This is a genomic window from Haloechinothrix aidingensis (assembly GCF_013450155.1).
In the GTDB taxonomy this organism is placed as follows: domain Bacteria; phylum Actinomycetota; class Actinomycetes; order Mycobacteriales; family Pseudonocardiaceae; genus Haloechinothrix; species Haloechinothrix aidingensis.
Window position 1 is genome coordinate 1 of the sequence record NZ_JACCKD010000004.1, and the last position, 57671, is coordinate 57671.

53 protein-coding genes (1 of these 53 running past the window's edge) are annotated in these 57671 nt (G+C 70.5%); 12 read left to right on the top strand and 41 right to left on the bottom strand.

From position 1 onward, the window contains the following. Positions 1 to 707: 13E12 repeat family protein (locus H0B56_RS11330; RefSeq protein ID WP_219632685.1), on the top strand; the 707-nt coding region annotated here is incomplete at its 5' end. Between the two features lie 279 nt (positions 708 to 986). Here H0B56_RS11330 and H0B56_RS11335 read toward each other — a convergent pair. From H0B56_RS11335 to mraZ, 5 genes are all read right to left on the bottom strand, one after another. Then, entirely contained in the window at positions 987 to 1676 is a 690-nt protein-coding gene (locus tag H0B56_RS11335; RefSeq protein WP_180892989.1) for a uracil-DNA glycosylase, read from the bottom strand. Between the two features lie 20 nt (positions 1677 to 1696). Then, on the bottom strand, positions 1697 to 3682 hold the full coding sequence (locus tag H0B56_RS11340) for a peptidoglycan D,D-transpeptidase FtsI family protein (protein WP_180892990.1): 1986 nt from the start codon (positions 3680 to 3682) through the stop codon (positions 1697 to 1699). Further along, entirely contained in the window at positions 3682 to 4413 is a 732-nt protein-coding gene (ftsL, locus tag H0B56_RS11345; RefSeq protein ID WP_180892991.1) for a cell division protein FtsL, read from the bottom strand. The genes H0B56_RS11340 and ftsL overlap by 1 nt, the downstream gene beginning before the upstream one ends. Before the next feature lie 22 nt (positions 4414 to 4435). Further along, positions 4436 to 5431, bottom strand: coding sequence for a 16S rRNA (cytosine(1402)-N(4))-methyltransferase RsmH (rsmH, locus tag H0B56_RS11350; RefSeq protein WP_246361095.1), 996 nt, complete (start codon positions 5429 to 5431; stop codon positions 4436 to 4438). A gap of 299 nt (positions 5432 to 5730) precedes the next feature. Continuing rightward, a complete protein-coding gene (gene mraZ, locus H0B56_RS11355; protein ID WP_089300703.1) occupies positions 5731 to 6162 on the bottom strand; it encodes a division/cell wall cluster transcriptional repressor MraZ in 432 nt (143 codons plus the stop codon). 710 nt (positions 6163 to 6872) lie between these two features. On the opposite strand from mraZ, the gene H0B56_RS11360 reads away from it, so the two are divergent. The 3 genes from H0B56_RS11360 to H0B56_RS11370 are packed head-to-tail and all read left to right on the top strand — an operon-like array spanning position 6873 to position 11601. After that, entirely contained in the window at positions 6873 to 7808 is a 936-nt protein-coding gene (locus H0B56_RS11360) for an AAA family ATPase (protein ID WP_246361114.1), read from the top strand. Next, positions 7805 to 9106, top strand: a complete 1302-nt coding sequence (locus tag H0B56_RS11365) for a DUF58 domain-containing protein (protein WP_180892993.1) — start codon at positions 7805 to 7807, stop codon at positions 9104 to 9106. Before H0B56_RS11360 ends, H0B56_RS11365 begins: the two co-directional genes overlap by 4 nt. Then, positions 9103 to 11601 carry a transglutaminase TgpA family protein gene (locus H0B56_RS11370; protein WP_180892994.1) on the top strand — a complete coding sequence of 833 codons (2499 nt, stop codon included), beginning with the start codon at positions 9103 to 9105 and terminating at the stop codon, positions 11599 to 11601. Before H0B56_RS11365 ends, H0B56_RS11370 begins: the two co-directional genes overlap by 4 nt. Before the next feature lie 68 nt (positions 11602 to 11669). Here the strand turns inward: H0B56_RS11370 and H0B56_RS11375 are convergent, their stop codons facing one another. From H0B56_RS11375 to H0B56_RS11385, 3 genes are all read right to left on the bottom strand, one after another. Continuing rightward, positions 11670 to 12068, bottom strand: a complete 399-nt coding sequence (locus H0B56_RS11375; protein ID WP_180892995.1) for a DUF3040 domain-containing protein — start codon at positions 12066 to 12068, stop codon at positions 11670 to 11672. A gap of 182 nt (positions 12069 to 12250) precedes the next feature. Further along, the gene (gene dinB / locus H0B56_RS11380) at positions 12251 to 13525 is read right to left on the bottom strand and encodes a DNA polymerase IV (protein ID WP_180892996.1); all 1275 of its coding nucleotides are present in this window, start codon (positions 13523 to 13525) and stop codon (positions 12251 to 12253) included. Between the two features lie 15 nt (positions 13526 to 13540). After that, on the bottom strand, positions 13541 to 14287 hold the full coding sequence (locus H0B56_RS11385; protein WP_180892997.1) for a class I SAM-dependent methyltransferase: 747 nt from the start codon (positions 14285 to 14287) through the stop codon (positions 13541 to 13543). Between the two features lie 276 nt (positions 14288 to 14563). Between H0B56_RS11385 and H0B56_RS11390 the strand changes: the two genes are divergently transcribed. Then, on the top strand, positions 14564 to 15541 hold the full coding sequence (locus H0B56_RS11390) for an AAA family ATPase (RefSeq protein WP_180892998.1): 978 nt from the start codon (positions 14564 to 14566) through the stop codon (positions 15539 to 15541). Between the two features lie 8 nt (positions 15542 to 15549). Continuing rightward, entirely contained in the window at positions 15550 to 16602 is a 1053-nt protein-coding gene (locus H0B56_RS11395; protein WP_180892999.1) for a quinone-dependent dihydroorotate dehydrogenase, read from the top strand. Positions 16603 to 16644: 42 nt separating this feature from the next. On the opposite strand, the gene pspM is transcribed toward H0B56_RS11395, so the two are convergent. The 5 genes from pspM to pgsA all read right to left on the bottom strand — a co-directional run bounded on the left by pspM (position 16645) and on the right by pgsA (position 20478). Continuing rightward, positions 16645 to 17466, bottom strand: coding sequence for a phage shock envelope stress response protein PspM (pspM, locus tag H0B56_RS11400; RefSeq protein ID WP_180893000.1), 822 nt, complete (start codon positions 17464 to 17466; stop codon positions 16645 to 16647). Between the two features lie 32 nt (positions 17467 to 17498). Continuing rightward, positions 17499 to 18374 carry a PspA/IM30 family protein gene (locus H0B56_RS11405; protein ID WP_180893001.1) on the bottom strand — a complete coding sequence of 292 codons (876 nt, stop codon included), beginning with the start codon at positions 18372 to 18374 and terminating at the stop codon, positions 17499 to 17501. A gap of 441 nt (positions 18375 to 18815) precedes the next feature. Continuing rightward, positions 18816 to 19241: a helix-turn-helix domain-containing protein gene (locus tag H0B56_RS11410; protein WP_180893002.1), complete on the bottom strand. Its 426-nt coding sequence runs from the start codon at positions 19239 to 19241 to the stop codon at positions 18816 to 18818. A gap of 103 nt (positions 19242 to 19344) precedes the next feature. Continuing rightward, positions 19345 to 19830 (bottom strand): CinA family protein, encoded by a 486-nt coding sequence (locus H0B56_RS11415; protein ID WP_180893003.1) that lies wholly within the window; start codon positions 19828 to 19830, stop codon positions 19345 to 19347. 15 nt (positions 19831 to 19845) lie between these two features. Further along, entirely contained in the window at positions 19846 to 20478 is a 633-nt protein-coding gene (gene pgsA / locus H0B56_RS11420; protein WP_180893004.1) for a CDP-diacylglycerol--glycerol-3-phosphate 3-phosphatidyltransferase, read from the bottom strand. 288 nt (positions 20479 to 20766) lie between these two features. Here pgsA and H0B56_RS11425 point away from each other — a divergent pair, with 288 nt between their 5' ends. Next, complete coding sequence (locus tag H0B56_RS11425; RefSeq protein WP_180893005.1) at positions 20767 to 21276, top strand: amino-acid N-acetyltransferase; 510 nt, start codon at positions 20767 to 20769, stop codon at positions 21274 to 21276. Positions 21277 to 21295: 19 nt separating this feature from the next. Here H0B56_RS11425 and H0B56_RS11430 read toward each other — a convergent pair whose 3' ends face one another. The 6 genes from H0B56_RS11430 to thyX all read right to left on the bottom strand — a co-directional run bounded on the left by H0B56_RS11430 (position 21296) and on the right by thyX (position 29406). Next, positions 21296 to 23788 carry an FtsK/SpoIIIE family DNA translocase gene (locus H0B56_RS11430; RefSeq protein ID WP_180893006.1) on the bottom strand — a complete coding sequence of 831 codons (2493 nt, stop codon included), beginning with the start codon at positions 23786 to 23788 and terminating at the stop codon, positions 21296 to 21298. A gap of 105 nt (positions 23789 to 23893) precedes the next feature. Continuing rightward, positions 23894 to 25528 carry a ribonuclease J gene (locus H0B56_RS11435; RefSeq protein ID WP_219632713.1) on the bottom strand — a complete coding sequence of 545 codons (1635 nt, stop codon included), beginning with the start codon at positions 25526 to 25528 and terminating at the stop codon, positions 23894 to 23896. A gap of 65 nt (positions 25529 to 25593) precedes the next feature. Then, complete coding sequence (dapA, locus tag H0B56_RS11440; protein WP_180893008.1) at positions 25594 to 26610, bottom strand: 4-hydroxy-tetrahydrodipicolinate synthase; 1017 nt, start codon at positions 26608 to 26610, stop codon at positions 25594 to 25596. A gap of 66 nt (positions 26611 to 26676) precedes the next feature. Further along, a complete protein-coding gene (locus H0B56_RS11445) occupies positions 26677 to 28227 on the bottom strand; it encodes a serine/threonine-protein kinase (RefSeq protein WP_343063859.1) in 1551 nt (516 codons plus the stop codon). Between the two features lie 26 nt (positions 28228 to 28253). After that, a complete protein-coding gene (locus H0B56_RS11450) occupies positions 28254 to 28649 on the bottom strand; it encodes an ACT domain-containing protein (RefSeq protein ID WP_180893009.1) in 396 nt (131 codons plus the stop codon). A 4-nt stretch (positions 28650 to 28653) separates the two neighbouring features. Continuing rightward, entirely contained in the window at positions 28654 to 29406 is a 753-nt protein-coding gene (gene thyX, locus H0B56_RS11455; RefSeq protein WP_180893010.1) for an FAD-dependent thymidylate synthase, read from the bottom strand. A 157-nt stretch (positions 29407 to 29563) separates the two neighbouring features. Between thyX and H0B56_RS11460 the strand changes: the two genes are divergently transcribed. Beyond that, positions 29564 to 30166 (top strand): toxin-antitoxin system HicB family antitoxin, encoded by a 603-nt coding sequence (locus tag H0B56_RS11460; protein ID WP_180893011.1) that lies wholly within the window; start codon positions 29564 to 29566, stop codon positions 30164 to 30166. Between the two features lie 5 nt (positions 30167 to 30171). Continuing rightward, entirely contained in the window at positions 30172 to 31140 is a 969-nt protein-coding gene (locus H0B56_RS11465; RefSeq protein ID WP_180893012.1) for a DUF4097 family beta strand repeat-containing protein, read from the top strand. Between the two features lie 15 nt (positions 31141 to 31155). On the opposite strand, the gene H0B56_RS11470 is transcribed toward H0B56_RS11465, so the two are convergent. Further along, positions 31156 to 32373 (bottom strand): winged helix-turn-helix domain-containing protein, encoded by a 1218-nt coding sequence (locus H0B56_RS11470; RefSeq protein ID WP_246361096.1) that lies wholly within the window; start codon positions 32371 to 32373, stop codon positions 31156 to 31158. A gap of 65 nt (positions 32374 to 32438) precedes the next feature. Here H0B56_RS11470 and H0B56_RS11475 point away from each other — a divergent pair, with 65 nt between their 5' ends. Further along, positions 32439 to 32996: a GNAT family N-acetyltransferase gene (locus H0B56_RS11475; protein WP_180893014.1), complete on the top strand. Its 558-nt coding sequence runs from the start codon at positions 32439 to 32441 to the stop codon at positions 32994 to 32996. A 29-nt stretch (positions 32997 to 33025) separates the two neighbouring features. Here the strand turns inward: H0B56_RS11475 and H0B56_RS11480 are convergent, their stop codons facing one another. The 9 genes from H0B56_RS11480 to H0B56_RS11520 all read right to left on the bottom strand — a co-directional run bounded on the left by H0B56_RS11480 (position 33026) and on the right by H0B56_RS11520 (position 42132). Next, entirely contained in the window at positions 33026 to 33457 is a 432-nt protein-coding gene (locus tag H0B56_RS11480; RefSeq protein WP_180893517.1) for a hypothetical protein, read from the bottom strand. A gap of 32 nt (positions 33458 to 33489) precedes the next feature. Beyond that, positions 33490 to 34230, bottom strand: a complete 741-nt coding sequence (gene dapB, locus H0B56_RS11485; RefSeq protein WP_180893015.1) for a 4-hydroxy-tetrahydrodipicolinate reductase — start codon at positions 34228 to 34230, stop codon at positions 33490 to 33492. Between the two features lie 171 nt (positions 34231 to 34401). Next, positions 34402 to 36627 (bottom strand): polyribonucleotide nucleotidyltransferase, encoded by a 2226-nt coding sequence (locus H0B56_RS11490; protein ID WP_180893016.1) that lies wholly within the window; start codon positions 36625 to 36627, stop codon positions 34402 to 34404. Positions 36628 to 36946: 319 nt separating this feature from the next. Beyond that, complete coding sequence (gene rpsO, locus H0B56_RS11495; protein WP_089300682.1) at positions 36947 to 37216, bottom strand: 30S ribosomal protein S15; 270 nt, start codon at positions 37214 to 37216, stop codon at positions 36947 to 36949. A 232-nt stretch (positions 37217 to 37448) separates the two neighbouring features. Beyond that, entirely contained in the window at positions 37449 to 37979 is a 531-nt protein-coding gene (thpR, locus tag H0B56_RS11500; protein WP_180893017.1) for an RNA 2',3'-cyclic phosphodiesterase, read from the bottom strand. Positions 37980 to 37982: 3 nt separating this feature from the next. Further along, positions 37983 to 38462 carry a helix-turn-helix transcriptional regulator gene (locus H0B56_RS11505; protein WP_180893018.1) on the bottom strand — a complete coding sequence of 160 codons (480 nt, stop codon included), beginning with the start codon at positions 38460 to 38462 and terminating at the stop codon, positions 37983 to 37985. A gap of 221 nt (positions 38463 to 38683) precedes the next feature. After that, positions 38684 to 39661, bottom strand: coding sequence for a bifunctional riboflavin kinase/FAD synthetase (locus H0B56_RS11510; RefSeq protein ID WP_180893019.1), 978 nt, complete (start codon positions 39659 to 39661; stop codon positions 38684 to 38686). Positions 39662 to 39806: 145 nt separating this feature from the next. Continuing rightward, on the bottom strand, positions 39807 to 40727 hold the full coding sequence (gene truB / locus H0B56_RS11515; protein WP_180893020.1) for a tRNA pseudouridine(55) synthase TruB: 921 nt from the start codon (positions 40725 to 40727) through the stop codon (positions 39807 to 39809). A gap of 79 nt (positions 40728 to 40806) precedes the next feature. Beyond that, entirely contained in the window at positions 40807 to 42132 is a 1326-nt protein-coding gene (locus H0B56_RS11520; protein ID WP_180893021.1) for an MFS transporter, read from the bottom strand. 329 nt (positions 42133 to 42461) lie between these two features. Here H0B56_RS11520 and H0B56_RS11525 point away from each other — a divergent pair, with 329 nt between their 5' ends. Then, a complete protein-coding gene (locus tag H0B56_RS11525; RefSeq protein ID WP_246361097.1) occupies positions 42462 to 43625 on the top strand; it encodes a TRM11 family SAM-dependent methyltransferase in 1164 nt (387 codons plus the stop codon). Positions 43626 to 43664: 39 nt separating this feature from the next. Here the strand turns inward: H0B56_RS11525 and rbfA are convergent, their stop codons facing one another. The 6 genes from rbfA to rimP all read right to left on the bottom strand — a co-directional run bounded on the left by rbfA (position 43665) and on the right by rimP (position 49731). Next, positions 43665 to 44141 (bottom strand): 30S ribosome-binding factor RbfA, encoded by a 477-nt coding sequence (gene rbfA, locus H0B56_RS11530; RefSeq protein ID WP_180893022.1) that lies wholly within the window; start codon positions 44139 to 44141, stop codon positions 43665 to 43667. A 64-nt stretch (positions 44142 to 44205) separates the two neighbouring features. Further along, positions 44206 to 44502, bottom strand: a complete 297-nt coding sequence (locus H0B56_RS11535) for a DUF503 domain-containing protein (protein ID WP_180893023.1) — start codon at positions 44500 to 44502, stop codon at positions 44206 to 44208. 93 nt (positions 44503 to 44595) lie between these two features. Next, positions 44596 to 47598, bottom strand: a complete 3003-nt coding sequence (infB, locus tag H0B56_RS11540; RefSeq protein WP_180893024.1) for a translation initiation factor IF-2 — start codon at positions 47596 to 47598, stop codon at positions 44596 to 44598. A gap of 87 nt (positions 47599 to 47685) precedes the next feature. Continuing rightward, positions 47686 to 48000, bottom strand: coding sequence for a YlxR family protein (locus H0B56_RS11545; protein WP_180893519.1), 315 nt, complete (start codon positions 47998 to 48000; stop codon positions 47686 to 47688). Positions 48001 to 48082: 82 nt separating this feature from the next. Beyond that, positions 48083 to 49138 (bottom strand): transcription termination factor NusA, encoded by a 1056-nt coding sequence (gene nusA, locus H0B56_RS11550; RefSeq protein ID WP_180893025.1) that lies wholly within the window; start codon positions 49136 to 49138, stop codon positions 48083 to 48085. Beyond that, positions 49135 to 49731 (bottom strand): ribosome maturation factor RimP, encoded by a 597-nt coding sequence (gene rimP, locus H0B56_RS11555; RefSeq protein ID WP_180893026.1) that lies wholly within the window; start codon positions 49729 to 49731, stop codon positions 49135 to 49137. The genes nusA and rimP overlap by 4 nt, the downstream gene beginning before the upstream one ends. Before the next feature lie 306 nt (positions 49732 to 50037). On the opposite strand from rimP, the gene H0B56_RS23465 reads away from it, so the two are divergent. Continuing rightward, positions 50038 to 50991: a DUF4439 domain-containing protein gene (locus H0B56_RS23465; RefSeq protein ID WP_180893027.1), complete on the top strand. Its 954-nt coding sequence runs from the start codon at positions 50038 to 50040 to the stop codon at positions 50989 to 50991. Positions 50992 to 51025: 34 nt separating this feature from the next. Here H0B56_RS23465 and H0B56_RS11565 read toward each other — a convergent pair whose 3' ends face one another. The 6 genes in view from H0B56_RS11565 to H0B56_RS11590 are tightly spaced (at most 59 nt apart) and all read right to left on the bottom strand, a layout consistent with a single transcriptional unit that may run on beyond the window. Further along, the gene (locus H0B56_RS11565) at positions 51026 to 52504 is read right to left on the bottom strand and encodes an aldehyde dehydrogenase family protein (protein ID WP_180893028.1); all 1479 of its coding nucleotides are present in this window, start codon (positions 52502 to 52504) and stop codon (positions 51026 to 51028) included. Next, positions 52482 to 53375 carry an MBL fold metallo-hydrolase gene (locus tag H0B56_RS11570; RefSeq protein ID WP_180893029.1) on the bottom strand — a complete coding sequence of 298 codons (894 nt, stop codon included), beginning with the start codon at positions 53373 to 53375 and terminating at the stop codon, positions 52482 to 52484. The genes H0B56_RS11565 and H0B56_RS11570 overlap by 23 nt, the downstream gene beginning before the upstream one ends. A 59-nt stretch (positions 53376 to 53434) precedes the next feature. Then, entirely contained in the window at positions 53435 to 54193 is a 759-nt protein-coding gene (locus tag H0B56_RS11575; protein WP_246361098.1) for an IclR family transcriptional regulator, read from the bottom strand. A gap of 10 nt (positions 54194 to 54203) precedes the next feature. Continuing rightward, complete coding sequence (locus H0B56_RS11580) at positions 54204 to 55907, bottom strand: thiamine pyrophosphate-binding protein (RefSeq protein WP_180893030.1); 1704 nt, start codon at positions 55905 to 55907, stop codon at positions 54204 to 54206. After that, positions 55904 to 57391 (bottom strand): tripartite tricarboxylate transporter permease, encoded by a 1488-nt coding sequence (locus tag H0B56_RS11585; protein ID WP_180893031.1) that lies wholly within the window; start codon positions 57389 to 57391, stop codon positions 55904 to 55906. Before H0B56_RS11585 ends, H0B56_RS11580 begins: the two co-directional genes overlap by 4 nt. Before the next feature lie 39 nt (positions 57392 to 57430). Then, positions 57431 to 57671 carry the 3' portion of a tripartite tricarboxylate transporter TctB family protein gene (locus H0B56_RS11590; protein ID WP_180893032.1) on the bottom strand. It continues 170 nt past the right edge of the window, so only the last 241 of its 411 coding nucleotides appear in the window; its start codon lies off the right edge, out of view; the stop codon is at positions 57431 to 57433.

Genomic DNA, 57671 nt, shown 5'->3' on the forward strand with positions numbered 1-57671 from the left:
CCACCCTGGCGGCGGACCTACCCGCCGAGGTGGCGGCCTCGGCCTACGCGCGGATCGACGCGATGGCCCACCGCGCCCGCCACCGGGGTGATGAGCGCACCCTGGAGCAGTTGCGCGCGGATATCCACGCCACCCTCCTGCTGGGGCAGGATCCCGACGTGGCCGCCCCGGAGACGGCGGCGACGGTGTACCTGCACATGCCCGTCGACACCGCCCTCGGCATCAGCGACACCGGGTGCGAACTCTCCGGCTACGGACCCCTACCCGCACCCATCGCCCGGCACATCATGGGTAGTGAGAACAGTGTGTGGCGCAAGGTGCTCACCGACCCCGCCAGCAGCGCCGTCCTCGACGTCGGCCGCAAGCGCTACCGGCCCACCACCGCCATCCGCGACCTCATCGCCGTGCGCGACGCCGAATGCACCACACCCGGCTGCCACCGGCCCGCCCACCACAGCGACTACGACCACCTCCGCGGATGGGGACGCGGCCAGAACGGCACCACTGCCCACACCAACGGCGGCGCCAAATGCCGCTGGCACCACCGACTCAAAGACCACCCCCACTGGACCCTCCACCACAACCCCACCAGCGACACCAGCACCATCACCACCCCCACCGGACGCCGCTACACCACACAACAACACCCACCAGCCGCACCACCCGAACCCAGCGGCACCGACCCACCCGGCGACCCACCCTTCTGAGCCGGTGGCCGGCGAAGCACAGCGCGACGCACGGAGCTCGTCACCTACCGTTCGTCGGGCGGATACGTGACGCGCGTTCGGATGTCACGCTCACGTGGCACCGTGCCGCACGGCATGGGGTGCTGCGACACGTGTCGCCGCGTACGACGGCCTCGACGGATGGAGCGCGGATGCGTCCGAACCTACTGCTCGACAGGCACCTGTTCAGGACACAGTGGACCTGCGCCGCACCGGCGACGCGGTCGGCGGGGACGCCACCGCACTCGTCGGCAGCGGACGCTACGGCAGCTTCCAGTCGAGAGGATCGGCACCCTGCTCCTCGAGCAGCGCGTTCGTCCGGCTGAACGGGCGGGAACCGAAGAAGCCGTAGTGCGCGGACATCGGGCTCGGGTGCGGCGACTCGACGCACCTGACCGCACTCGACTCCTGCTGGAGCAACGGCTTCAGGTTGCGGGCATTGCGCCCCCACAGGATCGCCACCAGCGGCTTGTCCCGGGCGGCGAGCGCCCGGATGGCCTGCTCGGTGACTTCCTCCCAGCCCTTGCCCTGGTGCGAGTTCGGTTTGCCCGCACGCACCGTCAACGCCCTGTTCAGCAGCAACACGCCCCGCTCGGACCACGGCGAGAGATCGCCCGTGCTCGGCATCGGGTGGCCCAGATCGTCGCGGTACTCCTGGAAGATGTTGACCAGGCTCTTCGGCAGGGGCCGGACATCCGGCGCGACAGAGAAGGACAGTCCCACCGGATGGCCTGGCGTCGGGTACGGATCCTGGCCGACGATCAGTACGCGCACGTCCTCGAACGGCTGCTGGAACGCCCGGAGCACGTTCTCCCCCGCCGGGAGGTACTCGCGTCCCTGCGCGATCTCGGTACGCAGGAACTCGCCCATCGCCGCGATACGGTCGGCCACCGGAGCGAGCGCCTCCGCCCATCCTGCTTCCACGATCTCGGGTAACGGTCGCGCTGACATAGCTACGCAGCCTAGCGCTCTCACTCGACCACGAGAGGAACCACCGGCGATTCCTCGCGGGACAGCGGGATCTGGTGGCGCTGCACCAGGTATGAGGCCACTTCCCGGAACAGCGGTGCCGCGGAGCTACCCTCCGGCAACGTCGTGTCCGGCGCGTCCAGCATGATCGCGATCACGAACTGGGGGTCGTCCGCGGGGACGATACCGGCGAAGTTGATGTTGTACTTCGAGTCCGAGTAGGAGCCGGTCGCCGGGTCGATCTGTTGCGCCGAACCCGTCTTGCCGGAGATCTGGTAGCCGTCGATGTCCGCCTTCGGTGCCGTACCGCTGTTCTGACCGTCGCCTTCCTGGACCGTGGCACGCAGCATGTCCACCACCGTCTCGGCGGTGTCCGCGCTGACGACCCGGCTGGTCTCCGGATCCGGTTCCGGCACGCGCGAGCCGTCCGGCTTCTCGGTGGCCCGCACGATGCTCGGTTCCACACGGACACCGTCGTTGGCCATGGCCTGGTACATACCCGCCATCTGCACGACCGTCATGGACAGGCCCTGACCGATCGGCAAGTTGCCGAAGGTGGTGCCGGACCACTGCTCGCGCGGTGGCACGTAACCGGCGCTCTCCCCCGGCAGGCCGATCCCGGTCCGCTGCCCCAGACCGAAACGTTCCACGGTCTCGGCGAACACGTCCGGGCCGAGCTCGCGGGCGAGCAGCAGCGTCCCGACGTTGGACGACTTCGCGAAGATCCCCGTCGTGGTCATGCCGAGCGTGCCGTGCGACCACGCGTCCCGCACCGTGTGATCGGCGACCCGGATCGACCCGGGGACCGAATGGACGTCGTCCGGGTCGGTGATGCCGTGCTCGATCGCGGCCGCGGCTGTGACGACCTTGTTGACCGACCCCGGTTCGAACGGTGAGGTCACCGCATCGTTGCGCAGCTGGTCCTTGCTGACGTTGCCGAAGTCGTTGGGGTCGAAGGTGGAGTCGTTGGCCAGTGCGTACACCTCGGCCGTCTCGGCGTCCATGATGACCGCGCTGCCACCGTCGGCTTTCGTACGCGAGACGTAGTCGGACAGTCGCTGCTGCAGGTCGTGCTGCACATCGGAGTCCAGGGTCAGGTGCAGGTCCGATCCACGGACGGCCGGCCGCACGTCCCGCTCGCTCCCGGGGATCACCACCGCACGATCACCCTGCCGGGTATCCACGACCTGCTGGCCGGGCTGGCCCGCGAGGTCGTTGTCCCGCGCGCTCTCCAACCCGACCAGCCCGCGCAGGTTGTGCTTGGAGACGTCCTCGTCCTCCATGCGCCAGTTGGCGTACCCGATCACGTTCGAACCGAGACGACCGCCCGGGTACTCCCGGTAGGCCCGCTTCTCCTCGGCGATCTCCGGGTAGCGTTCGGTGATCTCGTCGGCGACCGATGGCGGGACCTTGTCGACGAGGTAGGTGAAGTCGGCGGGCTTGCGGAACCGGGCGAGCAGATCCTCCTCGGATGTCAGCTCCGGTACCTGCTCGGCGATGAACTCCGAGATCTCCTCGATACGCGCGTCGAAGTCCATATCGGAATCAGGGTTGTCCCTGAGATGCTCGGTCCATTCCCGCCGCATGTTCCGGAGGTTGACCTGTAGCGTTCGCGTCTCGACGCTGAAGGCGAGCTCGATTCCGTCCCTGTCGTAGATCGCACCCCGCTCCGCCGGAATGTCCATCACGGTGGTGCGCTGACGCTCGGCCCGCTCGGAAAGCGCCTCGGCCTCGAAGGCCTGCACGTGTACCAACTTCAGACCCGCGAGGCTGAGCACGACGACCAGGAGGATGCTCACCCCCTGGAAGCGGCCCATGCTCCCCACCCGGGACGCACCCGAACCGACGCGACGTCGCAGCGGGACACGGCGCGACCGCGAGCGCGTACCGCCGACCCGCTTGGTCGTCACCTTCCTCGGCGCGTCCTTGCCGCGGCCGCTCCGCGCACCGCGGCCGCGCGCTCCACCGGGGCTCCTGCCGCCACGCATCACTGTCCTCCGGTCCCGCCTTGCTGAGCCGCTCCACCCCCGGAGGAGTCCACGACCTCGGGATCGCCGAACAGCTGGGTCTCGCCGTCCGGCTCCACGATGATGCGCGCCGGGTCACCGGACGGCACCATGCCCAGCTCGCGGGCGCGTTCGGCGAGCGAGGCGGCGGACTCCTGCCGGGTGACCTCACGTTGCAATCGCTCGACGCGCTCGGCGAGACTCGCGTTCTCGGCCCGCACGCTCTCGAGCCGGTAGGAATCCGCGATGGCCTGTGTGGACAGCCACAACGTCAACGCGAGCCCGGCCGTCAGCAGTCCCATCATGGTGAGCACGAAGGCGCTCCGGGACTTCGGGAGACACCGTTTCAGCAGCGCGACCACGGTGCCCCGCTCGGTCAGCCGCGTGATGCTCATCGCGGGTGCGCCCGCGCCCCTGTCCAGCAGCGCGGTCGAGCGCTGAGCCCGCCGCGCGTACGCCTTCTCGGCGGCACTGCGGCGGCCGCCGGAACCAGGGGCACCGCGTTTCGACGCCGGGGCGCTCGTCGCCGACTTCGCCGTGCTGCGCGGCGCCGTCGTGCGCGGCGCGGTGGCGCGACGTCCGGTGCGCGCACCCGCGCGGGTACGCGTGCCGGCACGCTGCGTCGACCGCCTCGCCGAGCCGCCCGCGTTCCCCTTCCTGCTCTTCCGTCGGGTGTCGCTGGTGCGTGCACGGGACCGTGCCGGTGCTGTCACGAGACCACCTCCCGATACCTGCTCATGCCGCCTCAGCGATCCGCTCCGCCGCGCGTAAGCGCACGGAGCCCGACCGTGGGTTGCGTTCGACCTCGTCCTCCGAAGCCTGCTCCGCACCCCGGGTGAGCAGGCGCAGCTGCGGGCCGTGCCCGGCGAGCTCCACCGGAAGCCCCTCCGGTGTGCGCGACTTCGCCCGCTCCACAAGGGCCTTCTTGACCATGCGGTCCTCGAGCGAGTGGTAGGACAGCGCGACGAACCGGCCGCCGACCGCGAGCCGATCCAGCGCGGCAGGCAACGCCGCGCGCAGCGCGTCCAGCTCACCGTTGACCTCGATGCGCAGCGCCTGGAACGTGCGTTTCGCGGGGTGCCCACCCGTGCGCCTGCTCGCGGCTGGCACGGCCTCGGTGAGCAGGCGCACCAGACGCGCGCTGGTGGTGAACGGTTCCTTCTGCCGCGCGGAGACCACCGCCTTGGCGATCCGGTGCGCGAACCGCTCCTCTCCGTACGAGCGCAAGATCCTGGCCAGCTCCCCCACCGAGTACGTATTGAGCACGTCCGCGGCCGTCGGGCCCGTACCGGGGTTCATGCGCATGTCCAGCTCCGCGTCGCGGGCGTAGCTGAAGCCCCGCTCGTGCTGGTCGAGCTGCATGGACGAGACACCGAGATCGAACAACACTCCCTGCACGCGCGCGATGCCGAGCTCGGTGAGCACCTCGGAGACCGCATCGAAGACCGCATGCGCCAGCCGCACCCGGTCGCCGTACTTGGCCAGCCGTTCCCGGCAGTGCCGTAGCGCGTCCTGGTCGCGGTCGAGCCCGATCAGCGTCAGTGCGGGGTGCGCGGCCAGCAACGCGTCGGCATGACCACCCAGTCCGACCGTCGCGTCGACCATCACCGCATCCGGGCCGGAGAGGGCGGGGGCGAGCAGTGTGAGCACGCGGTCGAGCTGAACGGGCTCGTGCACGGGCACGCCCGGCTCGTCCGCGTGCTCGTGCGGCGTCTCGCCGGTAGCCATCATGCAGCCCCCTTCCTGCTGCGTCCGGCGTCTCGCCCGCGCCACTCGGGAGCAGGCGGCACGACTTGCTGACTCGGATACCGCGTCTCGCGACAGCTGTGACGGATCGGCAGATGCCGTCAGGTCCCCGCCCGCTCCTCCGCGAACCTGGTGCCGGGGAAGTTGCACCAGGGTCATACGAGCGGACAGAGGCCTCACCGCATCCGCCTGCGAACCGAATCGCTCGGGTCGCGAACCCTCACCCCCCGACGGTGCGGGTGCGCTGCCCGGGCACTCAGCCCGTATTCCTGCGCCCGGCGCGGTCAGAACACACCAGGCAGCACCTCCTCCTGCGCCTTCGCGTAGCTGTCCTCGTGCTCCTCCAAGTAGTCCTGCCAGGCCTGGGCGTCCCAGATCTCCAACCTGGTGATCGCGCCGATGACCACGCACTCCTTGGTCAGCCCGGCATACCGTCGCAGCTCAGGGGCAATGGCGATGCGACCCTGCGCGTCAGGGCGTTGCTCGTCCGTACCGGCGAACAGGTAGCGCTGGTAGGCCCGCACCGTCTCGTTCGTGAACGGTGCCTCGGCCACCTTGCGCGCCATCTGCTCGAACTCACCTCGGGGGAACACGTACAGGCAGTGGTCTTGCCCCTTCGTGACCATCAACCCACCTGCCAAGTCGTCCCGGTACTTCGCGGGCAGCGCCAGCCGCCCCTTGTCATCGAGCTTGGGCGTGTGGGTGCCCAGGAACACGGCTCCCACCTCCCTACCGATCCGCGCCCTGAAGGATCGGTCACTAGGGCTCCCATTCGCCCCACTGATCACCACCATACCCCACGAGCCACCACAGTCAACGTGGAAAGGCCCGCGTCGCGCGGACGGGTGTACCTGTTTCACCAGCTCACAGGGACTATTGCGACGTGGGAGGCAGTGGGGAGCATCGCGCGGCGGCTCCGTCGCCTTGACAGAAAGTCCCGCGCGTGCACGGGGCGCACGGGCTTCACGAAACGCCTGAACGGCACGGAACACGCTTGCGGGACGGCGCCGGGCACGACGCTCGCCCGGGAGTGGGGGACGGTGGGGAGCTCTGGCCTGCCCGCTACCGACGGCCGCAGGGCTCGGCGAACCCGACAACGGTCTGACACACTCATGGGGACGGGGGTCGTCGCCGCGGCATGCGGAAGCGAGAATGAGCTCTCGTTAGGTCGCCCGTACGTGCTGAACCACAATCACCGCACCGGTGTTGGTCACCTGGAGGTTGCGTGACGTCACGAGCCCAGTCCTCATCGCTGGCATCGACCACGAGCCCGAGCTCGGTGGCGCAGCCACACTCGAACGGCGCGACGGCGTCCAACGGAGCACACGCGGCGACCGCGACCCGCCAGGAGCGGGTTCCCACGCACACCCCGCACGACGCCGCCACGGGTGCCCGTGCCGACCACCACGTCGCCGGGTTCGCCGAGCTGCACGAGACCGTCGCCAAGATCGCCAACAACATCGAGCGGGTCCTCGTCGGCAAGTCCGAGGTGGTGCGCATCGCGATGGTGACGCTGCTGTCCGAGGGGCACCTGCTGGTCGAGGACGTCCCCGGGGTCGGCAAGACCTCCCTGGCCAAGGCGCTCGCGCGGTCCATCGACTGCCCGGTCAGCAGGGTCCAGTTCACCCCGGACCTGCTGCCGAGCGACATCACCGGCGTGTCCATCTACAACAGGGAGACCAGCCAGTTCGAGTTCCGGCCGGGGCCGGTGTTCGCCAACATCGTGGTCGGAGACGAGATCAACCGTGCCTCCCCGAAGACTCAGTCGGCGCTGCTGGAGTGCATGGAGGAGCACCAGGCCACGGTGGACACGACCACCTACCACCTCGACCGCCCGTTCATGGTCATCGCGACCCAGAACCCGGTCGAGATGGAAGGCACCTACGCGCTACCGGAGGCCCAGCGGGACCGGTTCAGCGCTCGCGTGTCCATCGGCTACCCGGACCAGCAGGCCGAACTGGCCATGATCGACGAACACGCGGGGCACGACCCGCTCGGTGATCTGCAGCCGGTCTCGGACGCCCGTCACGTACAGGCGATGGCGGAGACCGTGCGGCGCGTGCACATCGCGGCCGAGCTGCGCCAGTACGCGGTGGAACTGATCACCGCCACCCGGAACGCGGCCGAGGTCCGTCTCGGTGCCTCTCCCCGCGCGACGCTGCACCTGGTGCGCGCCGCCCGCGCGCAAGCCGCGCTGTCCGGCCGCGAGTACGTCGTTCCCGACGACATCCACGCGGTGGTCATACCGGTGCTGGCGCATCGGCTCGTGCTCACGACCGAGGCACAGGCGTCCCGGCAGACCGACGTCGACGTCGTCCGCGCCGTGCTGCAGCGCGTGCCCGTACCGCGCGGAGCGCGATGACCGTGTTCGCGACGCTGCGACAGTACCTCCGCGCGAGCGCCCGTGCGCTGCTGGGACTGACCACGCGCGGACGGTGCCTGCTCGCCGCAGGCGTCGCCGCTGCCGTGTGCGCGTGGGTGCTCAACGAGCGGGAACTGCTGCGCGTAGCGACGTTCATCATCGCGCTGCCCCTGCTGGCCGTGCTGTTCCTGGCACTGCCACGTGTACGGATCCGCGCCGAACGGCTCGTGCGCCCGGACAGGATCCCCGTGGGAGCCGAATGCGCGGTGCGGTTGCGGCTATGGCGCACCGGCAGGCTGCCCGCCGTCCACACTGTCCTCACCGACGGCGTCCCCTACCAGCTCGGCTCGCGCCCGAGATTCGTCGTCGAACGCCTACCGCGGGGGCGCGTCGTCGAGCTGACCTACCCGCTACGGCCGGCGCTGCGCGGTGTGCACCGGATCACCAACCTGAGCGCGACGATGTCCGACCCGTTCGGGTTGTGCGAGCTCGACCACGACCTGCTCGCGGCCTCACCACTGACCGTCGTCCCCCGCACCGTGGAGCTCGCCGGCCTCCCGTTCGGCGCCGGTAACGAGTCCCACTACCAGGGCGCGGCCGCACGGGTGAGCGGCATGGGTGACCCGGACTCGATCGTGCGGCAGTACCGGCACGGTGACGACATGCGCCGTGTCCACTGGCCCTCCACTGCGCGCCGTGACGAGCTGATGGTCCGGCTCGAGGAACGACCCCGGCAGGGACGTTCGACGGTCCTGCTGGACCGCCGCGCCGCGGCACACGCGGGAACCGGCGCCGCCAGCAGCCTGGAATGGGCCGTCTCGTTCGCGGCGAGCGCCACCCTGCAACTACGGCGCTCCGGTCACGGGATCCGGCTGGTCACCGAGGACACCGTGGCACTGGTGGACGTGCCATCGGGCGGCACCCCGGAGCACGACGAGCTCATCCTGGACACGCTCGCGGCCATGCAGCAGTCACACGAGCGCGATATCAGCGCGAGGGCGAGCCTCCCGGAAGGCGGGGCACTCATCGCCGTACTCGGCAGCCTCGGTGACGAGGCCGTGCATCAGCTGTGCCGCGCGCACACCGGTGCCGGACCGGCCGTGGCCGTCCTGCTCGACACCCCGTCCTGGTCCGGTGCCGAGCACCGCGAGACGGTTCCTGCCGAGCAGTCGGCGCGCCTGTTCCGCGCCTCCGGATGGGCGACATGCGTGGTCGACTCCGGCACGACCGTCCCGGGTGCCTGGGCGGAACTGTGCCGCTCGACCCCCGGACGCCCGCTGTCGGCGGGGGCACGATGACCGAGGCACATCCCGGCAACGTCGGCCCGGCCCACCGGCATCCGGCCGCGGTACGCGCCGCGTTGCTGGCAAGCGGGCTCGCCGCGGCAGCCACCATCGCATCCGCGACCGCGTTGACCAGCGTGATCGCCGGGCTGTCCTGGCTGGTACCGGTCGCCGTGGCTGTCCTTCTCGTGGCCGGGACGGGATTCGCCGCCCGCCTGTTCGGGTTGCCTGCCATCGTCGTCGGACCCTGCCAGCTCATCGTCCTGTTGCTCGGGGTGACCGCGATGTTCGCCGAGCACGGCATCGCGGTGGCCGTCCCGGGGCCGGCCGCTCTCGACGAGCTGCACACCCTGCTGCTCACGGCAGGCGAGGAGATCCGCACCGGCACACCCCCGATCGGCGCGAGCGGCCCGATCGTGCTGCTGACCACGCTGGCGATCGGGGTCGTCGCGGTACTCGTCGACACGCTCGCCGTCCCGGCGAAGACGCCCGCCGCGGCCGGTCTCGCACTGCTGTGCATCTACGCCATCCCGGCGTCGCTGTCGGCCGAGATGCTGCCGTGGTGGTCGTTCGTGCTCGGCGCGACGGCCTTCGCGGCCCTGATCACGGTGCACGGCAGTCACCGGAGATGGCAGACCGTCCACCACCGCAGGTCCGCACGCGAGGCCGTCGCCACGGCAGCACCGGTACCTGCGACGCTGATGTCTCTCGCCGTGGTGCTCGGGCTCGTCGCCGGGGTCACCTTCACCTCCATCGGCACGGTCGGCCAGCTTCCCAGCGGCTCGGACGAGCAGGGCGGCGTGTCCTCCGGGATGGGGATCACCCCGTTCACGTCGTTGCGCGGCATGCTCAACCACGACGAGGAGCGGGAGATGTTCCGCGTGCGCGGGCTCGAGGACGACAGGCAGCTCATGCGCGCGTTCACATTGGACACCTATCGCCCGGACGAAGGCTGGTCCCTCGCCGACCGGGACTCGCTGCCTGCCGGCCTTCCCGCCACCGAGCCCCTGCCCGTCCCCGGAGCGGACAGCAGCGACCCGGACACCGAGATCACCATTCAGCCGGTCGGGTGGGAGGACGTGTGGCTCCCGGTCTACGGTCAGCCACGCACCATCGACGGGATCGACGACCGGTGGCACTACGACACGATGAGCGGCACGGTGTTCAGCGAGCACCGGCAACGCCCGCCGACCTACTCGATCACGACCTCGCTGCGCGAAGCCCGGCCGGCCGAGCTGCGCGCGGCCGAGCCGGATCCCGGAGCTCCCGCGAGCGTCTACACCGAGGTCGACGACGTGGACCCGCGCGTCGCCGAGCTCGCCGAGGAGGTCACCGCCGGCGAGGAATCGACGTTCGACAAGGCCGCGGCTCTGTGGCGGTACTTCACCGAGGACGGCCGCTTCACCTACGACACCAGCACGGCACCGCCCTCCGAGGAAGCCGCGGACGACGCGCTCGCCGACTTCGTGCTGTTCGGCAGGACCGGTTTCTGCGAGCAGTTCGCCTCATCCATGGCAGTCATGCTGCGCGCCATCGACATCCCCGCCCGGGTCGCCGTCGGGTTCACCTCCGGCGAGAAGCAGGGCGAGCACCGCTCCATCACCTCGCGGGACGCGCACGCCTGGGTCGAGGTGTACTTCGGTGAGCGGCAGGGGTGGATGCCGTTCGACCCGACCCCACTGGACGACGGCCGCAGCACCACGCCCCCGTACCTGGAGGGCGAGCGGGACTCGCCGGGCCAGGAGGACGACGCCGCGGCGCAGGGACCGCAGGACCGCGACGGGAACACCGACGACCAGGCGGCCGCGCCACCCGAGGACAGCTCGACCGCGGGCAACCGGGTCACCACGGGCTCCCTCCCGACGGGAGCGCCGCCGTCCTGGTCACAATGGCTCGCCGGGGTGGCGCTGGCACTGGCCACAGTACTCGGCTGTGCCGCGGTCCTCGCGGCACGCGGCACAGCCAGACTGCGCCGCCTGCCGGCCGGGGACCGCCCCCGTGCCCGGTACCTCTCCGTTGCCGCGCCGTGGCTTCCCGTCGGAGCGGCAGCCTGCGGTGTCCTCGGTCTGGCCATGCTGAGCTGGCAGCTGTCCGGCTGGCTCGCCTGGATCGTGGCTGTGCTCGCGGGCGGAGCCGTCGCGCCGTGGTTGCTCCGCGAGGTCGGTCGCAGGCGCAGACTACACACCATACTGAGCAGGCGGGCCGACGCCGCGCACGCCGCGTGGCAGGAGCTGATCGCGGAGTGCGCCGACCGCCGTATCCCGATCGGGATCGCGGACACCGTACGGGACGCGGCCCTGCGGATGAGCGACAGCGGTCGTCTCGGAGCCGACGGTCGGCAGCAGCTACGCGCGGTCGTGACGTGCCTGGAACGGTCCTGGTACGGCCCGGCCGGTGAGCCGGGTACCGACCTCGCGGTGGCGTTCGAACGGTTGCGGGCGAGCCTGGCGAGCACCGCTCCGGTGGACGTGGTCAGCCGGTTGTTCCCGCGGTCGGTGATCGGCTTCTAGGGCATCGGTTTCCCGGCCAGGGTCCTCCTGCCCGTGCCGGCCTCGCTCGGTGGTGGTCGGTCGAGGGGTCAGCGGTCGTCGAACCGGTGCTTGAAGCGCTGCTCCATGCGCTGGGCGAACGAGCCACGCGAGGACTTGGACTTGCCCTCGTCCTTGCCGTCCGCGCCGTCGTCGGGCGCGACCTGGGGAGTACGCAGGGAGGCCAGTGCCACCACCACGCCGACGAACATCATCAGGAAGCCGAACACGCTCAGGTACGGCACCTCGGCGAGACGGAGATCGAGCATGACACCGACCGGCAGTAGCGCCGCACCGACGAGGAAGAGCGCGACTCCGAGGATCCGCTTACGGCGGTTCGGCCGCTGCATCCGGTTTCCGCGCACGCTCGAAGCGAACTTCGGATCCTCGTCATACAGGGCCTGCTCGATCTGTTCGAGCATACGCTGCTCATGCTCGGAGAGTGGCATGTGTCCTCAACCTCCCGCAGCATGTCGCGCACGCCGCGCGGCGCAACTCGACGGATCCTGTCATTCACCAGCACTGCCTGGTGTCACTCTCCAGGATACGAGCACCTGGCGTACGCGACTACCCTAGCCGGCATTACACGTGTGTAGATTTCGTACCGAGCGTGGCAGCCCCCCACGGCGGGTCAGCCGGATCCCTCGGAACTCTCCTCCGGTGGCAACAAGGACGCCGGATACACCGCCGTCGCACCGAACCTGGATCGTGCGCCGTCGGCGGCGACCTCGGCATCCCGCCACCGCGGCACATCGCCGGTGAAGCTTAACTGTTCGCCCTCGTCCTCGCTCACCAGCCCCTCCACACGCACTCCCAGCAGCCTCACCAGGGCATTCGACGGGGTGTGCTGGGTGAACAGCGTTCGAGCGCAGCCGTGGATCTCCCGCGAGACGTCGGTCGGCTCCACCAACGAACGCGATCGAGTGATCGTGGTGAAGTCCGCGAACCGCACCTTGATACTCACCGTTCTCGCGCGGATCCCCTTGGCACGTATCCCCGCGGCGACTTTCTCCGACAGGCGCAGCAGCTCGCGGGACAGCACCTCCGGATCGTCCTGATCGGTGTCGAACGTGTGCTCCGCCCCGAAGGACTTCTCCACCGAGTCCGGCGTCACGGGCCGGGGGTCGTGCCCCGACGCGAGCGCGTGCATCTGCTCGGCAGCGGCGACCCCGACCGCCCGCTTCAGCCGCGAGACGGGAGTCGCCGCCACATCGCCGATCGTGCTGATACCCGCCCGTTCCAGCGCGGCGCGGGTGCGCCCACCGACCCCCCACAGCGCCGAGACCGGCAGCGGATGCAAGAAGTCGAACACCTCGGAACGCGGCACGACGACCATTCCGTCCGGCTTGGCCAACCCCGAGGCCAGCTTCGCCAGGAACTTCACCGGAGCGATCCCGACCGAGCAGGTGATCCCGAACTCGGCGACGACCCGCGCGCGGATGTCGGCCGCGATCCCGGCGGGCGTGCTGTTCAGCCTGCGTAGCGCACCACTGACGTCGAGAAACGCCTCATCGAGGCTCAGCGGCTCGACCTGCGGGGTGACCTCCCGGAACACGTCCATCACCCCGGCCGAGACCGCACTGTAGGCGCCGCGGGTCGGCGTCAGGAAGGTCGCGCGCGGGCACAACCTGCGGGCCTGCGCGACCGGCATCGCCGACCGGATCCCGTACTCGCGGGCCGGGTAGTTCGCCGACATCACCACCGAACGCTGGCTCGCACCGGCCACCACGACCGGCTCCGCGACAAGCTCCGGACGCGCGCGCAGCTCGACTGCAGCGAAGAAGGCGTCCATATCGACATGCAGCACGCCGCATCCGGTGTCGTCCGGGAGCGGTCCGGCATCGTCGGCTCCCCGCGGCAGGCGGAAACGGGACGACCGCCCGTGCAGCTCCGAGCTCCGGCCCATCTGCTCACCCCGCGTTCATTCTCCCCGCGATCCGGCCGCGCGGCGAGCGACAACGTGGAGCCTGCTCGCGATGTCGCGCAGCGGCGGGGAAGCGGCCGCGGCGCGTTCGAACTCGGCGAGCTCGACGTCGGCCGAGTCGTGTGCCGAGTCGGACACCACACCCTCACCCTGCAGCAGCACGATGTCCAGGCCTGCCGAGCGGTGCAGCTCACGCAACCCGTCGACGTCGAACCGCCGCTGCACGGCGTCCCCGTCGTCGGCAAGCACCCCGGTCGCCGACGCCTGCAGCTCGCGTGCCTCGCCGAACTTGCCTGCCAGCGCCCGATGCAGGACCGCCGCGTACTTGTTGGCCACCAGCACCGAGACGGCACCCGCCGCGGACACGGTCTCGGCCACGGCCGCCAGTGTGGCCGCGGGGTCGTCGACGACCTCGAGCAGGCCGTGCGCCAGCACCAGGTCGGCGCTACCGGGCGGGACCTCCTCGGCGAGCGCGTCCGAGTCGTTCGCCACGACCGTGATCCGGTCACGCACGCCGACTTCCTCGGCACGCCGCTGCAAGGTCGCGATCGCGTTCGGGTTCGGCTCGACCACCGTGATCACGCACCCCTGCAGGGCGAGCGGAACGGCCCACCCGCCGCTGCCGCCACCCACGTCGACGACGAGGGGCTCGGTACGCCCCCGGGCACGCGCCCGGTCGAGCTCCGCCTCGAGGGCGTGCCCGACGGCGCTCGTTCCGAATGCAGTCGAGGTCTCGTTTCGCATGGCCTCTCACCGTTACCTGTTCCTGTGGACGGTACGCGCATCCGAGGCACCCACACCTCGCCGCGCCCGGTATCTCGTGTACATGCCGGTTACCACCCGGCCTCCCGGGTCATTGCGTCGATCGTGTCATGCCGTGCGGCGAAACGCGTGACATCCCGGACAGCGCGTCGACCACATGGAGGTCACCGGCCTGTCACCGCGGTCGATCCCGAATCACCGTGCCAGATGTGCCACCACGGGCGGTGCGTACGCCCAGGAACGGATACGCTCGTCACCGTGCAGACCGTGGCGGTACTCAGCCTGAAGGGCGGTGTCGGGAAGACGACCGTGGCATTGGGGCTCGCCTCGGCCGCGCTCCGCAGGGGTAGCCGCGCCCTCGTCGTCGATCTCGACCCGCAGTGCAATGCCACCGCGACGCTCGACCCGCGTGACGTCGCCTATACCCTGGCCGATGTCCTCGCCACCCCGCGGCCGCCCGTGTTGCAGCAGGCGATCACCACCAGCGCGTGGAGCGAGGACCTCGACGTCCTCGCAGGCTCGGAGGACATCGAGGCGCTCAACGAACCGTCACCGAACGCGCGCACCCTCGGCAGCCTGGCTCGGGCACTGGCGGTGCTGGAGAACTCACCGCTCGAACGGCAGTACGACCTGATCATCCTGGACTGCCCGCCGTCACTCGGCAGGCTCACCCGGTCGGCACTGACGGCCTCGCACGGAGCGCTGCTGGTCACCGAGCCCACCATGTATGCCGTATCGGGTGCGCGCAGGGCCTTCGAGGCGATCGAGAACACCCGTACCGAGCACAACCCGGAGCTGCGCGCGCTGGGTGTCCTTGTCAACAAGTTCCGCAACCGCTCCCAGGAGCACCACTACCGCATCCAGGAACTCCGTGAAGGCTTCGGCCCCCTTGTGATGCCGGTCGCCCTGCCCGACAGGCTCGCGGTGCAGCAGGCATCCGGTGCGTGCACCGCGATCCACGAATGGCAGACGCCGGGCGGGCGGGAGATCGCTCTGGCTTTCAACCTGGTGCTGGCACGGATACTCCGTTCCTCCCGGCGAGGCAGGCACCATCTCCAGCCGCCATCGGGCGAGGGCGACTCCGCCGAGATCGACGGCGCCGAAGTCGACGGCTCCGAGGCCGACGGCTCCGAGGCCGACGACGCCGGTACCGATGCCGTCCGGCCCGGTTCCGACGGCGCCGGCGCCGACCAGGAGGGGGCCGACAGAACCGGCACCGGCTCGGCATCGGCATGATGGACGGCGTGCTGTTCCGGTCGCTCATCCGCCCCGCGCTGTACCAGCTCGCAGGCAGGGACCCCGAGGTCGTGCACGACCGCACCCTCGCGGTACTCGCCGGGCTGAGCAAGATCTCCCCTGTACTGGCCGGGCTGCGCCGTGTCTATGCCGTGGACGCGCCCGTGACCGTGTGCGGGATGCGCTTCCCGAACCCGGTCGGGCTCGCCGCCGGCATGGACAAGGACGGCCGTGCGCTGCACGCCTGGCCCGCCCTGGGGTTCGGGTTCGTCGAGGTCGGTACCGTCACCGGCCGCGCGCAGCCGGGCAACCCGAGGCCGCGACTGTTCCAGTTGCCCCGCAGCGGGGCAGTGATCAACCGCATGGGGTTCAACAACGCGGGAGCCGAGGCGCTCGCCGAGCGGTTGGCCACCTCCGGTAAGCCCGCGGTGCCGCTCGGTATCAGCATCGGCAAGTCCAAGGCCGCCGACCTGGACGGTGCCGTGCGGGACTACACGGCGTCCCTGCGCGCGCTGCACCGGTACGCGGACTACATCGCCGTGAACGTCAGCTCGCCCAACACGCCCGGTCTGCGGCGGCTGCAGGACAGGGGCGCGCTCGCCGAGCTGCTCGGCGAGCTGAACGCCGAAGCAGGCAGGCTGGCACGACCCGGCGACAGGCAACGCACCCCCGTGCTGGTCAAGGTCGCCCCGGACCTGACGGAGGACGCGCTCGCCGAGCTGCTCGATGTCTGCTCCGAGCACGGCGTTGCCGGCCTCATCGCCACGAACACCACCCTGGCGCGCGACGGCCTGCACCCGGCCGAGACACGGACCGGTGCCGAGCCCGGCGGGCTGTCCGGAGCGCCGCTGGCCGCCCGCGCACGGGAGGTCGTGCGCTTCCTGCACCACCAGTCCGCCGGCGAGGTACCCATCATCGGTGTCGGCGGCATCGCCGACCCGGACGACGCGCTACGCATGCTGGACGCCGGAGCCAGCCTCGTCCAGCTCTACAGCGGGTTCGTCTACTCGGGTCCCGCCCTGGTGCGCGGCATCAACACCGCGATCGCGCGCAACGGCTGAGGCATCCCGGGCCGCGGCCCTACCCCCGTGCCGGGGACAGGGCTAGCCGAGCTCACGCAGCGCGATGGCCAGCCCCGCGAGGTGGTCGGTAGCCTCCACCAGCGACTGCCGCGTGGCATCCTGCCCGGTACCGGTCGCGGCGACGACACGACCCGCTGCCGCGATGAGGCTCCCGTAGCCCTCCAGGCCGTCCTCCAGCTGCTCGATGAGGGTCCGCACCGCGGCATCCAGCGCCGCGCGTTCCGAATCCGGCGCGGCACTACGGGCGCGCTCGACGGTCACGATACGGGCCGCGAGCTCGCGTAACGTCTGCGCGGCGTCTGCCGCCGTCGCGCGCACACCCTCCACCGTGCCTGCCGGCAACGCCTCGCCGGAACCGGGCTCACCCGGGGGCAGCTGATCCAGCAGCTCGGCGAGCGAGGACTCCGCACGCGCGAGCCTGCGCATCGGCTCGTACGCCGCCGATTCGGCAGGCGGCAGCGCCGCGTGCGCACCGGCCGAGCGCGCGGGCGAGGCCCGCAGGCTCCGCAGTCGCGCTCCGGAACGCACGGCGAGGGCCCCGGAGACGATCGTCCCCGCCATGGCCAGGAAGGCGGCCACGGTCACCTGGGCGGCATTCAGCACGGCCACGACCGAAGCCAGCGCGCACAGCAGCGCGACGACGGTCCATACCCCGAGCCCCCGCGAGGCTCGCCGCTCCCGGCGAGCGTGCCGTGCGGCGGGGTCGTTCCACCGCGCGAGGGAGTCCCGGATGTCGGCGATCACCGGCCGAGCCGAACGCCCCTGCGCCGGTGTCGAACCGTCCGGGCCCGCGGGGTGGGGTGAGCCGACGGCCCGGCCCCCGCCCGGGGGCTCGCCGGCCATCCGGTCCTCACCCGACATCGCTACGCCCCGATTCAGGACTGGTTCTGCTGCTCGGCCTCGACTCGCTTACGGATCTCGTCCTGCACACTCGAGCCCGCCTGCGTCGAGTCCCCGCTCGACGAGCCCGCGCCCGACTCGATCGAGGCCGGAGCGTCCTGACCGGAAGAGACCTGCCCCTGCTCGGACCCGCCGTGCATCGAGGCGCGGATCTGCTCCAGCCTGCTGTGCCCGGCCAGCTGCGTGGTCGCCTGCTCCACCTCCATCATGCGCCCCTGCGTCGAGTTCTGCGCGAGCTCGGCCGAGCCGAGCGCGGTCGAGTACCGGGACTCGATCTTCTCGCGCACCTCGTCCAGCGAGGGCGTGTTGCTCGGCGCTGCCAGCTGGGTCATCTGGTTCAGCGAGGCAGAGACCTGCTCCTGCATCTTCGCCTGCTCGAGCTGGGACAGCAGCTTGGTGCGTTCCGCGAGCTTCTGCTGCAGCGCGTGCTGGTTGCGTTCCACGGCCTGCTTGGCCTGGTTCGCGGCCTGCAACGCCTCGTCGTGCAACGTCTTGAGGTCCTCGATGCCCTGCTCGGCGGTGACGAGCTGGGCCGCGAAACCCTCGGCCGCGTTCTCGTACTCCTTCGCCTTCTCCTCGTCGCCCCGCCCGCGGGCCTCCTCGGCCAACGTCAGTGCCTGCCGTGTCGACGACTGCAGCTTCTCGACCTCGGCGAGCTGGCGGTTCAACTTCATCTCCAGCTGGCGCTGGTTGCCGATCACCGAGGCGGCCTGCTGCGAGAGCGCCTGGTGATTGCTCTGGGCCTCCTCGATGGCCTGCTGGATCTGTACCTTCGGATCGGCGTTCTCATCCACCTTCGCCGAGAACGCGGCCATGAGGTACTTCCAGAACTTCACGAACGGGTTGGCCATCTCCTCCGCCTGCCTTCATGTCTGCCGGTCTGTCCCGACCCGGTTCCCTCGTCGCTGCTGGGTGTGGGCCCGCCACCGGCTTACACGGCGTCGCACCCACAGTCGGGCGGCCACAACCGCCCACGGCGCCGGAATGGCCTGCCCGAGGCCAGCCGTACACGACCCGCCGGGTCTCTTTCCATCGTGTCAGGTCACGATGCCGCGTTCCAGATCACCCCGGGATATTTCCGGGCATACCCTGATCTTGCCCCCGACGGTCGCGGCGCGGCTAGGTCGTGTCTCTTAATCCCCTCAGTCCCGAGCGGGGATCAGCGTGGTGGCTGGCAAGACCGAGGAGCCGCCGGTAGTGGTTTTCACCCGGTAGGGACGAGCACGGTCGAGAACGCCGCCAGCCGCCGCGCTGGCCCCGCGCAGCAGGTAAGTGGGATTGAGAGACACGACCTACACGACGACGGGCGCCACTCCGGAACCGTGAATCGTCGACCTCAGCGCGGGACCCTGCGCGCCGGCGGACAGCGAGAAGTCGGTGCCGTCGCCACCACGCGCCCCGTGCTCCTCGGCGTGCGCGCGGCCCGTCTCGGCACCGTCCATCTCGGCACTCTCGATCTCGGCACCGTCGATCGCCATCGAGTCCAGCACGGACACGTCCGAGGCCACGGTGTGCAACAGGTCGGCGAGCGGGAGGTCGAGCGCCGTGCAGATAGCCGCGAGCAACTCGCTGGAGGCTTCCTTCTGCCCCCGTTCGACCTCGGACAGGTATCCCAGGCTCACCCGTGCGGAGTGCGAGATCTCCCGCAACGAACGATGCTGGTTGGTGCGGGCATGGCGAAGGCGATCACCGATCGCCTCGCGCAACAGCACGGTCATCGCGGGCCTCCCTTCCGGCGACGCATACGACGCCAACACTACCTACAGTGAACCGAGCGCCGCATACCTCGGCCAATGCTTCCGCCCAGGGCGAACGCACAGTTCAGGCCAGTTGTTCCCGCAGCACCCCGACGGCCGCTCGCACGGCGTCGGAGCGAACCCCCGCGCGGTCGTGCGCGGATGACAGCGAGCGGTAGGTGTACACCCCCGGCCCGGCGACGCCGAGGTACACGCTGCCACTCGGCACACCCTCGTGCGGGCCCGGACCCGCGACACCGGTGACACCGACACCCCAGTCCGCCCCGCAGCGTTGCCTGGCGCCGGTGGCCAGCGCGAGCGCGATCCGCGGGTGCACGGTGCCGTACCTCTCGAGAAGCTCGGCGTCGACGCCTGCCAGCGTTCGTTTCAGCTCGGTGGCGTACACGACCAGCCCGCCACGGACCGCCGCACTCGAGCCCGCCACCGAGGTGAGCTGCGCGCATACGCCACCCCCGGTGATCGACTCAGCGGTGGCGACGGTGTGTCCGAGATCACACAGGCGCGCGATCACGTCGGCCGTCTCGCGGTCGCCGGAACACGGCTCGCTCATGCCTGCCATCGGCGACTACTCGTCCACCGCTGTCGGGTCGTCGCCGTGCCGCGCCCGCGAGCGCAGCCGCACCGCGCGGACCACGTAGTCGAGGCCGGTCAGCACGGTGAGCACCACGGCGATGCCCATGGCCACCCAGCTCACCGGGTCCAGCACGTCCGGCAGCGGCAGCAAGTACAGCAACAGCGCCACGATCTGGGCTGTCGTCTTCGCCTTGCCACCCCTGCTCGCGGGGATCACCCCGTGCCGGATCACGACGAAACGCAGCAGCGTCACACCGAGCTCTCGCGCTGCGATGACCAGCGTCACCCACCAGGGCAGCTCGCCGAGCACGCTCAGGCCCACCAGCGCGGCACCGATCAGAGCCTTGTCCGCGATCGGATCGACGATCTTTCCGAAGTTGGTGATCAACCCGTGACGCCGCGCGACCCAGCCGTCCACCTGGTCGGTGATGGCGGCCAGCCCGAACAGCGCCGTAGCCACCAGCCGCCAGCCGTAGCCGTCCTCGGTACCGGCGAACAACGCGACGAGGAACAGCGGGACGAGGGCCAACCGCAGGATCGTGAGCACGTTCGCCACGTTGACGGTCGACACCACCTCGCGATGGTCGCCGTCACCCTGCCCCTGGGGATGGACCGCGTCACTCACGAAGCTGCCCGCTCGTCGCTGCCGGCACGGACACGGGCGGGCCCTGCGCCGCGTCGGCCGGCGACCGGCGCGCACGAGAGCGCTCCCGGGGGGCCGATGTCGCGGCAGCGGCCGCGAAGGCGGTGGAGTCGCACCGAACCGGGGAGTCGCAATCGTCGCGCAAGCACATCGATCAGGGTAGCCCCCATCCGGCGCGCCGTGTACGTGCGTGGCCGCCAACCCGGATTCCTCGCGCGCAACGCCCCGCCGCGGCGTCGTGGCCGGGACGCGGCCAGATAGGTTGGCCCCGTGCCCGACACACACGATCACATCACCGTGCGCCGCGCCAGGATCGCCGACGTCCCGAGTATCAAGGCCCTCGTCGACTCCTACTCCGGTCGCGTCCTTCTGGAGAAGGAGCTCGTGACGCTCTACGAGGACGTGCAGGAGTTCTGGATCGCCGAGCTCGACGGAGCCGTCGTCGGGTGCGGCGCGCTGCACGTGCTGTGGGAGGACCTCGCCGAGATCCGCTCGGTCGCTGTGGACAGGTCGCTGCGCAGGCACGGCGTCGGGGACCTCATCGTCTCCCGCCTGCTCGAGCTGGCCACCGAGCTGGGCCTGCCGCGCATCTTCGTGCTGACCTTCGAGACCGAGTTCTTCGCCAGGCACGGCTTCGTGCCGATCGACGGAACGCCGGTCTCCGCCGAGGTCTACGAGGAGATGCGCCGCTCCCGCGACCCCGGTGTGGCCGAGTTCCTCGACCTGCCGTTCGCCAAGCCCAACACGCTGGGCAACACCCGCATGTTGCTGGAGTTCTGATCACCGGCAGCGCCGGTGATCACTCTTGCTCGTCCGGCTCGGCAGGGGCACCGCGGATGAGCTGCATGGCCGACTCGACGTCATCGGGTTTGACCAGCACTTCCCGTGCCTTCGAGCCCTCGGACGGGCCGACGATACCCCTGCTCTCCAGCAGGTCCATCAGCCTGCCGGCCTTGGCGAAGCCGACGCGGAGCTTGCGCTGCAACATCGACGTGGAGCCGAACTGCGAGCTGACCACCAGCTCGGCGGCCTGCAGCAAGACCTCCAGGTCGTCGCCGATGTCCTCGTCGACCTCCTTCTTCTCCGCGGCCTTCGCGGCCGTGACACCGTCGGTGTAGTCGGGTTCGGCCTGCTCCTTGGTGAACGCCACGATGCCGGAGATCTCGTCGTCGTCGACGAACGAGCCCTGGACACGCACCGGCTTGCCGGACCCCATCGGCAGGTACAGCGCGTCTCCCATCCCGATGAGCTTCTCCGCGCCCTGCTGGTCCAGGATGACCCGCGAGTCGGTCAGCGACGAGGTACCGAACGCGAGCCGGGACGGCACGTTCGTCTTGATCAACCCGGTGACCACATCCACCGAGGGACGCTGCGTGGCGAGCACGAGGTGGATACCCGCGGCCCGCGCCTTCTGGGTGATCCGCACGACCGCGTCCTCGACGTCGCGGGGCGCGGTCATCATCAGGTCGGCGAGCTCGTCGACGATCGCGAGGATGTACGGGTAGGGCCGGTACTCACGCTCGCTGCCCGGTGGTGCGGTGAGCTCCCCCGCGCGCACCTTCGCGTTGAAGTCGTCGATGTGCCGCACCCGGCTGGCCTGCATGTCCTGGTAGCGCTGCTCCATCTCCTCGACGAGCCAGGCCAGCGCGGCCGCCGCCTTCTTGGGCTGTGTGATGATCGGGGTGATCAGGTGCGGGATGCCCTCGTACGGCGTGAGCTCCACCATCTTCGGGTCGATGAGGATCATCCTGCACTCGTCCGGTGTCGCCCTGGCCAGCAGGGACACCAGCATCGAGTTGACGAAGCTGGACTTACCCGACCCGGTCGAGCCCGCGACGAGCAGGTGCGGCATCTTCGTCAGGTTCGCCGTCACGAAGTGCCCCTCGATGTCCTTACCGAGCCCCATCAGCATCGGGTGCGAGTCCTTCACGGCCTCCTGGGACCGCAGCACGTCGCCGAGGTGCACCTTCTCGCGGTCGGTGTTGGGTACCTCGATGCCCACCGCCGACTTCCCCGGGATGGGCGCGAGCAACCGCACGTTGTCAGTGGCCACCGCGTAGGCGATGTTCTTCGTCAACGCGGTGATCTTCTCGACCTTGACCCCCGGGCCGAGCTCGACCTCGTAGCGGGTCACCGTCGGGCCTCGTGTACAGCCGGTGACCTCGGCATCGATGTTGAACTGGTCGAGCACTCCCCGGATCGCCTCGATCATGGCGTCATTGGCCTTGCTGCGGCCCTTCGGGGCGTCGCCCTTGGTCAGCAGGTCGAGCGTGGGCAAGGTGTAGTCGCCCTCGACCGTCCGGGTCACCTTGATCGTCGGGTCGGAGTCGACCTTCTCCGTCGACTTCTTCTTCGACTCCTGCTTCGTCTCCAGCGTCCCGGACTCGTTGCGCTTCTCCTCGGCGGAGTCGGCGACAGCGGGCAGCTCGGCGGTGTCCCCACCGGAGCCGGTCGCCTGGCGCCTCCTGGCAGGCTTGCGCAGCCGCACCGCATCCGTGTCGCCCTGCACCTGCTCCGTGGCCTGCTTCCTGGTCGCGCCCGCCGTCCCGGCGCCCGTCGAGGACGTCTCCTCGGGGTCCTGCCCCCAGGTACGCAACCGGTGCGGGATCTGCCGCACCGGAGTCGCGGTCAGCACGAGTACCCCGAACGCCAGCGCCAGCACCAGAAGCGGAACCGCGACCCACCAGGTCACGCCGCGCGCGAGGAACTCCCCGGACAGCCAGCCGACCCAGCCGCCCGCGTGCATCACGTCCTCGTGGTCCTGCGGCCGCCCCAGGAACAGGTGCGCGAGACCGAGCATGGCCAACGTCATCATCAGCGAGCCGATCACCAGCCGGGGCCGCGCATCCGGTCGCGGCTCGGTGCGCATCAGCAGCACCGCGATCGCCACGAGCACCATCGGCAGGAAGTTCGCGCCGGCGCCGAGCACGCTGCGCGTGGCGATGTCGACCCAGTCCCCCACGGGGCCGGCCGCACGCACCCACACGCCCACGGCCGCGACAAGCGCGAACGCGATCAGGCCGAGGGCGATGCCGTCCCGGCGGTGCTCGGAGTCCAGCTCACGAGTGCGGCCGAGGGTGCGAGCGAGACCACCGATCCCCTTGGCGAGCATCGTCCAGCCGCCACGCATCGTGCGGCCGAGACCTCCCGACGAGCGGGTCTGCCGCTTGCGCGCGGTGTTCTTCCTGGTGCTGGAACCGGACCGTGCGCCGCCGCCGGTGTTCCGCGAACGCGCCTTACCGCCTCCCGCTCGCGAAGGGTTGCGCCGTTTCGTACCGGTTCCGCTGGCCATACCCTGTGTGTATCAGAATCGCCCGGTCGTGTGCGGCCTGACAGGCCGTCCCCGGCGAAGGACGCTACGAGAACTTCGCCACGGCCGCCGTCACTCGGCACACTGCTAGACCGAGATGACCGTGGGGACGATCATCGGGCGCCGCCGGTATGTCTGGGCGACCCACCGGCCGACCACGCGCCGCACGGCCTGCGCCACGCGATGGGTGTCGACGATTCCCTCCGCCTCGGTGCGCGACAGCTCCATCTCGATCATCGGGACCACGTCGTCCAGCGCCTTCGGGTCGTCGGAGAACCCGCGGCCGGATACGGTCGGTGCGGACACGGCCTTGCCGGTGTTGTGGTCGATCGCCACGTTGATCGCGATGAAGCCGCCCTCGCCGAGTATCAACCTGTCGGACAGCGTCGACTCACTCACGTCGCCGACCGATAGACCGTCCACATAGACGTGACCGACCTCGAAGCGCCCGGTGCGGCGCGCCTTCCCGTCGACGAGGTCCACCACGACGCCGTTCTCGGCGATCGCGACGTTGTCGGCGTCCACACCGGTCTGGATCGCGAGCTCGGCATTGGCGCGCAGGTGCTTCCACTCGCCGTGCACCGGCATCACGTTGCTCGGCCGGATCGCGTTGTAGAGGAACAACAGCTCCCCCGCCGACGCGTGCCCCGAGACGTGCACCTGGGCGTTGCCCTGATGCACCACGTTCGCACCCAGCCGCACCAGCGCGTTGACCACCCGGAACACCGCGTTCTCGTTCCCCGGGATCAACGAGCTGGCCAGCACCACCGTGTCACCGCGGCGCAGCGTGATGTTGCGGTGCTCGGCGCGGGCCATCCGGGACAGCGCGGAGAGCGGCTCGCCCTGCGACCCCGTGGACACGAAGATGACGTGCGACTCGGGCAGCCCGGCGGCCTCGTCGGCGTCGATGAGCAACCCCTCCGGAACCTGCAGGAACCCGAGGTCGGCCGCGATGCCCATGTTGCGGACCATGGACCGCCCCACGAACGCGACACGCCTGCCGTGCCGCTGCGCGACGTCGAGCACCTGCTGGACGCGATGCACGTGGCTGGCGAAGCACGCCACGATCACCCGCTGCTGTACCTGGTTCAGCGTCCGGTCCAGCACGGGGCCGATCTCGCGCTCCGGCGTGACGAAGCCGGGGACCTCGGCGTTGGTGGAGTCGACGCACAGCAGGTCGACGCCTTCCTCACCGAGACGCGCGAACCCCGCCATATCGCTGAGCCTGCCGTCCAGCGGCAGCTGGTCGAGCTTGATGTCGCCGGTGTGCAGCACCGTACCGACCGGCGTACGGATCGCCAGCGCCAGCGCGTCCGGGATGGAGTGGTTGACCGCGAAGAACTCGAGATCGAACGTGCCGATCGTGCGGCGCTCCCCCTCGCTGACCTGGATCAGCGTCGGCTTGAGCTTGTGTTCCTTGCACTTGGCCTCGACAAGGGCGAGCGTGAACCGGGAACCGTACACCGCGAGGTCGGGTCGCATCCTCAGCAGGAACGGGACCGCCCCGATGTGATCCTCGTGGCCGTGCGTGAGAACCAGGCCGTCGACCTCGTCGAGCCGTTCCTCGATCGCGCGGAAGTCCGGCAGGATCAGATCCACACCGGGCTGCTCGTCCTCCGGGAACAGCACCCCGCAGTCCACAATGAGCATACGGCCCGCGAACTCGAAGACGGTCATGTTCCGCCCGACCTCGCCGATACCGCCGAGCGCGTAGACGCGCAGGCCGCTGTCCGGCGCCGGAGGAGGAGCGCTCGACGGCCCCGGTCCGGTTGTCTGGTTGTTCTCACTCACTGTCGAATGTTCCCCACGCTAGTGTGTGTCGTCGGTGTCACGTACGCGGCCTCGGAGTCGGTGTGCGCGACGCGTGCGGCGTGCCAGTCGGACTCCTTCGTCCCGAGCGGCACACCTGCCTGCGTGAGATCGGCCGAGATCGCCTCGACGACGTCCTCGCTCGCCGGTACGAGGGGCAGGCGCGGCTCACCGATCTCGAAGCCGCGCAGACGCAACGCGGACTTGGCGAAGACGACGCCACCGACCCGGGAGAACGCGCGTAGCACGGCAAGCATACCCCGGTGGTTCGTCCGCGCCGTCGAGGTATCACCGTTCTCGTAGGCCTCGATCATCGCGCGGATCCGGCCCGCGACGACGTGGCCGATCACGCTGACCACCCCGGCCGCACCGACCGAAAGCCACGGCAGGTTCAGGGCATCGTCGCCCGAGTAGTAGGCCAGCTGGGTATTGGCGATGACCTCGCTGCCCGTCAGCAGGTCGCCCTTGGCGTCCTTCACCGCGAGGATGCGGGGGTGCTCCGCAAGGCGGCGCAGCGTGTCCACCTCGATCGGCACGACCGAGCGGGGCGGAATGTCGTAGAGCATCACCGGCAGCTCGGTGGCATCGGCGACGGCGGTGAAGTGCGCGTGCAGCCCCGCCTGCGTCGGGCGCGAGTAGTACGGGGTCACGACCAGCAGGCCGTGCGCCCCTGCCTTCTCGGCCTCCCTGGCGAGCTCGACGCTGTGCGCGGTGTCGTAGGTGCCTGCTCCGGAGACGACGGTGGCGCGGTCCCCGACGGCCTCGACCACCGCGCGCACCAGGTCCGCCTTCTCGCGGTCGCTTGTGGTCGGGCTCTCCCCCGTCGTCCCGTTCACGACGAGCCCGTCGTTTCCCTGCTCCACCAGATGCTCGGCGAGCTCACCGGCGCGCTTGGTATCCAGCACCCCCTCCGAGTCGAACGGAGTGGCCATGGCAGTGAGTACACGACCGAACGGTTGACCTGGGGCTGCACTGGGGAGTTGCGTGGTCGGCATGCCCTGACGTTACCTCGTGGGTCCAACGGCTTCCTGGGCACCTTCGGGTGTCGGGCCGGTGTGCCGCTACTGCAGGTACCGGCTGACGCGCTCCTTCAGCTGACCGCCGTCGCGGTGCGTCACGACGCACGCGACCCAGTAGAAGCCGTCCGGCTCGCCCTCCTCGTCGGTCTCGGTCCAACGCCCCTCGGTGGGGATGATCGCGCGGTAGCTCAGCACCTCGGACTTGGGCCGGTCCTGGTACTCCGCGACGACCGCGTCGGAGTAGAAGCCCGTCTCGCACCGCTGCTCGGCGTAGTCGGCCAGGGCCTTCTCGCCCGGATACTCGGGTACGACGTCCCCGTAGTTCCAGCTGGGGCCGGTCACCGCCTGCGCGGAGTCGTAGACCTCGTAGTCATGGGGTTCGTCACAGGCCACCTGGTTCTCACCGGTGAGCCGGTGCCCTTCGGCGAACCGGCCGAAACCGCAGATGCCGCCGGTGCGCGTATCGAACCCGAACGTGATGTCCCCGTCGGCTCCCCTGGTCAGGGTGGCGAGCCGGGCTTCGTCCTGGCCCGGGCTGCCGAGCCAGTACCCGAACACCGCGCCCGCGGCGAGCAGGGCGGCGGTTACCACGACGGCTCCGGCGACGGTCATCCCGCGTTTCGCGGGCGAGGTCCGCGCCGCGGGAGACGACGCCGTGGCTCCCGCGGTGCCGATCATCGTCGGCGCGGGCTGGGTGAGGGTGGGGTGACCGTCGGGCGGTGTCGAGGCCGCGGCACCCGACCGCGCCATGGACAGCAAGCCCTGCGCCTGCTCGGCGGTGATGCGCCCGTCGGGGCCTGCGGCGAGCAACCCCATGATCGCCGAGGCCAGCGGCCCGTGCACGCGGGTCAGGTACGGGACCTCGTTCATGATCGCGTGCAGCGTCGCCGCCGTCGACGCCCGCTCGAACGGCACCACGCCCTCCACGGCGAAGAACAGCGCCGCGCCGAGCGACCACAGGTCGGATGCGGGGACAGCCTCACCCCCTGCCACCCGTTCCGGAGCCATGAACGCCGGTGAGCCGACCAGCGCCCCGCTGGTCGTCAACCGCGGGTCGTCCACGGCCTGGGCGATCCCGAAGTCGGTCAGCTTCACGCGGCCGCCTGCGGAGACCATGATGTTGCCTGGCTTGACGTCCCTGTGCACGATCCCGGCGTGATGCGCGGACCGCAGCGCGGACAACACCTGCTCGCCCACCGCGGCGACCTGTGACGGCGGCATCGGCCCGTGCGCGGCCACCAGCTCCGACAGCGTCGGCGCTTCCACCAGCTCCATCACGATGAAGGTGGCCGTGCCTTCGGTGATCACGTCATAGACGGTCACCACAGCGGGGTCGTTCAACCGCCCGCCGGTACGGACCTCCCGCAGGATCCGCTCGGCGAAGGTGCCCGCGTCGCGCTCACCGTCCGGTAGCCGCAGCTCCTTGACGGCCACCTCGCGGCCGATGACCGAGTCCCGCGCGCGCCACACCACGCCCATGCCGCCACGCCCCAGCTCGCTGGTCAGCACGTAGCGGCCCGCGAGAACCCGGTCTGCGGCGCCGCCGGTAGCCTGCTCGGTGCCGTCCCCTGGCTGTCCCTGACTGCTGGTCACCGCACTCCTCCCAGTTCCACCGCGGATCAGCCGGTGTGTACCTCGTGCCCGGACTCCTCGAGCGCGCGCACCGCGCGCTCCCGGTCGACCTCACGCACCAGTACGTGGTCCGTGTCGTAGGTCGACAGCGAGAACAGCGCCACGCCCGCCGCTGCCAGCTCGCTGGCGATGGCGGCGATGATCCCGGTCAGGGTGAACTCAAGGGGTCCACGCACCGACAGCAACCGCCAGCCGTGCTCGGCCGTCCCGACTTCCGGTGCCAGCGCGCTGGGGCAGATCAGCGAGATCTCGGCGCCGGTCCGCGTCACCGACACCAGCTCCCCTGCCGCTTCCGCGAACAGGTCGGTGGGTACGGGGTCACGCACATCCAGCCGCACGATCGCGTACTCGGTCGGCCGCACATCGATCTCGAGCCTGCGCACGGGTTCAGCCCTCGGCGACCAGCGGCGAGGACGCCACCTCCGTGCCGTCCGGCAGCGTGGAGATGGTGAAGTCGGCGAACACGTTCTCCGCGGCCTTCTGCAGGTGGCGCAGGCATTCCACGGCGAACCAGCGGATCTCGACGTCGGCGTGCTCGGTGGCGCGCATGGCGATGAAGTGGCGCCACGCCCGGTAGTTGCCGGTGACCACGATCCGCGTCTCGGTGGCGTTGGGCAGGATCGTGCGCGCCGCCTGCCTGGCCTGCTTGCGCCGCAGCGTCGCGCTCGGCTCGTCCGCGAACTTGGCCTCGAGCGCGGCGAGCAGGTCGTTGTAGGCGTCCTGGCTCGCTTGCGCGGCCGCCAGGAACTTCTCGTGCAGTTCGGGGTCGGAGGCGATCACCTCCGGCTCGACGAACGACGCGTCCCGCTCCGGCACGTAGCGCTGCGAGAGCTGCGAGTAGGAGAAGTGCCGGTGCCGGATCAGCTCGTGGGTCAGCGATCGCGAGATGCCAGTGACGTAGAAGGTCGCCGAGCCGTGCTCGAGCACCGACAGGTGGCCGACGGAGATGATGTGGCTGAGGTAACCCTCGTTGGTCGCGGTCTTGGGGTTGGGTTTGCTCCACGACTGGTAGCAGGCCCTACCCGCGAACTCGGCGAGCGCCTGGCCGCCATCGGCGTCCGTGGACCACGGAACGTCCTCGGGCGGGAAGAACTCGGTCTTGGCAATGAGCTGAACCTTCGGCGACACCGTCTCTGCCACTGTTAGCACCGACTCCGCATATCGACTGCAATGCCCGTTCGGGCCTCCCCGGGAAGCCTAGCCCCCACCGCTGACGCACCGGGACGGACGTCCGGTTCCGCTGGATGGCGTCACTGCCAGCCTTGACTGGTGTCATAAGTGGTGTCAACGTGGTGTCATGGATCTCGGCCCGTACATCGACACGCTTCGCGAGGACCTCACCGCCACAGCCGCGGCAGGCGACGACCACGCCCGCCGGGTCGCGGCGACACTGGCAGGCGCGCTCGAACCGTCCGTCCGGCTCGCGCTGATGAACGCGCTGTCCGACCTCGCCGCCGAGGTGACCGCGCAACTCGACGAGCACGTCGTCGACGTCCGGCTCGACGGGAGGGACGTGCGTGTCGTGGTGACCTCGCCCACCGGTACCGCAGGCGCCACCGACACCACAGGCACCACGGGTACCGCAGGCGCCGCCGACGGCGCGCGGAGCGCGAGCGCCGCCGGGTATGGCGCGTCACACGGCGGCCCTTTCACCGGAGCGGCAGGCCTGGGCGATGGTGGCGACATCAGCCGCATGACGCTGCGCCTGCTCGACCAGATCAAGGGCAAGGCGGAAGAGGCGGCCGCGGCCCAAGGGGTGTCGCTGAACACCTACGTGTCCCGCGCCGTGCAGAGCGCCGTACAGGCGGGTACCGCGCGGCACGGCCGGGCCGCCGCGGCCCGGGAGGAGCACGATACGCCCTCGGACGGCTCCCACCTGCACGGTTGGGTACGGGGGTAACGGCGATGGCCGACCGGCCCGCGTACGGAACCCCCGGCGACGACTCGACACGCCACGAGCACATCCCGCTGGACGGCACGGCGGACCCGGGCGTTCCGGTGGATCTGGACATCGGCATCGAGTCCGGCCGCGTGACGCTCGTCCTCGACGGCCCGGCAGGCACCGTGGGGACCGCAGGCGGCACGCGAGGTGTCGACGTCTCGGTCCGGCACGAACCGGGCGCGCATGCGCCATGGGCGCGGGGCATGGCCGGCATGCTGAACTGGGTCGGTGAGCAGGTCGGCGAGCAGCTGGGGTACGAGCTGCGCGGCTCGCCTGCCGAGGCGGTCGCCGCCACCCGGATCGAGCGGGCGGGCGACCGTGTCGTCGTACGGGCCTCGCCTCACCTGCCGTTACGGCACATCCCGCTGGACGTCACGGTGCACGCGCCCGAAGGGGCACGGCTCCGGCTGCACGGCGGGTCGGCGCCGCTGACCGTCGACGGAACGCTCGGTAGCGCCGACATCGTCACGGGGTCGGGCGACGTCTCGCTCGGCCGCCTCGTCGCAGGCGGATCGGTACGGACCGGCTCGGGCGACGTGACTCTCGAGTCGGCCGGCGGCACGGTCGAGCTCCGCACCGGAAGCGGGGCTGTGCTGGCGTCCAGCCTGACCACCCCGGCGACCGTCGCGACAGGAAGCGGCGCGGTCCGTGTCGGCCGCCTCGACGGCGACGTGCTGCTGCGCAGCGGGAGCGGCGACCTCACGGTCGGTGACGCGGGCTCCGGTGAGGTCGAGATCCACACGGGATCGGGGGACATCCGGGCCGGCGTGCGGCGCGGCTGCGTCGCCGAGGTGGATCTCTCGTCGGGCACCGGAACCGTCTCCAGCGACCTGGAAGTCTCGGCTACCGAGCCCACCGGGGACGTTCCGCTGCGGATCCGGGCACGCGCCCGTGCCGGATCCGTGTCGGTCGGCGCCGCACCGGCACGGTGACCGCATGCGGGCCGGTCACCCCGACCGGCGCAGCGCAGGAGCCAGATCACCACGATCATCCACGCGCACGTCGTCGAGCCCGAGCCAGCCTGCCATGGTCGTCAGCTCCGCGGCCAGCTCCCCGGCCACTCGCCCGTGATCGACGCCGTCCTCCGCGAAAGCCCCCCGCACCAGCAGGGTTCCCGACGCGCGGTCGGCCTTGAGGTCCACCCTGGCGACCAGCCGACCATCCAGCAGGAACGGGAAAACATAGTAGCCGTACCTCCGCCGCTGCCGGGGCACGTAGATCTCGATGCGGTAGTGAAACCCGAACACGCGCTGCGCGCGCTCCCTGTTCCAGACCAGCGGGTCGAAGGGGCACAACAGGGCCCGCCCGGGGACCGTTCGCGGCACCCGCGCCTGGGTGTGCAGGTACGCCTGCTCCCGCCACCCGCGCACGGTGACCGGTTCGAGTACGCCTTCCTCGACGAGCTCGGCGACGGCCGCCTTGCTCATGCCCGGACGGAGCCGGTAGTAGTCCCGCAGGTCGGGCTCGGTTCCGATGCCGTGAGCACGTGCCGCACGGGTGACCAGCTCCCGCGCAGCCGCTTCCCTGCCGGGCTCCGGCGCGTTGAGCACCTCGTCCGGAAGCACCCGCTCCGGCAGGTCGTAGCGGCGCTCGAAGCCGTTCCTGGTGGCCGTGGTGAGCTCGCCTACCGCGAACAGCCACTCGCACACGCGCTTGACCTCGGAACGGTTCCACCAGCCGCCCTTCGGCCGGGAGCCGTCGGCGCCGAGCTCGCGCTCCAACCTGCCGGCCCCGACCGGCCCCAGGTCCTTCACCGCCGCCCGCACCTCGTCGGCGAGTCCCGGAGCGTTGTTGGCGACGGATCCCGGGTCGTCGAGGTAGCGGCGTTGCAGATCGCGCATCCGGAACCGCAGGAGCGACCAGTCCCGCACGGGAATCAGGCTCGCCTCGTGTGCCCAGTACTCGACGAGCAGCCGGGGTTTCCGGGCGCTGTGCGACCAGGCGGCATCGTCGACGAGCTCGGGCGGGTACGGCCCCAGGCGCGCGAACAGCGGCGCGTAGTGCGCGCGTACCGCGACATTGACCGAGTCGAGCTGCAGCAGCTGGATACGGGACAGGACGGAGCGCAGGTTCCGGCGGGTCGGCGTGCCGCGTGGCCGCCGGTCCGCGAGCCCCTGCGCGGCCAGCGCGACGCGTCGCGCCGCGGCGCTGGAGATCGTTCGCATGGCGGGTATGGTGCCATCGCCCGCCGACATCCGACCGCGAGCACCGGGCGCGATAGGTTGCGGGCATGGCCCGTCCCGACGTTCACCTGGCACGCACCGACGACGCGGGCGAGATCGCCCGGATACAGCGCGACACCTGGCGCATCGCGTACGGCGAGATCATCGGTGCGGACGCGCTCGCCTCCCTGGACTCCGAGGAGGTGGAGGGCCACTGGCGGGAGGCGATCGAGCATCCGGAGACCGATGTGTTCATCGCGACCGAAGGCACGTTCACCGTGGGCTTCGTCGTGTCCGGACAGGCACCGCACGAGGACCTGGCCGACCCCGAAGGGCGGCTGCCGGACGACGCCGGGCAGTTCGGGCTCATCGCCACGACACTCGTCGAGCCCCGCTGGCAGCGCCGCGGGCACGGCGGGCGGCTGATCGCAGCCGCCGCACGTGCGCTGCGCTCGCGGGGTGCCGACAGTGGCGTCACCTGGGTAGCCGAGTCCGACTCGGCCACGCTGAGCTTCTTCCGCAGCATCAAGTGGAACCCGGACGGGCTGGTGCGCACATTGGACACCGGGGAACGCACGGTACGGGAGATGCGCCTGACAGGAACACTCGACCTGCGGGTGTCCTGAATGGCGCGGACGGCTCCCTGACGTCGTGCCTACCGGGAGCGTTCCTCCAGCTCGATCGCGCGGCGCATCGTCTCCCTGGCTCTCCGGCGGTCGCCGGCGACGTCGTAGGCGTAGGCGAGGCGGTACCAGCGGCGCCAGTCCTCCGGATCGGACTCCAGCTCGACCCGGCGCTGCTGGAACCAGCCGTCCGCGGCATCGCGATCCACCCGCCCGCTCGGCCTGCGTGGCAGCTCGGAGGTATCGGGCAACGCACCTTCGGCCCGCAGCGTGCGCGCCAGCCGCTGGATCCGCAGGCCGGAACGCCACGTGCCGACCACGACCCAGATGCCGAGCAGTGGCAGCAGCGCGACCCCGATGCCGAGCAGCACGGCCGCGGTCTCCCCGGTGCGCAGCAGCTCCACAGCGCGACCGGCGAGCAGCACGATGTAGAGCCCCATGGCCGCGGTGAGCACCACGGCCATGACCAGGTTCGTGTTCCGCACCCGCCGTGCCCTCAGATGTCCATGAGCTTGTCGAGACCGACCGTCAGTCCCGGACGCGTACCCACCTGGCGCACGCCGAGCAGCACGCCCGGCATGAACGACGACCGGTCCATCGAGTCGTGCCGGATCGTGAGCGTCTCGCCCGCGGAACCGAACAGCACCTCCTGATGCGCGACGAGCCCTGCCAGGCGGACGGAGTGCACGGGGACCTCGGCCACCTCGGCACCACGAGCACCCGGCATCGCCGACGTCGTCGCGTCCGGGTTCGCGCCGAGGCCGGCCTCGGCGCGGGCCTGCCCGATCAGCCGCGCGGTGTGCGCCGCCGTCCCCGACGGGGCGTCCACCTTCCTGTTGTGGTGCAGCTCGATGACCTCGGCCGTGTCGAAGTACCGGGCAGCGAGCTCGGCGAACCGCATGGTCAGTACCGCACCCAGCGCGAAGTTCGGTGCCACGAGCACCCCGACGCCGGACTCGCGCGCCCAGCCGGAAACCGTACCGAGCCGCTCCTCGTCGAACCCGCTTGTTCCCACCACGGCGTGAATGCCCGCCTCGGCGCAGTACCGCAGGTTGTCCATGACCGCGTCCGGGTGGGTGAAGTCCACGGCCACCTCGGCCTCGCGCTCGGCGAGCGTGGACAGCGAGTCGGACTCGTCCACGGTGGCGACCAGCTCCATGTCCTCGGCGCCGTCAACCGCCTCGCACACCGTGGCGCCCATACGCCCGTTGGCGCCCAGCACACCGACTCGAATCATGATTGCCTCATCACCTCGCACAGCTCATCGGGCAGGCCGTCGCGGCGAGCATACGCACCGACCACGGCCGGCGCGCGCGGTACGGTCCCCGGCCATCGACAACGACCGGGGACCGTACCGCGACAGCGCCCGTTCCGGGCCCGTTCCAGGCCCGTTCCGGACAAGCCGGAGCTAGCTGGAGCTCTCGGCCTCATCCTCTTCGTTCACGACCACCAGGCTGATCTTGCCGCGCTGGTCGATGTCGGCGATCTCCACCCGGATCTTGTCACCGACGTTGACCACGTCCTCGACCTTGTCGATGCGCTTGCCGTTACCCAGCTTCGAGATGTGCACCAGGCCGTCCCTGCCGGGAAGCAGCGAGACGAACGCACCGAACGCCGCGGTCTTGACCACGGTCCCGAGGAACCGCTCACCGACCTTGGGCAGCTGCGGGTTCGCGATCTCGTTGATCTTGTTGATCGCCGCCTCGGCGGACGGGCCGTCGGTGGCGCCGACATAGATCGTGCCGTCGTCCTCGATCGAGATCTCTGCGCCGGTCTCCTCGGTGATGGTATTGATCATCTTGCCCTTCGGGCCGATGACCTCACCGATCTTGTCGACGGGAACGGTCACCTGGGACACGCGCGGGGCGTGCGGGCTCATCTCGTCGGGCTCGGCGATCGCCTCGGTGACGACATCCAGGATCGTCAGCCGGGCGTCCTTGGCCTGGTTCAGCGCGGAGACCAGCACGTCCGAGGGGATCCCGTCGAGCTTGGTGTCCAGCTGCAGCGCCGTGATCACGTCCTTGGTTCCCGCGACCTTGAAGTCCATGTCCCCGAAGGCGTCCTCGGCACCGAGAATGTCGGTCAGCGCGACGTAGCGGCGCTCGGACTTGCCCTCGTCGTTGACGACCTCGTCGCTGACCAGGCCCATCGCGATACCCGCGACCGGTGCCTTGAGCGGTACACCCGCGTTGAGCAGGCCCATCGTCGAGGCACACACCGAGCCCATCGACGTGGAGCCGTTGGAGCCCAGCGCCTCGGACACCTGGCGGATCGCGTAGGGGAACTCGTCACGCTTGGGCAGCACCGGCACCAGCGCCCGCTCGGCGAGCATGCCGTGCCCGATCTCGCGGCGCTTGGGCGTACCGACTCGACCGGTCTCCCCCGTGGAGAAGGGAGGCATGTTGTAGTGGTGCATGTACCGCTTGCTCGTGTCCGGCGACAGCGTGTCCAGGGACTGCTCCAAGCGGAGCATGTTCAGCGTGGTGATCCCCAGGATCTGGGTCTCCCCCCGCTCGAACAGCGCCGAACCGTGCGCGCGCGGCACCACGCCGACCTCGGCGGAAAGCGAACGGATGTCGGTGAGGCCGCGGCCGTCGATCCGTACCTGGTCACGCAGGATGCGCTGGCGGATGAGGTGCTTGGTCAGCCCGCGGAAGGCCTCGCTGGCCTCCTTGTCGCGGCCCTCGAAGGCCTCACCCTCACCGACGCCGACCTTGGCGAGCACGTCGGCCTTGATGGCCTCGGTGCGCTCGTCCCTGGCCTGCTTGCCCTCGGTGGCCAGCGCGCTGTCCAGCTCATCGGTCGCCAGCGCGGCGACCGCCTCGTAGATGTCGGGCTGGTAGGCGGGAAACAGCGGGTACTCGTCGGTCGCCGGCGTCACGGCCGCGGCGTCGGCCAGCCGCTGCTGTGCCTCACACAGCGAGCGGACGAACGGCTTGGCGGCCGTCAGGCCCGCGGCGACGGTGTGCTCGTCCGGGCCGGTAGCGCCTTCGGCGATCAGATCGAGGGTGTTCTCCGTGCCCTCGGCCTCCACCATCATGATCGCGACGTCGTCCTCGACGAGCCGGCCGGCGACGACCATGTTGAAGGTCGCCCGCTCGAGCTGCTCCCATGTCGGGAAGGCCACCCACTGGCCGTCGATCAACGCGACCCGCACGCTACCGACGGGGCCGGAGAACGGCAGCCCGCCGAGCTGGGTGGATGCGGAGGCGGCGTTGATGGCCAGCACGTCGTAGGGGTCGCTGGGATGCAGGCTCTGCACCGTGATCACGACCTGGACCTCGTTGCGCAGGCCGTCGGCGAACGACGGGCGCAGCGGCCGGTCGATCAGCCGGCACGTCAGGATGGCGTCGGTGGACGGGCGGCCCTCCCTGCGGAAGAACGCGCCCGGGATCCGCCCGACCGAGTACATCCGCTCCTCGACATCCACCGTCAGCGGGAAGAAGTCCAGTTGTTCCTTCGGCTGCTTCGACGCCGTCGTGGCGGACAGCAGCATGGTCTCGTCGTCCAGGTAGGCGACGACCGAGCCGGCTGCCAGCTTGGCCATCCGTCCCGTCTCGAAACGGACGGTCCGGGTGCCGAACTTCCCGTTGTCGATGACGGCTTCCGTCTCGTGTACAACGGATTCAGTCATGTATGCGTATCTCCTCGTCAACGACGAGCAGCGCTGATACCCCACCTCCCTGGTGGGGTCGCGCCCGAGAGACGAAGCCGGCCATCGATCGAAGTCTCCGGGCTGGTCTCTGCTCGACCCTGCTGGTCGCTGCTCGACTGTTCGTCCCTGCTTGTGGACCAAGCTCATGTTCCCGGAAACCACTACCGAGGACCGGCGAATGCGCTCTCTCGCGCGTTCCAGCCCTGCTCTGTGTGTTAGTTACCAGTGGTGTGCGGGGGAGCTGTCCCCGTACGGGCCCGTCGGGCGCCGCGCGGACCGGCTCCCCCGCACCACTATCTCATCGCCGAAGGCCGAGACGCTGGATCAGCGTCCGGTACCGCGCGATATCCACCTTCTTGAGGTAGTCCAGCAGCCGCCGGCGACGGCCGACCAGCAGCAGGAGACCCCGTCGAGAGTGGTGGTCGTGCTTGTGCTCCTTGAGGTGCTCGGTGAGACCGACGATGCGTGTCGTCAGCAGAGCGACCTGAGCTTCCGGAGAACCCGTGTCCGAGTCGTGCAACCCGTACTCGGCCAGGACGTCCTTCTTCTTCTGGGTGGACAGCGCCACTCGTATACTCCTTGCTCGTTACGTACCGTGCGTCCGCGGCGCACCGCGGACCTGGCTTCGCCTCCGGCGACCCGCCGAGCGGGGCCGCGGGCACACGCGCCGCGGACTCCGCCCAAGTCGCCGCGGGTCACGCCGTCACGGACTACAGCATGACCCGAATGTCCAGCGTAGCAGGTCCGGCGGCGACAGCGTCGCGGCGCGTGGCCGGGCGACGGCCCGCGCAGGCGACGGCTCACGTTCCCGCGAGCGCGAACCGTTCCAGCACCGTGTACCGCGGACCGTCCGGCCTCCGGTCACTGCGCATCAGCACGAGCTCACCGGCGACCCAGCCGGGCCCGTGATACCCGGCGAGCAGGCGGCGCCAGTCCTCGGCCAGCGCGGCGGCGTCCGCCCCTTTCCAGCGGGCCAGCGTGAGGTGCGCGTGGAACCGGCGGTTGCGCTCGCCGGTGCCGGCACGCACGGCGATCGCACGCAACCGCGCACGATCACCGGTCACCCCGGTCCACAGCACTCCGGGGAACGTACCGGCCCCCTCCAGCCGCAGCCGCGGCGCGGCGTGCCCGGCGAGCCGCTCGTGCAGCCACTCGGTACGCCGGTCCGGATCGTCCTGGCCGTAGAACGCGACCGTGAGGTGCCACAGCGCCGGATCCACCCACCGCAGGCCGCCCCGGTCGCCGCGCGCCCCCGGGCGGTGCCTGGCCAGCTCGCGCGCCAGCGACTCGGTGACCGGCTGGGGTGGCACGAAGGCGGCGAACAGGCGCATGGCTCACACGCTCGTCGCGGCCCTGCGCAGGATGTCGGCTACCGCGGGGAACTCCTCACCCAACCTCTCGGCGGCCTCGACGAGGTCCTCGCCGTCGGTGATGTCGCGCAGTACCGCGAGCAACGTCGACTCCTCGAGCCCGCGCTGCACCGGTAGGTCGTCACGGCCCACTCTGGGGTTGGAGACCCGCACGTCCTCCATCGCCTCGATCATCGCCTCGCGTACCCCGGAGGCCACCTCGGGGGTCAGGATCTTGCGCTCCAGCATGATCAGCCGCGCCAGCACGGCCGGGTTGCCGATCTTCGCGCGGCGACCGCTCATGACCTGGCTGAGCATGGGTGCGCTGATCCCGAGGACATCGGCGAGGTGGGACTGCGAGACATCGAACGCGACAACCAGCCGCCGTACCCGGTCCCCCAGCGGCTCGCCGTACCACTGGCGCTGTAGCTCGATGTTCTTCTGGATGATGTTGGATTCCTCCACCGTGGCCTCTCCCCTGGTATCCGTCACCACACACGTGGCGCGGCCGCTACACGACCCGACGACCCGTACCCCGCGACGAACGGCACCGTGCCGGTCCAGGTCGAGGTCGCGGTTCCACGTCCACACGTGCCGCCGTAGGGCATCGTGCCAGGCATTCGCGCGTACGCGCGCCGAACGGGCGAATCCGCCCGCATACATACCCCCATCGCGTACCCCGTGTCTCAGTCGGCCCCGAGTGCCTCACGGGTCTGCTCGACATCGGCGTCGATCTGCCGCACCAGCTCCGGCAACGAGTCGAACCGCACCATGTCGCGCAACCGGGAGACGAAGTCGAGGGCGACGTGTTGCCCGTAGAAGTCCTCCGTCACCCCGAGCACGAAGGCCTCCACGCTGCGTTCCCTTCCGGAGAAGGTCGGGTTGCTGCCCACCGAGACCGCCGCGGCGAGCGGCTGTTCCGGTCGCGACGCGCAGTGGAACCAGCAGCTGTACACCCCGTCGGCGGGGACCGCCGCGTACGCATGGGTGGACAGGTTGGCGGTGGGATAGCCCAGCTCGCGGCCGCGCCCGTCGCCACGCACCACGATGCCCTCCACCCGGTGCCAGCGACCGAGCGCCGCTGCCGCGGCCGCGACGTCGCCCGCGTCGATACACGAGCGCACGTAGGTCGACGAGTACGTGATCTCACCCTGGAGCAGCTCGCCGGCGGCACTGCCGCCGCGCACCGACGCGCCCTGCAGCTCCGCACCGTAGGCGACGTACCCGAACCGCCGACCCAGCTGCCTGAGCAGCTCGATGTCTCCCGCGGCCTTGGCCCCGAACGTGAAGTTCTCCCCCACCAGCACCACGGCAGCGTGCAGCCGGTCAACCAGGATCTCGTGCACGAACTCGTGCGCGGTCAGCCGGGACAGTTCGAGGGTGAACGGCAGTACGCACAGCACGTCCACGCCCAGCTCCTCGATGAGCTCCGCCTTGCGCCGCAACGTGGTCAACTGAGCGGGATGGCTGCCGGGCCGCAACACCTCCGACGGGTGCGGGTCGAACGTCAACACCACGCTCGGCAACCCGCGCTCCCGCGCGACCTCCACGGTGCGCCGGATCAGTTCCTGGTGGCCGCGATGCACCCCGTCGAACACGCCGATGGTGACAACACAGCGACCCCAGTTGCCGGGAAGGTCCTCGAGTCCACGCCAACGCTGCACGACCACGAGCGTATCGGTGACCCGTTACCGCACGTGAGCCGGTTCGACTGCGGTTGTGGCACGTCGAGCTCCTGTCCGCTCGGCAGGGAACCCCCGGCAGGGAACCGTCCGGCCGCCGGGAACGTGCCCGGTGGGCAGGCGAGCGTCACGACGCCGGAGCGAGCACCACGAGCAGCTTGCTGCGGTGCCCCTCGTCCGTGGCCAGCGCGAGAGCGCGGCCGTCCTCGTCGACGAAGGCGTATGTCCCCTCGCGACCGGTGGCGGGAACGCGCTGCCCGTGCCGCACAGCCCGTGCTGTGGACGCCCCCACCTCGACGGTGGGAAACGCGGTGGCGACCGACTCGTCGAGGTCCAGCGAGAGCGTGGGGTGCTCGGAGAGCTCATCGAGCGTGCGGGCCGTGGCCAGACCGAACGGGCCGACCGTGGTACGGCGCAGCGCCGCCAGGTGACCCCCGACGCCGAGCGCGGCACCCAGGTCGCGGGCGAGCGCGCGGACGTACGTACCCGACGAGCAGTCCACGAGCACGTCCAGCTCGACGCGCCCGGAACGGGTCCCGGAGGTGCCGCGCAGCGCCAGCCGGTCGAACCGGTGCACGGTGACGGGGCGCGCATCCAGCTCCACATCCTCGCCCGCGCGGACCCGCTCGTAGGCACGGACTCCGTCGACCTTGACCGCGCTGACCGCGCTGGGCACCTGCTCGATCGGGCCGGTCAGCTCCGTGATGGCCGTGTCGATGGCACCGGCGGTCACGGCCTCGAGATCGCCCGGCTCCGCCGCGGTGAGCACGTCACCCTCGGCATCATCGGTGCCGGTGCTGGCACCGAGCGCGATGGTGGCCAGGTACGACTTGCGGTCCAGCGACAGGTGCCCGAGCAACTTGGTGGCCCGCTCGACGCCCACGACGAGCACGCCGGTCGCCATCGGGTCCAGGGTGCCCGCGTGGCCGACCTTGCGGGTTCCCATGATCTTGCGGGTACGCGCGACCACGTCGTGCGAGGTCATTCCCGCGGGTTTGTCGACGACGAGCAGCCCGGGCTCCGCGCCGGGTCGAGGGTGACGGTGCATCGCCAGAACCGTACCCGCGCACCGGGCGCCGCGGGTGCGGGGGCTGGACACCCATCACCGGGCTTGCGCGGGGCAGGCGTCAGGTCCCCGGCGCCGTCCGGCTGTCCCAGGATCGCCTGCGCAGCCGCACCGGGACCGCGTCCCCGCGCGCCTGCGCGGCGAGCACCGCGGCACGCGCCCGGACCAGCCACACCCACATCCGGAACGTCGACACCGCGAGCATGACCACGACGGCGAGGAACGCCGCGCGGAAGCTGCCGCCCGTCCACTCCAGCAACAGGCCGATGACCAGCGCGGCGATCGTGGTTGCCAGGAACCCTCCCATGTTCACCACGCCGGTGGCCGTGCCTACCCGGCCCATCGGGTTGTAGTCGCGTGCCAGCGCGAAACCGATCATCGAGGCGGGACCGCCGAGCGAGAGGAAGCCGAAGCACACCGCCACGACAGCGTGCGGGACCGTGCCCGGCCAGGAGAGCAGCACGGCCCAGGCGGCGCCTGCCCCTGCCAGGTACCCGACGACCAGCACCATCCGCAACTCCGGCCTGCGCCCGATGAAGGCGCCCACCACGGGTCCGCCCACCATCGCGCCCAGGACCAGGATCATGACCATGCTGCTCGCGGTGGTCGGGCTCAGCCCCTGGGCACGCACCAGGTACGGCACGCCCCACAGCAGCACGAGGACGTTCGGGGCGAACATCGTGGAAAAGTGCGTCCAGAAACCCAACCGGGTGCCCGGCACGCGCCACGCCCCCGCGATCTGCCTCCCGATCGCGCGCACCGAGACGGGTTCCCTGGCAGGCTGCGCGGCCACCTCCGGCCGGGTGTCGACGACGCGCCACAGCACCACCGCCGCGTACGCGAGGGTGAGCGCACCCACCGACAGGAACGTCACCATCCACCCAGGACCGGTCAGCAGCAGGGCCAGTGGCACGGTGGCCACGAGGTTGCCGAGGAACCCCAGCGCGCCCGTCAACGCGGCCACCAGCGTGTACTGCCGGGCGGGGAAGTGACTCGCCGTCAGCCGCAACACCGACACGAACGTCAGGGCGTCCCCGAACCCGAGCACGCCCCGCGCGAGAAGCGCGAGCACGTACGTGTCCGCGACCGCGACGAGGATCTGCCCGGTTCCGAGGAACAGCGCCGCGGCGGTGAGTACCCGGCGCGGACCGAACCGGTCGACGAGCACCCCGGTCGGCACCTGCATGGTGGCGTACACGCCGAGCTGCAGGACGGTGAACACGCTCAGTGCGGTCGGGCCGATACCGAACCGCTCCACGGCCTCGAGCCCCGCTACGCCGAACGAGGAACGATGGAACACGGCCAGCACGTACACCATGGCGGCGCTGCCCCATACGAGCCAGGAGCGCACGCTCGCGGGCGTGGTCGGCACTGTCGGTGACGCCATGCCGTTCCCACACCCTTCCTGCTCACGAGCCGGACCCTGTCCGTATATCCGGCTGTTCACCACACGCGGCTCACCGGCCATCGCCCGGCGGCTCGCGACCGACCCGACGGGCACCACGCCGGCGAGTTGTACCAGCGTCCCAGAACGGGTCAGCGTCCTGAGCCCGCCGATCCTTCCCGATCCGGACGTGCGCTTGACCACATCGTGCGCCGCGGGCACGCGCGCGGCCGGGCCGCCGCCGACCCCGATACGATCGCCGGGACCGAACGCTGGGGCCGAACGCCGTCCACGGCGTGGCTGCCACTCAGCCATCCGAGACGAAGGTGTGCATGACCGACTACGCGATCCTGTTGCTGCCCGCCGCGAACCGGGTCTATGCCGACACGTCCCCGCGCCTGCTGCGCGGCGAACTCGCCGTGCTCGGGGAGCGCGGGCTGGACGCGACCATCGGCGGGGTCACCGAGCGCCGGATCGCCGGGGTGGACTACGTCACGTTCGCCACGCCCGAGCCGTTGAACGGGAACGACATCGCGATGCTGTCGAACCTGTCCACCGTCTACGCCCTGTTCGAGGTGCTCGGCACGGGACCCGAGGCGGGACCGGCCCCGGAAGCCGGCACGGCCACTGCCCCGGAAACCGCCCAGGACACCACCGCTGACACGGCGGGCCAGGGCGCAGCGGGTGTCCCCCTGCTGCGCCCCGTACCGCTGGCGCCGCTCGACCGGTTCGACTCCGATCTGCTGACCATCCAGAAGTACGCGGGCAAGACCAACGAGTTGTTCACCAAGCTGCTGGTCAACATGACGTGCATGGCGCTCGAGCGGCCCGCCACGATGTTGACCTCGACGCTGCGCGTGCTCGACCCGCTGTGCGGGCGGGGCACCACGCTCAACCAGGCCATGATGTACGGCTTCGATGCGGCGGGCGCCGAGGTCGACGGTAAGGACTTCGACGCCTACGAGCTGTTCATCAAGACCTGGCTGAAGAACAAGCGTGTGAAGCACGCGGCCGACTCGGGCCAGCTCCGCAAGGACAAGACCCGTCTCGGGAGGTGGCTGGACATCACCTACGCGCCGACCAAGGACGAGTACAAGGCAGGCGACACGCGCTCGGTGAACTTCCGCGGCGTCGACACGCTGGCGCTGGACAGGGTGTTCGCGTCCCGGTCGTTCGACATGATCGTGACCGATGCCCCGTACGGCGTGCAGCACGGCAGCCGCCAGCAGGGCACGTCCGCGCCCAGTCGCAGCCCGCGGGAACTCCTGGCAGCGGCGCTACCGACGTGGCTGCGGCTGCTGCGGCCGGGCGGGGCGGTCGGGATCTCCTGGAACACCAGGGTGCTTCCCAGGGAGGAGCTGGTCGAGACGCTGCGCTCGGCCGGACTGACGGTGCACGACGGCTGGCCGTTCGACCAGTTCCGTCACCGTGTCGATCAGGCCATCGTCCGGGACCTCGTGGTCGCCACCCTGCCCGGCCACCGGACCGCGGGCTGAATGACGCTTTCAGTCCAGCGAATGGAGTGAACGCGCCATTCAGCGCGGTTCCTCGGCCTCGTCGGTCTCGTCGACCTCGTTCTCGGCGGGGTCGAGCCGGTACGGATCGGGGTCGCCCGCGGGCTCCGCACCCGTCGCCTGGCGCGCGACCTCGGCATCGGCCTCCTTGGCCTGCGCGAGCAACTCGTCGATGCGGCGCGCGTCCGCGGGAATGCTGTCCGCGACGAAGGTCAACGTCGGCGTGAACCGCACCCCGATCTGCTCGCCGACCTTGCTGCGCAGGACCCCCCGCGCCGACACGAGCGCGGCCTCCGCGCCGGCGAAGTCCGGATCGGCATCCAGGTTCTCCCCGAGTACGGTGTAGTACAGGGTCGCGTCGCGCAGGTCACCGGTGAGCTTGGTATCCGTGATGGTGACGTTGCCGAGCCGCGGATCCTTGATCTCGTGCTCGATGGCAGCGGCCACGATCCGCCCGATACGCTTGGCCAACCTCCGGGCTCGAGCGTTGTCCGTCATTGCCCTCTCCAGATCTCATCGCGACGGTGCGCGACCACGATCGTGCACCAACCCGTTCACTTCGTCACTCGTCATTCGGGCCGAGCCACCGCCTGCGCGCCGACAGCAGCTCGAACTCGGGCAGCCCGGCGACATGCCGCTCACAGGCATCGAGCATGTCCTGGACACGCCTGGCGTCCGCCGCGACAGCGGCGACCCCGAGCATGGCTCTCCTGTGCAGGTCGAGATGCCCGCTCTCGGCCACAGCCACCTCGAACCGCCGTCGCAACTCGGCGATCACCGGCCGTACGGCAGACCGCTTCTGCTTCAGTGAACGGACGTCACCCAGTAGCAGGTCGAGCTCGAGCGCGCCTATGTACATGGGCCCACCGGAGTCCCTGACCGCGCCGCGCCCGGCGGCACCGGGTACGCGCCCGGTGTCCACCGAGCCGTCCGGCGCCGCCGGGTCGTGCCGCTACTCCCGCGGCTTCTCGCGGTACTCGTAGGTCTCGACGACGTCGTCGACCTTGATGTCGCTGTACTTGCCGAGCGTGAGACCACACTCGAAGCCGTCACGAACCTCGACCACATCGTCCTTGAACCGCTTCAGCGAGGAGATCGGCAGATCTTCCGCGATCACCACGTTGTCGCGGAGCAACCGCGCCTTGGCGTTACGCCGGATCTGACCCGATGCGACCCGGCAACCGGCGATCGTGCCGACCTTGGAGGACTTGAACACCTCACGGACCTCTGCCCTGCCGAGCGAGACCTCCTCGTACACCGGCTTGAGCATGCCCTTGAGGGCGTTCTCGATCTCCTCGATCGCCTGGTAGATCACCGTGTAGTAGCGCACATCGACGCCCTCGCGGTTGGCGATCTCGGTCGCCTTGCCTTCCGCTCGCACGTTGAAGCCCATCACGATCACGTTGTCCGCGATCGCCAGGTTGATGTCGCCCTCGGTGATCGCACCGACGCCTCGGTGGATGATGCGCAGCTCGACGTCGTCGCCGACGTCCAGCTTGGTCAACGAGCTCTCCAGCGCCTCGACGGTACCCGAGTTGTCACCCTTGATGATCAGGTTGAGCTGGCGGGTCTCCTTGAGCGCCGAGTCGAGATCCTCCAGGCTGATCCGCTTACGCTGCGCGGCGTTGGCCGCGTTGCGCGCGCGGGCCTGGCGGCGCTCGGCGATCTGGCGCGCCGTGCGGTCCTCCTCGACCACGAGGAACGTGTCTCCCGCTCCCGGTACCGAGGTGAACCCGATGACCTGCACCGGGCGGGACGGCAGGGCTTCCTTGACGTCCTCGTTGTGCTCGTCGACCATCCGCCGGACACGGCCGTAGGCATCGCCTGCGACGACCGAGTCGCCCACGCGCAGGGTGCCGCGCTGCACGAGCACCGTCGACACCGGGCCCCTGCCCCGATCGAGGTGCGCCTCGATCGCCACGCCCTGGGCGCGCATATCCGGGTTGGCACGCAGGTCCAACGCAGCGTCCGCGGTCAGCAGGATGGCCTCGAGCAGGCCGTCGAGGTTCTTGCCCTGCTTGGCCGAGATCTCCACGAACATGGTCTCGCCGCCGTACTCCTCGGCGACCAGCCCGTACTCGGTGAGTTGCTGGCGGATCTTGTCCGGGTTGGCACCCTCCATGTCGATCTTGTTGATCGCGACCACGATCGGGGCCTTCGCGGCCTGTGCGTGGTTGATCGCCTCCACCGTCTGCGGCATCACACCGTCGTCGGCGGCCACCACGATCACGGCGATGTCCGTGGAGCCGGCACCGCGCGCACGCATCGCGGTGAACGCCTCGTGCCCGGGGGTGTCGATGAACGTGATCAACCGGGAGACGCCCTCGAGCTCGGTGGGAACCTGGTAGGCGCCGATGTGCTGGGTGATGCCGCCTGCTTCGCCCTCGGCCACGGTGGACGAACGGATCGTGTCCAGCAGCTTGGTCTTACCGTGATCGACGTGCCCCATCACCGTGACGACCGGCGGCCGGTACTCCAGGTCCTGCTCGCTGCCTGTGCTCTGGCCGAACGAGATGTCGAAGGACTCGAGTAGCTCGCGGTCCTCCTCCTCGGGGCTGACGACCTGGACGTTGTAGTTCATCTCCGTGCCGAGCAGCTCCATGACCTCGTCGGATACCGACTGGGTCGCGGTCACCATCTCCCCGAGGTGGAACAACACCTGCACCAGCGACGCCGGGTTGGCGTTGATCTTCTCGGCGAACTCGGTCAGCGAAGCGCCGCGCGGCAGCCGGATGGTCTCGCCGCTGCCCTTCGGCAGGCGCACGCCACCCACGCTCGGCGCCTGCATGTTCTCCATGTACTCCTGGCGCTTCTGCCGCTTCGACTTGCGGCCCTTGCGGGCCGGTCCGCCGGGCTTGCCGAACGCGCCCGCGGTACCGCCGCGACCACGCCCCGGCGCACCCGGACGCGGGCCGCCACCCGCAGGCGGGCCACCGCGACCGCCACCGGGACCGCCGCCTGCACCGCCACCGGGACCGCCACCAGGGCCGCCACCGGGGCCACCGCGGCCGGGCGGTGGTCCACCGCGACCGCCGCCGCGTCCACCGCCTGCACCTGTGCCGGTGCCGGGACCGCCCCGGGTTCCGGTGCCGCCGCCCCCGCGGCCACCGCCGGGTCCGCCACCGGGACCACCTCGGCCACCACCTCGGCCGCCACCGGGGCCACCGGCAGACTTGGCGGGCTTGGTCGGCATCATGCCCGGGTTCGGCCGGGGCGGCATGTTGCCCGGCGACGGCTTGTCGCCTGCCGGGGCCTCACCTTGCTGCGCGGCCGGCTGCTCGGTAGAACGGCCGCCTCGGTCGCCTCCACGGCCACCGGAGCGCTCGCCACCCTGACCGCCGGACGGGCGCTGCTGCGGAGAACCGGCGCCGACCCCGAACGGGTTGTTGCCCACACGGGGCTGCCGTGGACCGGGCTTCGGTCCGCCGGACTTCGGTCCCTGCGGCTTGGGCGGGACCACACCCCCGCCGTCCTGGTCCTCCTTGCCCCCGCCCGGAGGTCCGGGCTTGGGTACGTTCTTGGCCGCGGGCTTCTCCGGCTCCGCCGGTGGTGTCTCCGGTTCGGCCTTCGGTTTCTCCGGCTCCGCCTTCGGCTTCTCCGGCTCGGGTTGCGCCTGCTCCGGCGGGGCCGGCGGGGGGCCCGGCTTCGCCGAGGTGCCCGGCTTCGCCTGGTCGTCCTCGGCCACCGAAGGCTTGTCAGCCACCGGTACCGCTTCCGACTGCTGCGCCTTCTCCCGGGCCGACTTCTGCCCCGACCTCGGCCCCGGCTTGCCCGGGGCGCTCTGTTTGGTGTCGGCTTCCGGGAAGGCTTCACGTAGTCGCCTGGCGACCGGTGCCTCCACTGTCGACGACGCCGACTTTACGAACTCGCCCTGTTCTTTCAGCTTGGCGAGTACTTCCTTGCTCGTGACGCCGAGCTCTTTCGCGAGCTCGTGCACGCGGGCCTTGCCTGCCACTACTCTCCTCGTCCGGTGAGGTCGGCGGCTAGCCCCGCAGACCTCGTCCTATTGTCGCGCGTTCATGGCTTCAGCTTCACGGCTGACTCATGACGGGTCGACCTGCTTTCTCTCTTCCCGGCACGACGCGGGGGATCCCGCGCCACTGCTGTGGTGCGGCACGCTCGCGAGGCGGCCGCGGAGGTACTCTCCGACGGCCTCGGCGTCGAGCGGCCCAGGAACCCGTAATGCCCTGGGGAACGCTCGCCGCCGCGACGCGGACTCCAGGCACCCGGGATCGGTGTGCAACCACGCACCCCGACCCGGGCGTCGCCGCCGTTCGTCGACGACGAGGCGCCCGTCCACCGCGACAACTCGCAGCAACTCGCCGATCAACGCCCGTCCTCGGCATCCGACGCACATACGAACGGGGCCTGTGGCCCCTTTCGAGCGCGCGCGATCCGCGGTAGAGCGTTGCACCACCTCGAGTCTATCGTCTGTCCCGCTACTCGGACGAACCGGTTATCACTGTCTGCTGAGGTTGCTCGCCAGGCTTGGCGTCGGCGGGGATCACATGGCCGCTACTGGTGTCGGCATCACTGCGGATATCGATGCGCCACCCGGTCAGCCGGGCCGCCAGCCGGGCGTTCTGCCCCTCCTTGCCGATGGCCAGGGAGAGCTGGAAGTCGGGCACGATGACCCGCGCGGTCTTGACCCGCTCGTCGATCACGCGCACCGAGACCACCTTGGCCGGGGACAGCGCGTTGCCGACGAAGGCGGCGGGGTCGTCCGCGTGGTCGATGATGTCGATCTTCTCCCCACCGAGCTCGCTCATCACGTTGCGAACCCGGGCGCCCATCGGGCCGATGCAGGCGCCCTTGGAGTTCACGCCCTGCACCGTCGAGTGCACTGCGATCTTCGACCTGTGTCCTGCCTCACGTGCCACCGAGGTGATCTCCACGGTGCCGTCGGAGATCTCGGGCGCCTCGAGCGCGAACAGCTTACGCACCAGGTTCGGGTGGGTCCGCGACAACGTGATCTGCGGCCCGCGCGCACCGCGCGACACACCGATCACGTACGCCTTGATCCTGCTCCCGTGGTCGTAGTTCTCCCCTGGCACCTGCTCGGCAGGTGGGATCACGCCCTCGGTGTCGCCGAACGCCACCACGACCGTGCCCCGCGCGTTGGCCCGGGCGTCCCGCTGCACCACCCCGGCGATGATCTCGCCCTCCTTGGCGGAGAACTCGCCGTAGGACCGTTCGTGCTCGGCGTCGCGCAGCCGTTGCAGGATCACCTGGCGCGCCGTCGTCGCGGCGATACGCCCGAACCCCTCCGGGGTGTCGTCCCACTCCTCGGCGATCTCGCCGTGCTCGTCGAGCGAGTACGCGATGACGCGCACGATGCCCGTCTTGCGATCGATGTCGATCTTCGCGTGCCGCTGATGGCCCTCGGTGTGCCGGTAAGCGGTCAGCAGAGCGGACTCGATGGCCGACAGGACTGCTTCGAAGGGGATGTCCTTGTCTCGTTCGATCGCGCGCAACGCCGCGATGTCGACGTTCACCTCGGCTCCTCCTTCGACTGTGTTCGGTTCTTCCGGGGCCGGCCACCACTGGTACCGGCCGGGCCGGTCGGCAGGGCATCGGCGGCATCGCCGATCTCCGCGGCGTCGTCGTCGAGCCGCTTGAGGTCCTCGCTCGGCGGTTGCTTGAACTCGACCTCGATCGTCGCATGAGCCACGTCCGCGTAACGCACGTCCCGGATCTGCGATCCGACGAGCACCCGCGCCGCGTGCTCCCCGGCGTGACCGACCCGTCCGGTGAACTCCTGTCCCTGGGTAGGGGTCACCCGGACACACCGGTACCTGGCACGACGCCAGTGACGCTGAGCCGTGAGCGGCCGGTCCAACCCCGGCGAGGTCACCTCGAGGGTGTACGAACCAGCCAGCAGGTGGTCGTGCTCGTCGAGGCGAGCCGAAACGGCGCGACTGATGTCGGCGACCTCGTCGAGACCGACGCCATCGTCCGAGTCGACGACAACCTTCACTACCTTACGCCGCGCCGCTTGTTGAACGTCAAGCGCATCCAGTTCGAACCCCACACCGCTGACGGCGTCGGCCACGATCGGCTCCAGTCGCCTGGCGAGATCATTCGGCACCTTCGACTCTCCCCTATTCAGCTACGTCGTCCGCGGTGGCTGACCGCATCGCGATCGGGGTCAGCACTGTCGTAAGTCCAGCTTAGAACAACGACGCCAGCGGTAACGGCTGCCTGCCCGGTGGCACCCCGGTAGCCTGCCGGTGGCACGGTGGGACCGCGGCGTACCGCACGCGTGAGCGCGCCGGGCTCGCCGCCCAGGTCACGCGGCGGGCCGGTCCGCAGGGCGGCACGTGCCACCCGCGACGCGGTGCGCTCGCCCCACCACTGCGGGCCGGGACCATCTCACCTGGCAGGATGACGCATCGTGGGGACTGAACCGAACCGGCGCGTGGCCAGCCTCGGGCGGCGCCGCCTGCTCCGTGTCACCGCGCTCGCGGCGGTGTCCGGCTCGCTCGCTGCCTGTGTCGAGGGGTACGACACGACGCCCGACCCGCTGGCGCCACTCGCTCGTGATGCCCGGTTCGACGCCGCCGCCGCCGGGGACCTCGCCACCGCGCTGGCGGACGAGGACGCCGCGCTCGCCGAGCACGTAGCCCGCGTGCGCTCCGCCCACGCCGATGCGCTGCGCGCCGAGGTCCGCAGGGCGAACCGGCCCGCTCCCGGGCACGAACCGGAACCGGCCGGAGAGGTCACCGAACTCGGCGACCTCGAACAGCGGCTGGACACCGCCATCCGCCGCGTGCGCGAGGTGCTCGGCGGGGTTCCCCGCCATCGCGCCGCCCTGCTCGGCTCGGTCGCGGGTGGCTGCGCGGCCGCGCAGGCGCTGGACGAGCGGCTCGGCGACGCCGTCCCGGACGAGTTCGCCGTGCGGGCACCGCAGGGGGCGGACGCGGGAACGGTGCCTGCCGTACAGGAAGCGCTGGCCGCCGAGCATGCGGCCGTGTGGGTCTTCGACCTGGTCCGCGCGTTCCTGCCGCAGGACCTCGACGCGGACATCGATCACTCGATCGACCAGCACCGGAGGCGGCGAGCGGGGTGCAGGGAGCTGCTGGACGCGCTGGGCGCGACACCGGTGCCTGCCGAGCCGGGCTACCGGCCGCCCAGCCCGGTCACCGGTGCCGACTCGGCGACCCGGCTGGCGATACGGGCAGGGGCCGAAGCGGGACGCGCGTGGCGCGGCGTGCTGGAGCGTACGGATGACCCGGCGGTCCGCCGGTTCGCGCTGGACGCGCTGCTGTCCGCCGGGGCGGAGAGCACGCGCTGGCGTCTGGTGGCCGAGGAGACCCCGGCGCCGGTCGCTCTTGTCGGCCGGGCCTAGGTCTCGGTGCCAGGGAGCACCCGGGCGAGCCGGTTCAGTGCCGCTGGGCCACCGACACCAGTTTCGGCAGGGTGACCAGTTCGAGCATCTCGACGCCGCCGAAGGCCGAACCGTTGCCCGATGCGTGCCACCCACTCATCGGGGTCGCGGGGTCGTCGTGGTTGGTCACGTCGTTGACCCGAACCGTGCCGCAGGACAGCTTCGCGGCGAGGGCGTGCGCACGGGTCTCGTCACGGGTGTGGATGGCCGCCACGAGCCCGTACTCGCCTGCGCTCGCCAGCTCCAGCGCGTGCTCGGCATCCTCCGCGGGAGTCACCGCCGCGACGGGTCCGAAGATCTCCTCGGCGTAGGCGGGGGTGTCCGGCCCGGCTTCGGCGAGCACGGTGGCAGGGACGAACACGCCGCTGCCCCCTCCCCCACAGCGCAGCTCAGCTCCCGCTGTCACCGAATGCCGCATCAGCCGCCGCACGCGCCCGGCAGCCTCCTCGTCGATCATCGGTCCCATGTCGACCTCGTGCCGCCAGGGATCGCCGAGGGTCAGCGCGGCAGCCAGCTCGGCAAGGCGCTCGACGAAGGGCTCGTACACGGCGCGCTGAACGACGAACCGGCCCGCGGACATGCAGATCTGACCCTGGTGCAGGAAACTGCTGGTCAGCGCGCACCGCGCGGCCCGGTCGATGTCGGCGTCGTCGAGCACGACGACCGGGTTGTTGCCACCGAGCTCGAGACCGACCCGGCTGAGCGCGCCACCGGCAGCGGCCCCGACCTGACGGCCGACCGCAGTCGACCCGGTGAACAGCACCGAACCGATGCCCTCGTGCGCGCTGATCCGCCCTCCGACCGCGCCGTCTCCCGGCAGCACCGCGAGCAAGTCGCGGGGCAGCCCGGCTTCGCACGCCAGCTCGGCCAGCACGAGGCCCCCCGCTGCGGCTGTGCGCGGGTCGGGTTTGAGGATCACGCCGTTGCCCATGGCCAGTGCCGGTGCGATCGCACGTATCGCGAGTACGAGGGGGGCGTTGAACGGGGTGATGACGCCGACGACCCCCACGGGTACGCGCCGCACGACCTGCCTTCGCCCATCGTCTGCGGCGTGTACCACCCGTTCGGCCGGTGTGGCGGCGAGCTCGATCGCGTGGTCGATCTCGGCTATGGCGCGGGCGATCTCGCGGTCGGCTTTCGCGCGCGTGGCCCCGCTCTCGCGGATCAACCAGCCGGCGAGCTCGGCGCGGCGGCGGTCCAGCGCGGCCGCGACCGCACGCAGGCAGGCTTCGCGTTCCTGAGACGTCCTGTCCTGCCAGGACGCCGCCGCACGCGCTACGACCGGCACCGCATGGTCGACGTCGTCCGGCGTCGCCATCCCCACGGCACCGAGGACCTCCCCGCTTGCGGGCTCGACCACCGGCGAGGTTCCGGCGCCGCCTGCTGTCCAGCCGTCCAGGTGCACGCTTCCGGTCCAGGCGGGCGCACCCGGTTCCGGGTGGGATACGGCATCAGCGGTTGCTGTCAACGCCATGACCTCCACTCGGTACCGACGACTGTGCCGCGGCCCGTACGCCGAGCCCTACCGTCAGCAGGTCCGCACCGACGAGGACGTCTCCGGTGAACCCGCCCCTCCGGACGTCGTCGCCGAACGCCTCGGCCTCGACGGCGTCGGCCGGCGCGGGTTCGAGGTGCGTCAGGATCAGCCGCGCCACGCCGGCGCGTTCGGCCATCGCCCCCAGCTCGACCGTGTCGGCGTGGTACTCGGCGATGTACTCCCGGCCGGGTGACAACCCACCCACCCGTACCGCTTCGTGCACCAGCACGTCCACACCCGAGGCGAGGCGTTCGACCTCCTCGCATACCCGGGTGTCGCCGCTGATGACGACGCTGCCCGCGGACGTGTCGACGCGGTAGGCCACGGCGGGGCGTACCGGCTCGTGTCGCACCGCGATACTCGTGACGCGGCAGTCCTCGCCCTCCCACACGAGTACCGGGGCACCGCCTGCCTCGAACGCGGTCCACGCCGGTTCGGGCGCGGGCGGCCTGCCGGTATGCGCGCTGCGGACCGCGATGTCATCGGCCCACAGGTCGAGCACGTACGCACCGAACCGGTCGAGCGGACCGCTCGGGGCAACCACCGGCAGCGGCTCCCGTGCGCCCATCACCCACCGGGTGATCAGCAGGTCCGGCAGGGCGACGAGGTGATCGGCGTGATGGTGGGTGACGAACACGGCGTCGATCTCGTCGCATCCGACCCCGGCCTCGGCCAATCGCAACACCGTGGCTCGGCCCGTGTCGAACTGCATGGCCTGCCCGGCGTGCCGGACCAGCACACCCGCGCCCGCCCGCTGCGGCGCGGGCCGCGGGGTACCGGTCCCAGTGATCGTTACGGTCGTCTCCACCGACACCTCCGTCTGTCGTCGTTCCCACGTGGAAAGCTCGCGTACGGCGCCGCCGGCACCTACGCGTGCGGCTGCTCGCGCGCCCAGATCCGGGCGATCGTGTTGGCCGCCGTGCGCACGGCGTGGATATAGCGCTTCACATCGGCTTTGCTGCTGCGAAATACCAGGGACAGCGACGCACCCGCATAGCCGTCGTTGCGCAGGATGGGGGCACCGATGGAGACGGTCCCGAGGGAGTTCTCCTCCTTGGCCGTCGCCCAGCCGTCCTGGCGAGCCTGCTCCAGCTGCCGCCGCAGCCGTGACTCCGAACAGACCGTGTGCTTGGTGATCCGCGACAAACCCGAGCCGAGGATCCGGTCGATCGTGTCCTGGGGCGAGAACGCCAGGAACGCCTTTCCGTTGGCCGTGGCGTGCGCCGGCAGCCTGCCACCGAAGTAGGCGGGCGTGCGTACCGAGCGGTGGCCCGTCACGTGCTGGATGACCAGCATGCTCGTCCCGTCGAGAACCCCGAGATGCACGTTTTCCTGGGTAGCGGCGAACAGGTCCTCCATCACAGGCAGGGCGATCTCGCGCAGCAAGCGTTGCGCGGGCGCCCGCAGGCCGAGCTCGAACAGGCGGATCCCGATCCGGTACGAGCCGTCATCGGTACGTTCCAGCATCTTCTCGTCGCACAGCTCCTTGAGGATCCGGCGTACCGTCGAGACCGGTAACTCGGCGCGGCGGGCGGCCTCCGACAAGGTCAGGGACGGGTCCTCGCGCTCGAACGCCAGCAGCACCCGGATCACTCGCTGGACCATGCTTGCCGGTGCCGTGCTCATCGCCGTCTCCTCACCGCGCCGGGTTCGCCGTGTCCGCCGCCACCATCACCTCGACGACCGAGGGGCCGGGCCGGGAGCCCGCTTCGTCCAGTGCCGCAGGCAGCTGGGACAGCTCGCTCACCCGCCTGCCGTACGCACCGAAGGCCCGCGCCAGTGCCGCCACATCGGTATCGCCGAGGTCGCTGCACGGGTATGTCCCGGTCCGTGCGGCGGCTCCGCCGTAGCCGCGCAGGGCGAGGCGGACCGCGTGGTAGGAGCGGTTGTTCAGCACGATCCACGTCACTGGCGCGCCCTCGGCCACCGCAGTACGTACGGCCTGGATGCCGAACTGGAACACGCCGTCGGCCACGAGCGCGTGCACCCGCTCGTCCGGCCTCGCCAGAGCGACTCCCACCGCCGCTCCCAGACCCCAGCCGAGCGAGCCGCTTCCGGTCGCATAGAACGGGCCCGCGCCGCGTGGCAACGCCCGTAACAGGGTCGCGGTCGCGGTCACCGCGTCGGCCACCACGGGATCGGCCCGGTTCCGCCACTCGTCGAGCACGCGGCACAGCGTGACGGTGCTGATCAGGTCACGCTCGCCCGCGGGATCGGCGGCACCGCCGCCGGCGTCACGGCCGGGTCCGCCGAGGGCCTTCTCCAGCCTGCGCCGGTGCTCTCGCCGCACCGAGTCCGTCCAGTACGCACGCTCGGCGTCGCGCCCGTCCTCGCCACCGGCCGCGCGCGCGTGCTCTCGTACCCGCGTGGCCAGCAGCTCCACCGTCCGGCCCACGTCACCCGGCAGCACGCTCGCCCCGGGTTGGATGGCGGTGCCGGGTTCCGTGACGTGAACGACCCGAGCGCTATCGGGCAACAGGCACGGACCATCATCGGGTTCCTGGAAGGCCGGGGTACCCACGACCAGCACGACCGCCCCGTCGAGCAGGTCGGCGCCGTCGGAAAGCAGACCGCAGTACCGCTCGCCTGCGGTGTCGACGGTCTCGCGCTCCACATCGCGCCACGGCGGTTCGAACACCGGTGCCGGCAACAGCTCGGCCAGTTGCTCGATCTCGCGTGTCACTCCGGCACGCGCGAGGTCGCTGCCCGCCACGATCGCGACACGCTCGGCCGCGACCAGATGCCGCGCCACCGCGTCGATGGCCTCGTCGCCGGCGGGGCCGGTGACCTCCCGGTCGCTCTGTGCTCCGGCCGCTCGGCCGGTGGCTGCCTGCGCGAGGAGGTCCTGAGCCAGTCCGAGATACACCGGCCCGCGCCGGCTGCCGCGCGTGGCAGCCAGTGCCTCGGCGAGATCGGCAGGCAGCGACGCGGCCGAGCCTGCCTCCATCGCCGCGACGGTGAACGGCGCTGCCACACCCGCCGATCCGGGTGTCGCGGTGAACGTGCGCCTGTTACGCAGGCCCGTCGGTTTGGTGCCGTTGAGCACCAGGACGGGTGAGCGCCCTACCCGGGCCGCCTCCACCATGGCCAGCCCGTTGGTCATACCGACGTTGGCGTGCAGCAGGGCGACGCCCGGGCGCCCGCTGGCGCGGGCGTAGCCGTCCGCCATGGCCACCGCTGCCGCCTCGTGGGTGGCCAGGACGAACCGCACGCCCTGCCGGGCCACCGAGGCGTCCAGCAGGGGGACCTCGGTGGTGCCAGGGCAGGTGAACACCTGCTCCACACCGGCCTCCTCCAGGATGCCGAGCACCTGATCCGCGTTCGTCGTGGCCGCTGTCATGCGTGCACCTTTCTCGTGGTGGACGTGCGTCGCTTGTAGACCGCCACAGCCGCGAGCGCACCGGCCACGCTGCCGAGGATGGCCAACGGCACGGGTCGCAGGAGGAACCCGGGTCCGTGGATGTTGGTAGCCAGGATGAAGTTCCGCTCGAGCAGGTCGGCCAGCACGAACCCGATGATCATCGTCGCTCGCGAGTAGCCGTGCCGCTTCATCAGGAATCCCACCATCCCGAGCGCCAACACGATGGGCACGCTGAGCAGGTTCCCGTCGGCCTCCACGACCCCGAACACCGCGAATGCAGTGATCAGAGGAACCAGGTAGGCCGAAGGAACGAGGGTCAGCATCGCCAGCGGCCGCGCGGCCCACACGCACAGCGCTACGGCGACCAGGTTGGCCAGGATCAGTAGCAGCACCACCAGCCACAGCGTCCCCATCTCCTGGGCCACCAGGTCGGGCCCCGGTTGGATCCCGATGATGATCAGCCCGGACAGGACGAGGGCCGTGATGGGGCTCCCGGGAACGCCGAGCCCGAGGGTCGGCGCGAGGGCGGCCGCGTCCGAGGCGTTGACCGAGGAGTCGGCGGCGATGACCCCCTCGATGCGGCCCTTACCGAACTCCTTGCCGCGCCGCGATGTCTTCTTCGCCAGCGAGTACGCCATGAACTGGGCCGAGGAGCCGCCGATGCCAGGAAGGATGCCGACACCGACGGCGACGGCGCTGCTCTGCAACACGGTGCGCCACGCGCGGAGCACATCCCGGATGCTCTGAAGGATCCGGTAGCTGCGATACGACGCCCGACCGCCGCGGGCGATCGACCCTCCCTTGGCCATCAGGTCCAGCATCTCGGCGATGCCGAAGATGCCGATTGCGAACGTGGCGATCGAGATACCGTCCCACAGCTCGACCCTGCCGAAGGTGTAGCGCAACGCGCCCTGGCTGGTCTCCTGGCCGATGAACGCCAGTAGCAGGCCCATTCCGCCTGCCACGAGCCCTTTCATCATGGAGCCCTCGCCGGCGAAAGCCATGAACAGCAGGGCCACCAGTATCAGGGCGAACAACTCGGGTGGGCCGATCGCCATCGCCACCGGACGCGCGAACGGAAGCAGCATCGCGAGGGCGAGCGCACCGATGATCCCGCCTGCCGCGGACGACACCAACCCCGCCAGGATCGCCTTGCTGGCCTCGCCGCGCTGCGCCATCGGGTACCCGTCGAGCAGCGTCGCGACTCCCACGACGTTGCCGGGCACCCCGAACAGGACGCTGGTGATCGTATTGCCGGTCCCGGCAGTGGCGGCCGCACCGATCAGCAACCCGATGGCCGATACCGGGTCCATCGTGTACAGGAACGGCAGTATGAGCGCCAGCAGCAGCGTGCCGCTCAGCCCCGGGATGATGACCACCAGCTGGCAGATCACCACGCCGATGCACATCCAGGCCAGTAGGCCCGGCGTGAGCATCCCGAAGCCTTCGATGACGAAGTCCATGAACGCGAACACCTTCGGTCGGACGGGCAGGTCCAGGGTCTAGCCGAACAGCAGGCCGTGGTACAGCGGCTCATCCAGGGCCACGCGCACCACCAGGAAGAAGGCCAGCGTGGACAGTGCGCTGAACACCAGAGTGGGCATCCATCCCTGCCCACCGCGGAACCGGATCAGGCACACGCTGAACGCCGCGAGCGCGACGACGGCCCCGCCCAGCGCGAACAGCGCACCGTAGAGCAGCAGCCAGAGGTACGGGTTCGCACGCAGCGTCGAGGCAAGGTTC

Bases quoted from the DNA above. Each gene is read 5' to 3' on its own strand.
- H0B56_RS11335 (WP_180892989.1), bottom strand. From the start codon at position 1,676: ATGTCAGCGCGACCGTTACCCGAGATCGTGGAAGCAGGATGGGCGGAG.
- H0B56_RS11340 (WP_180892990.1), bottom strand. From the start codon at position 3,682: ATGCGTGGCGGCAGGAGCCCCGGTGGAGCGCGCGGCCGCGGTGCGCGG.
- rsmH (WP_246361095.1), bottom strand. From the start codon at position 5,431: ATGATGGCTACCGGCGAGACGCCGCACGAGCACGCGGACGAGCCGGGC.
- H0B56_RS11365 (WP_180892993.1), top strand. From the start codon at position 7,805: ATGACCGTGTTCGCGACGCTGCGACAGTACCTCCGCGCGAGCGCCCGT.
- H0B56_RS11370 (WP_180892994.1), top strand. From the start codon at position 9,103: ATGACCGAGGCACATCCCGGCAACGTCGGCCCGGCCCACCGGCATCCG.
- H0B56_RS11375 (WP_180892995.1), bottom strand. From the start codon at position 12,068: ATGCCACTCTCCGAGCATGAGCAGCGTATGCTCGAACAGATCGAGCAG.
- dinB (WP_180892996.1), bottom strand. From the start codon at position 13,525: ATGGGCCGGAGCTCGGAGCTGCACGGGCGGTCGTCCCGTTTCCGCCTG.
- H0B56_RS11385 (WP_180892997.1), bottom strand. From the start codon at position 14,287: ATGCGAAACGAGACCTCGACTGCATTCGGAACGAGCGCCGTCGGGCAC.
- pspM (WP_180893000.1), bottom strand. From the start codon at position 17,466: ATGGCCGGCGAGCCCCCGGGCGGGGGCCGGGCCGTCGGCTCACCCCAC.
- H0B56_RS11405 (WP_180893001.1), bottom strand. From the start codon at position 18,374: ATGGCCAACCCGTTCGTGAAGTTCTGGAAGTACCTCATGGCCGCGTTC.
- H0B56_RS11410 (WP_180893002.1), bottom strand. From the start codon at position 19,241: ATGACCGTGCTGTTGCGCGAGGCGATCGGTGATCGCCTTCGCCATGCC.
- H0B56_RS11415 (WP_180893003.1), bottom strand. From the start codon at position 19,830: ATGAGCGAGCCGTGTTCCGGCGACCGCGAGACGGCCGACGTGATCGCG.
- H0B56_RS11430 (WP_180893006.1), bottom strand. From the start codon at position 23,788: ATGGCCAGCGGAACCGGTACGAAACGGCGCAACCCTTCGCGAGCGGGA.
- dapA (WP_180893008.1), bottom strand. From the start codon at position 26,610: ATGCCGACCACGCAACTCCCCAGTGCAGCCCCAGGTCAACCGTTCGGT.
- H0B56_RS11460 (WP_180893011.1), top strand. From the start codon at position 29,564: ATGGATCTCGGCCCGTACATCGACACGCTTCGCGAGGACCTCACCGCC.
- H0B56_RS11465 (WP_180893012.1), top strand. From the start codon at position 30,172: ATGGCCGACCGGCCCGCGTACGGAACCCCCGGCGACGACTCGACACGC.
- H0B56_RS11470 (WP_246361096.1), bottom strand. From the start codon at position 32,373: ATGCGAACGATCTCCAGCGCCGCGGCGCGACGCGTCGCGCTGGCCGCG.
- H0B56_RS11475 (WP_180893014.1), top strand. From the start codon at position 32,439: ATGGCCCGTCCCGACGTTCACCTGGCACGCACCGACGACGCGGGCGAG.
- H0B56_RS11480 (WP_180893517.1), bottom strand. From the start codon at position 33,457: ATGGCCGTGGTGCTCACCGCGGCCATGGGGCTCTACATCGTGCTGCTC.
- dapB (WP_180893015.1), bottom strand. From the start codon at position 34,230: ATGATTCGAGTCGGTGTGCTGGGCGCCAACGGGCGTATGGGCGCCACG.
- H0B56_RS11490 (WP_180893016.1), bottom strand. From the start codon at position 36,627: ATGACTGAATCCGTTGTACACGAGACGGAAGCCGTCATCGACAACGGG.
- thpR (WP_180893017.1), bottom strand. From the start codon at position 37,979: ATGCGCCTGTTCGCCGCCTTCGTGCCACCCCAGCCGGTCACCGAGTCG.
- truB (WP_180893020.1), bottom strand. From the start codon at position 40,727: ATGCACCGTCACCCTCGACCCGGCGCGGAGCCCGGGCTGCTCGTCGTC.
- H0B56_RS11520 (WP_180893021.1), bottom strand. From the start codon at position 42,132: ATGGCGTCACCGACAGTGCCGACCACGCCCGCGAGCGTGCGCTCCTGG.
- H0B56_RS11525 (WP_246361097.1), top strand. From the start codon at position 42,462: ATGACCGACTACGCGATCCTGTTGCTGCCCGCCGCGAACCGGGTCTAT.
- rbfA (WP_180893022.1), bottom strand. From the start codon at position 44,141: ATGACGGACAACGCTCGAGCCCGGAGGTTGGCCAAGCGTATCGGGCGG.
- H0B56_RS11535 (WP_180893023.1), bottom strand. From the start codon at position 44,502: ATGTACATAGGCGCGCTCGAGCTCGACCTGCTACTGGGTGACGTCCGT.
- H0B56_RS11545 (WP_180893519.1), bottom strand. From the start codon at position 48,000: ATGTGCGTCGGATGCCGAGGACGGGCGTTGATCGGCGAGTTGCTGCGA.
- H0B56_RS11565 (WP_180893028.1), bottom strand. From the start codon at position 52,504: ATGGCGTTGACAGCAACCGCTGATGCCGTATCCCACCCGGAACCGGGT.
- H0B56_RS11575 (WP_246361098.1), bottom strand. From the start codon at position 54,193: ATGAGCACGGCACCGGCAAGCATGGTCCAGCGAGTGATCCGGGTGCTG.
- H0B56_RS11580 (WP_180893030.1), bottom strand. From the start codon at position 55,907: ATGACAGCGGCCACGACGAACGCGGATCAGGTGCTCGGCATCCTGGAG.
- H0B56_RS11585 (WP_180893031.1), bottom strand. From the start codon at position 57,391: ATGGACTTCGTCATCGAAGGCTTCGGGATGCTCACGCCGGGCCTACTG.